Origin of the sequence: Glycomyces lechevalierae (assembly GCF_027622945.1) — a bacterium.
In the GTDB taxonomy this organism is placed as follows: Bacteria; Actinomycetota; Actinomycetes; order Mycobacteriales; family Micromonosporaceae; genus Glycomyces; species Glycomyces rutgersensis.
Genome location: NZ_JAPZVQ010000006.1, coordinates 1 through 49,486 on the forward strand (window position 1 = coordinate 1; position 49,486 = coordinate 49,486).

The 49,486-nt window shown below is 70.8% G+C and carries 41 protein-coding genes; 22 read left to right on the forward strand and 19 right to left on the reverse strand.

From position 1 onward, the window contains the following. Positions 1 to 30 precede the first annotated feature (30 nt). On the reverse strand, positions 31 to 1,167 hold the full coding sequence (locus O2L01_RS11780; RefSeq protein ID WP_270122130.1) for a hypothetical protein: 1,137 nt from the start codon (positions 1,165 to 1,167) through the stop codon (positions 31 to 33). A 227-nt stretch (positions 1,168 to 1,394) separates the two neighbouring features. On the opposite strand from O2L01_RS11780, the gene O2L01_RS11785 reads away from it, so the two are divergent. After that, positions 1,395 to 2,549 (forward strand): tetratricopeptide repeat protein, encoded by a 1,155-nt coding sequence (locus tag O2L01_RS11785; protein WP_270122131.1) that lies wholly within the window; start codon positions 1,395 to 1,397, stop codon positions 2,547 to 2,549. 140 nt (positions 2,550 to 2,689) lie between these two features. Beyond that, positions 2,690 to 4,234 (forward strand): gamma-glutamyltransferase family protein, encoded by a 1,545-nt coding sequence (locus O2L01_RS11790; protein ID WP_270122132.1) that lies wholly within the window; start codon positions 2,690 to 2,692, stop codon positions 4,232 to 4,234. Between the two features lie 121 nt (positions 4,235 to 4,355). On the opposite strand, the gene O2L01_RS11795 is transcribed toward O2L01_RS11790, so the two are convergent. After that, on the reverse strand, positions 4,356 to 4,997 hold the full coding sequence (locus tag O2L01_RS11795; RefSeq protein WP_270122133.1) for a hypothetical protein: 642 nt from the start codon (positions 4,995 to 4,997) through the stop codon (positions 4,356 to 4,358). Further along, the gene (locus tag O2L01_RS11800; RefSeq protein ID WP_270122134.1) at positions 4,990 to 5,322 is read right to left on the reverse strand and encodes a hypothetical protein; all 333 of its coding nucleotides are present in this window, start codon (positions 5,320 to 5,322) and stop codon (positions 4,990 to 4,992) included. The genes O2L01_RS11795 and O2L01_RS11800 overlap by 8 nt, the downstream gene beginning before the upstream one ends. A 132-nt stretch (positions 5,323 to 5,454) precedes the next feature. Here O2L01_RS11800 and O2L01_RS11805 point away from each other — a divergent pair, with 132 nt between their 5' ends. After that, positions 5,455 to 6,582 carry a DNA glycosylase AlkZ-like family protein gene (locus tag O2L01_RS11805; protein WP_270122135.1) on the forward strand — a complete coding sequence of 376 codons (1,128 nt, stop codon included), beginning with the start codon at positions 5,455 to 5,457 and terminating at the stop codon, positions 6,580 to 6,582. A 74-nt stretch (positions 6,583 to 6,656) separates the two neighbouring features. Next, positions 6,657 to 7,538: a DMT family transporter gene (locus O2L01_RS11810; protein WP_270122136.1), complete on the forward strand. Its 882-nt coding sequence runs from the start codon at positions 6,657 to 6,659 to the stop codon at positions 7,536 to 7,538. Positions 7,539 to 7,590: 52 nt separating this feature from the next. Here O2L01_RS11810 and O2L01_RS11815 read toward each other — a convergent pair whose 3' ends face one another. The 5 genes from O2L01_RS11815 to O2L01_RS11835 form a co-directional block, all read right to left on the reverse strand. Beyond that, positions 7,591 to 8,745: a S1 family peptidase gene (locus O2L01_RS11815; RefSeq protein ID WP_270122137.1), complete on the reverse strand. Its 1,155-nt coding sequence runs from the start codon at positions 8,743 to 8,745 to the stop codon at positions 7,591 to 7,593. Between the two features lie 286 nt (positions 8,746 to 9,031). Next, positions 9,032 to 9,856 carry an NmrA family NAD(P)-binding protein gene (locus O2L01_RS11820; protein ID WP_270122138.1) on the reverse strand — a complete coding sequence of 275 codons (825 nt, stop codon included), beginning with the start codon at positions 9,854 to 9,856 and terminating at the stop codon, positions 9,032 to 9,034. A 105-nt stretch (positions 9,857 to 9,961) separates the two neighbouring features. Next, complete coding sequence (locus O2L01_RS11825; protein WP_270122139.1) at positions 9,962 to 12,139, reverse strand: MMPL family transporter; 2,178 nt, start codon at positions 12,137 to 12,139, stop codon at positions 9,962 to 9,964. A 188-nt stretch (positions 12,140 to 12,327) separates the two neighbouring features. Further along, complete coding sequence (locus tag O2L01_RS11830; RefSeq protein ID WP_270122140.1) at positions 12,328 to 13,002, reverse strand: response regulator; 675 nt, start codon at positions 13,000 to 13,002, stop codon at positions 12,328 to 12,330. After that, positions 13,002 to 14,279, reverse strand: a complete 1,278-nt coding sequence (locus O2L01_RS11835) for a sensor histidine kinase (protein ID WP_270122141.1) — start codon at positions 14,277 to 14,279, stop codon at positions 13,002 to 13,004. The genes O2L01_RS11830 and O2L01_RS11835 overlap by 1 nt, the downstream gene beginning before the upstream one ends. 230 nt (positions 14,280 to 14,509) lie before the next feature. Here O2L01_RS11835 and O2L01_RS11840 point away from each other — a divergent pair, with 230 nt between their 5' ends. Next, positions 14,510 to 15,232 (forward strand): DUF998 domain-containing protein, encoded by a 723-nt coding sequence (locus O2L01_RS11840; protein ID WP_270122142.1) that lies wholly within the window; start codon positions 14,510 to 14,512, stop codon positions 15,230 to 15,232. After that, positions 15,229 to 15,396 (forward strand): hypothetical protein, encoded by a 168-nt coding sequence (locus O2L01_RS11845; protein WP_270122143.1) that lies wholly within the window; start codon positions 15,229 to 15,231, stop codon positions 15,394 to 15,396. The genes O2L01_RS11840 and O2L01_RS11845 overlap by 4 nt, the downstream gene beginning before the upstream one ends. Before the next feature lie 51 nt (positions 15,397 to 15,447). On the opposite strand, the gene O2L01_RS11850 is transcribed toward O2L01_RS11845, so the two are convergent. After that, positions 15,448 to 16,152: an SDR family oxidoreductase gene (locus tag O2L01_RS11850; RefSeq protein ID WP_270122144.1), complete on the reverse strand. Its 705-nt coding sequence runs from the start codon at positions 16,150 to 16,152 to the stop codon at positions 15,448 to 15,450. Between the two features lie 75 nt (positions 16,153 to 16,227). On the opposite strand from O2L01_RS11850, the gene O2L01_RS11855 reads away from it, so the two are divergent. Next, positions 16,228 to 16,575 carry a MerR family transcriptional regulator gene (locus O2L01_RS11855; protein ID WP_270122145.1) on the forward strand — a complete coding sequence of 116 codons (348 nt, stop codon included), beginning with the start codon at positions 16,228 to 16,230 and terminating at the stop codon, positions 16,573 to 16,575. A gap of 34 nt (positions 16,576 to 16,609) precedes the next feature. On the opposite strand, the gene O2L01_RS11860 is transcribed toward O2L01_RS11855, so the two are convergent. Next, positions 16,610 to 17,323 (reverse strand): siderophore-interacting protein, encoded by a 714-nt coding sequence (locus O2L01_RS11860; RefSeq protein WP_270122146.1) that lies wholly within the window; start codon positions 17,321 to 17,323, stop codon positions 16,610 to 16,612. Between the two features lie 66 nt (positions 17,324 to 17,389). Between O2L01_RS11860 and O2L01_RS11865 the strand changes: the two genes are divergently transcribed. Further along, positions 17,390 to 19,981 (forward strand): GNAT family N-acetyltransferase, encoded by a 2,592-nt coding sequence (locus O2L01_RS11865; protein ID WP_270122147.1) that lies wholly within the window; start codon positions 17,390 to 17,392, stop codon positions 19,979 to 19,981. Positions 19,982 to 20,043: 62 nt separating this feature from the next. Here the strand turns inward: O2L01_RS11865 and O2L01_RS11870 are convergent, their stop codons facing one another. Continuing rightward, positions 20,044 to 21,081, reverse strand: a complete 1,038-nt coding sequence (locus O2L01_RS11870; RefSeq protein ID WP_270122148.1) for a pectate lyase family protein — start codon at positions 21,079 to 21,081, stop codon at positions 20,044 to 20,046. 200 nt (positions 21,082 to 21,281) lie between these two features. On the opposite strand from O2L01_RS11870, the gene O2L01_RS11875 reads away from it, so the two are divergent. The 8 genes from O2L01_RS11875 to O2L01_RS11910 are packed head-to-tail and all read left to right on the forward strand — an operon-like array spanning position 21,282 to position 30,675. Next, positions 21,282 to 22,619, forward strand: a complete 1,338-nt coding sequence (locus tag O2L01_RS11875) for an ABC transporter substrate-binding protein (protein ID WP_270122149.1) — start codon at positions 21,282 to 21,284, stop codon at positions 22,617 to 22,619. A 26-nt stretch (positions 22,620 to 22,645) separates the two neighbouring features. Beyond that, positions 22,646 to 23,566 carry a carbohydrate ABC transporter permease gene (locus O2L01_RS11880; RefSeq protein WP_344469438.1) on the forward strand — a complete coding sequence of 307 codons (921 nt, stop codon included), beginning with the start codon at positions 22,646 to 22,648 and terminating at the stop codon, positions 23,564 to 23,566. Between the two features lie 10 nt (positions 23,567 to 23,576). After that, positions 23,577 to 24,482, forward strand: coding sequence for a carbohydrate ABC transporter permease (locus tag O2L01_RS11885; RefSeq protein ID WP_270122151.1), 906 nt, complete (start codon positions 23,577 to 23,579; stop codon positions 24,480 to 24,482). 31 nt (positions 24,483 to 24,513) lie between these two features. After that, complete coding sequence (locus O2L01_RS11890; RefSeq protein WP_270122152.1) at positions 24,514 to 26,070, forward strand: glycoside hydrolase family 43 protein; 1,557 nt, start codon at positions 24,514 to 24,516, stop codon at positions 26,068 to 26,070. After that, positions 26,063 to 26,944, forward strand: a complete 882-nt coding sequence (locus O2L01_RS11895; protein WP_270122153.1) for a DUF6807 domain-containing protein — start codon at positions 26,063 to 26,065, stop codon at positions 26,942 to 26,944. The genes O2L01_RS11890 and O2L01_RS11895 overlap by 8 nt, the downstream gene beginning before the upstream one ends. Positions 26,945 to 26,959: 15 nt before the next feature. Beyond that, positions 26,960 to 27,850 carry a DUF6807 domain-containing protein gene (locus O2L01_RS11900; RefSeq protein ID WP_270122154.1) on the forward strand — a complete coding sequence of 297 codons (891 nt, stop codon included), beginning with the start codon at positions 26,960 to 26,962 and terminating at the stop codon, positions 27,848 to 27,850. Then, positions 27,847 to 29,040, forward strand: coding sequence for an ROK family transcriptional regulator (locus tag O2L01_RS11905; RefSeq protein WP_270122155.1), 1,194 nt, complete (start codon positions 27,847 to 27,849; stop codon positions 29,038 to 29,040). Before O2L01_RS11900 ends, O2L01_RS11905 begins: the two co-directional genes overlap by 4 nt. 51 nt (positions 29,041 to 29,091) lie before the next feature. Further along, positions 29,092 to 30,675, forward strand: a complete 1,584-nt coding sequence (locus O2L01_RS11910; RefSeq protein ID WP_270122156.1) for a long-chain-fatty-acid--CoA ligase — start codon at positions 29,092 to 29,094, stop codon at positions 30,673 to 30,675. Positions 30,676 to 31,184: 509 nt separating this feature from the next. Here O2L01_RS11910 and O2L01_RS11915 read toward each other — a convergent pair. Then, positions 31,185 to 31,787, reverse strand: coding sequence for a TIGR03086 family metal-binding protein (locus tag O2L01_RS11915; RefSeq protein WP_270122157.1), 603 nt, complete (start codon positions 31,785 to 31,787; stop codon positions 31,185 to 31,187). 75 nt (positions 31,788 to 31,862) lie between these two features. Between O2L01_RS11915 and O2L01_RS11920 the strand changes: the two genes are divergently transcribed. Further along, positions 31,863 to 32,351, forward strand: a complete 489-nt coding sequence (locus O2L01_RS11920) for a hemerythrin domain-containing protein (RefSeq protein ID WP_270122158.1) — start codon at positions 31,863 to 31,865, stop codon at positions 32,349 to 32,351. A gap of 4 nt (positions 32,352 to 32,355) precedes the next feature. Here the strand turns inward: O2L01_RS11920 and O2L01_RS11925 are convergent, their stop codons facing one another. The 5 genes from O2L01_RS11925 to O2L01_RS11945 all read right to left on the reverse strand — a co-directional run bounded on the left by O2L01_RS11925 (position 32,356) and on the right by O2L01_RS11945 (position 39,291). Further along, positions 32,356 to 33,804: an SNIPE associated domain-containing protein gene (locus O2L01_RS11925; RefSeq protein WP_270122159.1), complete on the reverse strand. Its 1,449-nt coding sequence runs from the start codon at positions 33,802 to 33,804 to the stop codon at positions 32,356 to 32,358. Positions 33,805 to 34,182: 378 nt separating this feature from the next. Then, complete coding sequence (locus tag O2L01_RS11930; protein WP_270122160.1) at positions 34,183 to 35,373, reverse strand: CHAT domain-containing protein; 1,191 nt, start codon at positions 35,371 to 35,373, stop codon at positions 34,183 to 34,185. Beyond that, a complete protein-coding gene (locus O2L01_RS11935; RefSeq protein WP_270122161.1) occupies positions 35,367 to 36,986 on the reverse strand; it encodes a tetratricopeptide repeat protein in 1,620 nt (539 codons plus the stop codon). Before O2L01_RS11935 ends, O2L01_RS11930 begins: the two co-directional genes overlap by 7 nt. After that, positions 36,983 to 38,017 (reverse strand): hypothetical protein, encoded by a 1,035-nt coding sequence (locus O2L01_RS11940; protein WP_270122162.1) that lies wholly within the window; start codon positions 38,015 to 38,017, stop codon positions 36,983 to 36,985. Before O2L01_RS11940 ends, O2L01_RS11935 begins: the two co-directional genes overlap by 4 nt. Continuing rightward, the gene (locus O2L01_RS11945; protein WP_270122163.1) at positions 38,014 to 39,291 is read right to left on the reverse strand and encodes a hypothetical protein; all 1,278 of its coding nucleotides are present in this window, start codon (positions 39,289 to 39,291) and stop codon (positions 38,014 to 38,016) included. Before O2L01_RS11945 ends, O2L01_RS11940 begins: the two co-directional genes overlap by 4 nt. A 98-nt stretch (positions 39,292 to 39,389) precedes the next feature. Between O2L01_RS11945 and O2L01_RS11950 the strand changes: the two genes are divergently transcribed. Together O2L01_RS11950 and O2L01_RS11955 are read left to right on the forward strand one after the other, a co-directional pair. Continuing rightward, positions 39,390 to 40,649, forward strand: coding sequence for a PA2928 family protein (locus tag O2L01_RS11950; protein ID WP_270122164.1), 1,260 nt, complete (start codon positions 39,390 to 39,392; stop codon positions 40,647 to 40,649). A gap of 69 nt (positions 40,650 to 40,718) precedes the next feature. Continuing rightward, positions 40,719 to 41,507, forward strand: coding sequence for a hypothetical protein (locus O2L01_RS11955; RefSeq protein WP_270122165.1), 789 nt, complete (start codon positions 40,719 to 40,721; stop codon positions 41,505 to 41,507). Between the two features lie 23 nt (positions 41,508 to 41,530). Here O2L01_RS11955 and O2L01_RS11960 read toward each other — a convergent pair whose 3' ends face one another. After that, positions 41,531 to 41,944, reverse strand: a complete 414-nt coding sequence (locus O2L01_RS11960) for a DUF4259 domain-containing protein (RefSeq protein WP_270122166.1) — start codon at positions 41,942 to 41,944, stop codon at positions 41,531 to 41,533. Between the two features lie 117 nt (positions 41,945 to 42,061). Here O2L01_RS11960 and O2L01_RS11965 point away from each other — a divergent pair, with 117 nt between their 5' ends. Beyond that, positions 42,062 to 44,803 (forward strand): Hsp70 family protein, encoded by a 2,742-nt coding sequence (locus O2L01_RS11965; protein WP_270122167.1) that lies wholly within the window; start codon positions 42,062 to 42,064, stop codon positions 44,801 to 44,803. 257 nt (positions 44,804 to 45,060) lie between these two features. Here O2L01_RS11965 and O2L01_RS11970 read toward each other — a convergent pair whose 3' ends face one another. Next, a complete protein-coding gene (locus O2L01_RS11970; RefSeq protein ID WP_270122168.1) occupies positions 45,061 to 46,776 on the reverse strand; it encodes a carbohydrate-binding protein in 1,716 nt (571 codons plus the stop codon). Positions 46,777 to 47,003: 227 nt separating this feature from the next. Here O2L01_RS11970 and O2L01_RS11975 point away from each other — a divergent pair, with 227 nt between their 5' ends. Both O2L01_RS11975 and O2L01_RS11980 read left to right on the forward strand, forming a co-directional pair. Then, positions 47,004 to 48,029, forward strand: coding sequence for a LacI family DNA-binding transcriptional regulator (locus tag O2L01_RS11975; RefSeq protein ID WP_270122169.1), 1,026 nt, complete (start codon positions 47,004 to 47,006; stop codon positions 48,027 to 48,029). Between the two features lie 61 nt (positions 48,030 to 48,090). Continuing rightward, positions 48,091 to 49,338 carry a sugar ABC transporter substrate-binding protein gene (locus O2L01_RS11980; protein WP_270122170.1) on the forward strand — a complete coding sequence of 416 codons (1,248 nt, stop codon included), beginning with the start codon at positions 48,091 to 48,093 and terminating at the stop codon, positions 49,336 to 49,338. Positions 49,339 to 49,486 lie beyond the last annotated feature (148 nt).

Sequence of the window (49,486 nt, forward strand, 5' to 3'; positions counted from 1 at the left end):
CATCGGGTTGCGGCCCTTTTTGTGTTGCTCTTAGACGTACGGGCCGTCGAGGTGTTCGCCGGCGTGTTGGCGGTACCAGAGGCCGCGGTAGCAGCGCCACGGTTGCGGGCGGAGCTGGGTCGGGGCGAAGATCTGCTCGAGGAGGCGCCGGGCTTCGAGGAAGAAGTCGAGGCGTTCGTCGGGCGCGGCCACGTGCTGCGAGTCGTCCACAGGCGTCTCGGCCGGGAGGATCGTGAGCGAGGGCCACATGGTGGTCTGCTCGGCGAGCGGCAGGAGCCAGGCGCGCATCTCGTCGAGCGGTTCGCTGCCGACGGTGTACGTGAAGGAGGTCCGGTGGCCGGCTTCGCGGGCCGCGGCCAGGATCTCCGAGAGGCGTTCCGACTGGCGGCTCGTGGGCGGGACCAGGGGGTCCGCGGCCGCGGCGTCCTCAGGGACGGTCGGTTCGGCTTCCGTTGCGGGACTGTCGTCCTGGAAGGTCTCGGTGGTCAGGAAGAGCAGGATCGGACCGACTTTCGCTGCCAGTTCCGCGAAGGCGGACTGGCTGTGGAGGGCCGGGGTGAGGACGCCGAGCGTCGTCGTCTCCGGGAGGCCTTCGGCGGTCATCGCTTCGCGGACCGCGACGAGGTGCTCGACCACGAGGGCTTCGTCGTGGACGCCGCCGGCGGAGAGCGTGACCTCGTCGAAGAGGTGCGGCTCGCCGTCGTCGGCCAGATCGGAGGCCAAGGCCTGCAACAGGTCGCGGTAGCACTTCACCAGTTCGGGCGATTCGGTGCCGGTCTGCAGGAGCAGGGTCGCGGCGGTGCCGTCGGCGCGCAGGTAGCCGCGGACCTCTTCGCCGGGTTCGGCTTCGATGATCTCGGCGACCGGGGTGCCGTCGACGCACAGTTCGCTCAGGCCGTGCTGCGGCGATGAGGGGTCGACGTGGGCGCGGAGGCTGAACGGCGAAGTCGCGCGGTCAGCCGGCAGGACCAGCATGAACTCTTCGTCTTCGGAGTTCAGGCGCAGTCGCATGCCCTCGGAGTTGTTGCCGCGCAACCCGTACAGGTTCAACGCGATGAGCAGGAGTTCGCTCCACTCGAGGTCGTGCCGGACCGCGAGGCGCCGCCAGCGGTGCACCGTCGACGAGATCGGCCCGGCTGAGTCAGCAGGCTGTGTCGGCTCTTCCATGACCAGTTCCGATCTTTCCTCTCGTCCCCACCGCAGTCACTCCACGGTACAAGAGACTTGGCCGTACAGGTGGACGCGGTCCACCTCTATGCTAAGGGCGTCGGGAGACAAAAGCACCTGTCGTGAGCACCGGCACGCGGTTCGAGTCCCGTGGAGGCCCGAGTGGTCCGCCGCCGCCCCGGCTGCCGTGCCGTAGGAAGTGCCCCCGGAGCGATCTGGAGTCGGGAATGAGCGAAGCCGTCGGACCGTCCAGGATCCCGTCTCCGCGTGCGCGCGGCCGAGTCCTGCAGGCGGTGAACAAGACCTGGCCCGGGCTCATCTCCGGCGCCGTGGAGGGCCGCGCGAGGGAACTGATCGATGATGGTCAGTACCTCGAGGCCGCTGAGGTGCTGGAGCAGGGGATCGCGAAGTACGGTGCCGGTTCGGTCTCGCAGTTGCTGCTGGCGTGGTGCCTGCACATGGGCGAGCGCCAGGAGGCCGCGCTCGAGTGGGCGGACCGGGCGGTCGCCGAAGAGCCGGAGAACGAGGACGCGCACTGGCTGCAGGCGAGCGTCCTGTACGAGCTGGGGCGGGTCGACGAGGCGTCGGTGTCGCTGTGGCGGGCGGTGGAGCTGGCGCCGGACAACGGCCGGTACTACATGCAGTTGGCCTGGTACCACCATGTGGATCAGGAGTTCGCGAAGACCCGGGAGCTGGTGGAGCGGGCGCTCGAGCGTTCGCCCGAGGACGCGTGGGTGCAGCACACGGCGGGGCGGATCTTCGACTATCACTTGCGGCACAAGCGGGCCCAGGCCCATCTCCGGCGGGCGATCGAGCTCGATCCGAACCTCGTCGACGCCTGGTACGACCTCGCGGAGAACCTGCAGGTGCGCGGGCGGTTGAGCTCGGGGGTGCGGGTCGCATGGAAAGTGGTGAACGACGCGGTCGACACCAAGGCGGGCGACGCCGCGGTGGTCGAGGCGTGGGGCCTGTACGAGGCGACGTTGCGGCGGTGGTCGTGGCGCTGGTACGAGTGGGCGCTGCGGGCGGTGTTGCTGCTCAACGTGATCGACTGGATCTTCCCGACGCCGTTCGCGGTCGCGGTGGGGCTGTCCGGTGCGCTGGCGGCGGTGTTCGCGGCGGGGTTGGCGGTGTCGGTCTGCACGCTGCTGCCCGCGTGCCGGGCGGACCTGGTGGGGCAGGGCCGGCGCGGGCATTTCGCGGGGGCGGCGGCGCGGATGCTGCTGGCGTCGGGCGGGATCGTCCTGGTGCTGTTCGGGGAGCCGACCGCGTTGCAGCACTTGGGGATCCTCGCGGTGATCATCGTCGCGTACGTGGAGTGGTACTGGCGGGCCGCGCAGATCTCGGGGCGGCGGATGTTCGGCGCCGATCCGGACGTCTGACGGGCGCTCGCGGCTTTTCTACTAGCCGACCGGCAAGGTAGGCTTCGGGGCGTTGCAAGCGCGCGGACCTGCGGTTCGGCGCGCGTCGATCCCCCGGGTGGGCCGCGGTGCGGCCCGCCGGCTGCGCAGAAGGAGGCCCCGTGGTCGATCAGGGTGTGGTGTGTTCGGTCGATCCGCATGTGAGCGGCATCGGACGCGAAGTGCTCGCGAACGGCGGCAACGCCGTCGACGCCGCGATCGCGGCGGGCGCGGCCCTGACCGTGGTCGCGCCGCACCTGTGCGGGCTCGGCGGCGACCTGTTCGCGCTGGTCCACGTTCCGGGCGAGGCGGAGCCCGCGTATCTGAACGCGTCCGGGCGGGCCGGTTCCGGCGCGGACCCGGAGGGGCTGCGGGCCGAGGGGCACCAGGCGATGCCGTTCCGCAACGACGTGCGGTCGACGACCGTGCCCGGTTGCGTGGACGGCTGGTTCGCGCTGCACGAGCGGTACGGGACGCGGCCGATGGACGAGCTGCTGGCGCCGGCGATCGCGCTCGCGTCGGGCGGCTGGCCCGCGACCGCGATGCTCGCGAAGGCGGGCAACACCGTTGCGGGCGTTGCGGGTGCGGAGGACCTGGTGGGCCTGGAGGCGGGGTCGACCGTGCGGCGCGAGCGGACCGCCGGCGCGCTGCGCGCGGCCGCCGAGGGCGGCCGGGACGGCTTCTACCTGGGCGACTTCGGGCAGGGGCTCGTCGAACTGGGCAAGGGCCTCTTCAGCGAGGCGGATCTGGCTGCGTCCCAAGCGGATTGGGAGGCGCCGTTGAGCGTCGAGGCGTTCGGGCACCGGGTGTGGTCGGCGGCGCCGAACTCGCAGGGGTACCTGCTGCTGCTCGCGCTCTCGATCGCGGACCGGCTGGAGCTGCCGGTGGACGCGGGCAACCCGCTGTGGGCGCATTACCTGGTGGAGGCGTCGCGGCAGGCCGGGTACGACCGGCCGGAGCGGCTGTTCGAGGGCGCGGACGTCGCGGATCTGCTGGCGGCGGCCGGGGAGCGGGCGGCGCGGATCAGCGCGGACCGGAAGGCCGAGGTGCCGGTGCGGCAGTCGGCCGGCGGGACGACGTACATGGCGGTGCTCGACGGGAACGGGATGGGCGTCTCGTACATCCAGTCGAACGCGGCGGGGTTCGGGACGTGGCTGTTCGAGCCGCGGACGGGGATCGGCCTGCAGAACCGGGGGACCGGGTTCAGCCTGGAGCCGGGGCATCCGGCCGAGTTCGGGCCGGGGAAGCGGCCGCCGCACACGCTGGTGCCGGCGCTGGTGACGCGGGCTGACGGGTCGTTGCGGCTGGTGGCCGGGTCGATGGGCGGCGATTCGCAGCCGCAGATCGTGGCGCAGTTGATCGCGCGGGTGCTGCACGGCGGCGAGTCGGTCGGGGCTGCGGTTGGGGCGCCGCGGTGGCGGCTGCACCCGGGCGAGACCGGGTTCGGGACCTGGGACGGTGTGCATGAGATCGACGTCGAGCTGGAGGGCGGCAGCCCGGAGGCTTGGGCGGGCGGTCTGCGGGAGCGCGGGTTCGCGGTGGCTGACGCGGAGGCCGGGAGCGGGTTCGGGCACGCGCACCTGATCGAGATCGACGAGGACGGGCACGCGGAGGGCGCGGCGGATCCGCGGGCGGAGACGGGGACGGTGGCGGTCGCGCCGAACTAGCGTGGCCGGGCATTGATCGGTCCCCGAGGTCGGAGGTTTCGCGTCACCGTCGGCATCGACGATGGTGCGAGGACGGAACGGCGGGCGAGCGTCGCGCGGTCACGGCGGTCCGACGGCCGGATCACCGGGTCGGGCCGCTCGGTTTCACCGGAGCCTTCTGCCGGACATATCCGAACACGCCGCCGATGACTGCGAGCACCGAGATCGCGACGAACCAGTAGGCGCCGTCCGATATGGCGATCAGCACGAGCAGGAGCATGGCGACGGCAGCCGCAATGCAGGCGAGCCGCGATCGTCTGTCCTGTCCGGACTCGAGCTTCCTTTTGGCCTGCACGTATCGCGGGTCGGCGGGGCTGGTGTCAGCGGGGAGATCTCCCGAACGCAGGATTCGCCGGTGGTGGCGAGCCCTCGACCCGCCGTGCCGGGGGAGATCGCGGTCGCGCTGCACTTCGGCCGCCCGCTCCTGGGGAGTCAGGGTCTGCAGCCAGCGATTCCGGTCCCGGGTGTAGTGGCGGTAGCCGTAGTACGCGAGGTCGTCCCGTTCCTGCCGCCGTGCTCGCTCGCGCTCGATCTCGGCGCGGCTCGCCACCGGGTTCGGCTGCCGGGACGGCCCGTTGATCCACCCGTCCGCATCGGCGGACATGTGGATCTCGATCCTGTCCGCGTTGTATTGGGGGCCGTGGACCTGCTGTCCTTGCTGCTGGAAGTACGTCTGCGGCCGCTCGAGGTGCGATCGGCGGTCGCGATCGTCCGGCTCAGCCATTGAGGAACACCCCGATCGAGGCGGCGAGGCTGCTCACGATCGCCGCGACCGTCTCGCCCTGCCCTAGGAGTCCGGCCATGCGGCCTTGGGCGGCACCGGCGTCACCGGACTCCAATTCGCCGCGGGCCGCGGTGAGCTCGGTCGCCACGTGTTCGCGGGCGGCGGCGGGGATCGCCGCCTCCTGAAGGGCGGACAGGGCCCGGTCGAACGCGACGGCGTCGGTCCGGGCATCGATGGGGCTGCGGTGCCCGTGGGTGACGTTGATCGAGTCCGCCATGTACTGGTCGCCGTGCACGGTCTGGTTGTGCTGGTTGAATGTCGCCATTTCCCCATGATGCACCGATTCGGCTCGCGGCGCGTGCCGCTGCGCCTTCGGTCTTCCTTGCGGCGGTCGGCCGTGTCGGACCCTGGCGGTACGGTCGGGGTGTGCGCTCGTCATTGAGAGAGGACCGGATCTGTGCCTGAGTCGTTGCGGCTTGCCGATGCCCGTCGGATTGCGATCGCCGCGCAGTTGCGGCCCAAGGCGACCCGGTTCAAGACCGTGCTCGAACGCCTCGGGTGCATCCAGCTCGACACGATCTCGGCCGTGCGCCGGGCCCATGAGTTGACGCTGCTCGCACGGGACCTCGACGTCGATGAGGCGGTGCGGAGTCTCGAGCGGCGCAAGCATCCTGTCGCGTTCGAGTACTGGGCGCATGCGATGTCGCTGCTGCCCGTCTCCGCCTGGCCGTACCTCGCCCGCCGGCGCCGGAACTGGCGCGAGCGGTACCAGGACGACTCGCTCGCGGCCGCCGAGGCCGAGGTGCTGGCGCTGCTCGCCGACCGCGGGGCGATCACCGTGTCGGACTTCCCTTCCGGTGCGATGCACCGCGACCGGAGCACCGGGAACATCGGCGACAGTTGGAACTTCCGCACCGACCACAAGCACGCCGTCGAGCGGCTGCTCTGGTTCGGCGAGGTCGCGTGCACGCACCGGATCGGGTTCAAGCGCGTCTACCAGCTCGCCGAGCGCGCCATCCCCGCCGAGCACCGGTGGGACGCCGACGACGACGCATGCCTGCGCTACATGGTGTCAACGGCCCTGCGGAACCTCGGCGTGGGCACGAGCAAGGACATCGCCGACTACTTCCGCCTCAAGATCGCCGACACCGAGCGCGTGCTCCGCGACCTCGAGGTCGAGCAGATCGCCGTCGAAGGCTGGAAGGGCCGCGCCTGGATCGACCCGCAGGTGCGCCGCACCCGCCTCACGGGCGCTGAGCGGGCGGTCGCGGTGTCGATGTTCGACCAGCTGGTGTGGCTGCGCGAGCGCATGGAGCGCCTGTGGGGCCACGGCTGGAAGATCGAGATCTACGTGCCCGAGCCGCAGCGGACCTTCGGCTACTACTGCCTGCCGATCTTCGTCGGGGACGACCTGCCGGGGCGGGTCGCGCTGCGCCGCGGCAACGGCGATCTCGTGGTGGAGGCGGTGCAGTGGGACGACGCGCGCGCCGACCGCGAGCACCTGCACGCCGCCGTCGACCGGGCCGCGCAATGGGTGAACGCCGAGGTCCGGTGGAAGGCCGAAGTGCATCCGATGCCCCTCTGAGGGACCGGCGCGTCGCCCGCTCCTGACCTGCGGTTTCGGGTCTGCTCCGGCCGGGTCGGGCCTATCGTGGAGGTATGCAGCCCATTCGCGATCGGGCCGCGCTGGCCGCCTTCGCAGGCGCGACCCTTCTCGCCGGGTGCAATGCCGTCGGCATCAGGTTCAGCAACCGCGAGCTCGACCCGCTCTGGGGCGCCGCCGTGCGGTTCGGTGCCGCCGCGCTCCTGCTCTTCGCCGTCCTCGCCGTCATGCGGCTGCGCCTGCCCCGCGGGAAGGCGCTGGCCGGGGCGGTCGTGTTCGGGGTGCTGAACTTCGGGGTGCCGTTCTCGCTCGCGTACTACGCGCTCGTCTACCTCCACGCCGGCCTCGGCCAGACCCTGCTGGCGCTCGTGCCGTTGGCGACGCTGCTGCTCGCGGTCGCCCAGGGCCAGGAGCATTTCCACACCGCCGCGCTGCTGGGGACGCTCATCGCCGTGGCGGGGGTGGCCGTGGTGTCGCAGGCGCCGCTGCGGGCGGACGTGCCGCTGCCGGTCCTGTTGGCGGCGTTGGGGGCGGTGCTGTCGTTCGCGGAGGCGGCGGTGCTGGTGAAGCGGCTGCCGGAGGTGCATCCGGTGACGATGAACGCGGTGGGGATGGGGGCCGCGGCGGTGCTGCTGTTCGCGGGTTCGTTCGCGGCGGGGGACCGGTGGGTGCTGCCGGAGCTCGCGGACACGTGGTGGGCGCTGGCGTACCTGGTGGTGGCGGGTTCGGTGCTGACGTTCGTGCTGTACCTGATGGTGATCCAGCGGTGGGGCGGGCCGCGGGCGGCGTACCTGTTCGTGGTGGTCCCGGTGGTGGCGATCGTGGTGTCGGCGTGGCTGGACGACGAGCCGCTGACGGTGTCGCTGCTGGTGGGGACCCCGCTGATCCTCGTCGGCGTGTACGTGGGCGCGCTGCGCGGGCGGAGGGCCCGGGCGTGAGACGCGAGGAGGGGGCCTCCCTTCCGGAAGGCCCCCAGGGTGCAGCGTCCGTCTAGCTGGTGACGAGGGTCAGGCCCCAGGCGCTGAGGGCCGGGCCGATGGGCTGGAAGTAGGTCGTGCCGCCGGAGGAGCAGTTGCCCGAGCCGCCGGAGGTCATGCCCTGCGCGCTGTTGCCGGAGATGAACGAGCCGCCGGAGTCGCCGGGCTCGGCGCAGACGTTGGTGCGGGTCATGCCGTAGACCGAGCCTTCGGCGTAGTTGACGGTCTGGTTGAACGCCTGGATGCTCCCGCAGTGCCAGCCGGTGGTCGAACCGGAGCGGCAGACGGAGGAGCCGACGGCGGCCTGCGACGCGTTGGCGACGTCGCGGGTGCCGGAGTACATGTTCACGTCGTCGTACAGCGGCTCGGAGGAGCCGACGGCGACCCAGGCGCGGTCGGAGGACGGGAACACCGAGTTGCGGAAGGTGCCGGGGGCCGCTTCGCCGCTGGTGACCTGGTCGCCCGTGGAGCCGCAGTGGCCGGCGGTGACGAAGCCGGGGGTGGAGCCCTGGCGGACCGCGAAGCCCACCGAGCAGCGCCACGAGTTCTCGACGATGTAGGAGTCGCCGCCGCGCACGAAGTACGTCTGGGGCGCTTCGGTTTCGGCGACGGTGACGAGCGACGGGTCGATGCCTGCGGCCTCGATCACGTCGGCGGCGGTCGCGGCGTCGGCCGCTTCGACGACGAGCGTGTTGGACACGACGTCGACGTAGTTGCCGTAGTAGCCGTCGACGGCGATCGGGGAGACCGCGGCGGCGGCGTCCTCGAGGGTGGCGAGGTCGTGCTCGACGAGCACGGGGGTGGCGCCTTCGGCGCGCAGCCGGTTGGTCTCGGCGGCGTCGGTGGTGGCGACGAAGATCTCGTCGGCGTCGTCCGAGACCCACAGGCCCGCATAGGAGGCGTCGAGGTCGGCGGGGACCTCGTCGAGGAGGTCGGCGGCGACGTCTTCGACGGCGAGGCGGTCGTACGCCTCGGACTCGGTGAGCCCGAAGGTGTCCTGGAGCTCGCTGATGAGGCCCTGGGAGACGTTGCCGGTGAGTTCGGCGCGGGCCTCTTCGGCCTTGGCGTCGAGGATCTCGGCCGAGGCGGGTGCGGCCCCGGCGGCTAGGGAGAGAGCGGTGGCGATGGCACCGGCAGCGGTGACTGCAAGCGCGCGTTGGCGATTCATGTGATGCATGCCTTTCGGGTGAGGGCATCGGCGGCCGACGGGGAAGGCGGCCGCCATGGCAGGCCGGCGGCGCCCGCTGGTTGCGGACGGCGCCGAGGTGATGGTGATCCATGCCATGCAAGGAGATTAGAGCCAAATCGGAAAAAGTGAAAGATGCGAGTAATTCAGTGAATATCAACCTAAGTGGTGCGTTGTTTCAGGAATGTCAATTAGCCTGTGAATTCCCAGAATTACGGGCAAAAAGGGGCGCATCCGCAAAGCGGATGCGCCCCTTGGGGTTTCGCTGCTACTTGAAGGCGGCCGCGAACTCGTCCGCCCACTCGGCGAAGCGCCGCGCCGGGCGCCCGGTCACGCGCTCGACGGTGTCGGCGACCGTGCGCCCTTCGACGGGCGTGTTGCCCAGGGCCTCGATGAGGAACGCGATCACGTGCTCGTTCATGCCCTCCCCGGCCCACTTCTCGCGCGCCTCGTCGGTGGTGAGCTCGACGAACTCGATGTCGCGGCCGACCGCGGCGCTGAGGATCGCGACCTTCTCCTTGATCGGGACGGCCTCGGGTCCGGTGATGACCAGCGTCTCGTTGTCGTACCCGCCTTCGAGCAGGACCTTCGCGGCCACCGCGCCGATGTCGGCGGGGTGGACCATCGCGCTGACCCGGTCCCCGAAGGGCTCGCGGATGACCCCGTCCGCCTTGATCGGCGCGGCCCACCACATGAGCGTGTTCGACATGAACTCGACGGGGTGGAGCCAGGTCGACTCGATCGCGCTGGCCGCGAGGGCCTGCTCGAGCGGGCCGGCCGCGATGCCGCCGAGGACGGTGGCGCGGCGGACGCCGGCGGCTTCGGCGAGGGCGACGAGCCCGGCCGGGTCGGGCAGCGGGGCGTTCTGGTCGCCCGCGAAGTTGATGAAGTGGACGGCGTCGACGTCCTTGAAGGCGTCGGCGAGGGTGTCGTGCGAGGCGAGGTCGCCGACGGCGATCTCGACGCCTTCGGGAAGGGCCGCTTCGGCGTTGCGGGTGAGCGCCCGGATCTGGACGTCCGCGTCGAGGGCGGTGAGCTGCTCGATGACGTTGCTGCCGACGGTGCCGGTGGCGCCGGTGACGAGGATGCGCATGGGGTTCTCCTTCTTCGAAACTCCGGAACGGAATGTCATGTTCCAAGTTTAGCAGAGCGGAACGGTCTGTTCCAGTAGGGTGTGGTGTTTTTCTGGATCCCCAGGTCAGGCCCGCTGTTCGATGCTCTTCCAGGTCCGCGGCCACCGTCCGGCGCGGTCGACGAGCGCCATGAGTGCGGGCAGGAGCATGACCCGCACGACCACCGCGTCCAGGAGGACGCCGAGGGCGAGGGCGAGGCCGAGCTGCTTCATCTCGATGCGGTCGATGAAGACGAAGGCGACGAAGACCGACATCATGATCACGGCGGCGCTGGTGACGACGCTGGCGGAGGAGCGGATGCCCTGGCGGATCGCTTCGCGGGGGGCGGCGCCGCCGAGTGCGGCCTCTCGGATGCGGCTCATGACGAACACCTGGTAGTCGAGCGACAGTCCGAAGAGGATCGCGAAGACCATGAGGGGCGTGCGGGAGCCGACGAATCCGGGCGAGTCGAAGTGGAGGAGTCCTTCGGCCCAGGTGTGCTGGAAGACGAGGGCGAGCGCGCCCCATGCGGCGAGGGTCGACAGGAGGTTGAGGACCATGCTCAGGAGCGCGAACACCAGTGACCTGAACGCGATGAGCATCATGACGACGGTGGCGAGGAGTACGAACCCGACGACGAGGAACAGGCGCTGGGACTGGTGGTCGGCGTAGTCCTTCGCGTAGGCGGGTTCGCCGGAGACGGCGTATGCGACGCCGGGGACCTGCCCGACGGTGTCGGGGACGAGGTCGTCGCGGAGCAGCGCGAGGGACTCGGCGGCGCGGGGGTCGCTGGTGGCGTAGGGGATCGGCAGTTCGAGCCGGATCGCGGTGCCGTCGTCCGAGACGGCGACGCGGGGTGCGTCGGTGGCGGCGAACAGGGCGTCGCCGCGGGTGCGCTCCTCGAGTTCGGCGGCGGCCGCGGCGAGCGCGGCGGCGTCGTCGGCCTGCGCCACCACGGAGTGGGAGAGGCCTTCGGCGGGGAACTCGGCGACGAGGTCGTCGTAGGCCGCGATGGTGCCGAGCGATTTGGGGAAGGTCTCCTTGCCTTCGACGCTGGTGGTCATGGTGAGCGCGGGGAGGGCGAGGCCGCCGATGACGGCGAGGCCGATGACGGCGGTGGCGACGGGGTGGCGCAGGGACGGGCGCAGGAGCGCCGGCCAGAACCGGCCCTCGCCCGGCGTCGCGGCAGTCGTCTTGCGCCGCAGGAGTCTCCCGCCGTCGATGCGGCGGCCGATCTTGGCGAGCATCGCGGGGAGCACGGTGAGGGAGCTGATCATCGCGATGGCGACGACGATGATGCAGGCGGTGGCGATGGAGGAGAAGATGACGTCGTCGACGAGGTAGAGGCCGGCGAGGGAGACGATGACGGCGATCCCGGAGGTCACGATGGTGCGTCCGGCGGTCGCGGCGGCGTGCTCGATGGCGGCGGCCGGGTCGAGGCCGCCGGTGCGGCGGCGTTCCTCGCGGACGCGTTTGAGGTAGAAGAGCGAGTAGTCGACGCCGACGGCCATGCCGATCATGGCGAGGACGCTGGTGACCGCGCCGCCCGCGTCCGGGAAGAAGTGGGAGGCCAGGGCGTACGCGCCGAGAGCGGCGATGATCGAGGTGATCGCGAGGGCGAGCGGGACGCCCGCGAGGAGGAGCGAGCCGAACACGATGAAGAGGATGGCGAGCGTGATCGGCAGGGTGAACCGCTCGACCTGGCCGAGCTGGGTGCCGAGCTGGTCGTCGAGCTCCGACGAGATCGATTTGCTCCCGGTCTCGGCGATGTCGAGGCCGGGGTGCGCTTCCTGAACGGCCGCAGTGGTTTCGAGGAGCGGGTCGATGTGGTCCCCGGCTTCGTGCGCGGGCATGGACATGGTGACGGCGAGCAGGACGGCGTCGCCGCTCGCGGCGGTGACCGGCGCGGCGACGTCGGCGACCTCGTCGAGGGCGTTCATCCGCGCGGTGACGTCTGCGGCGGCCGCGGCGGCGGCCTCGGGGTCGAGGTCGCCGGTGGGGGAGGTGATGAGGATCCGCTCGACGGCGGGCGCGGTGAGGCCGTGCTCGAGGGCGATGGTCTCGGCGTCGCCGGCCTCGCCGATCCAGAAGTCGGAGAAGGCGACCTGGTGGGTGCCGGCGGCGGTGCCCGCGCCGAAGCAGACGGCGACGAACACCGCCCAGGCGAGCATGGCCTTCCACGGGTTGGCGGCCGACCAGGCGGCGACGCGGACGGTGGGCGGCCGCTTGGCGGCCGTGGGAGGGGGTGCGGTCTGCGTGTGCATGGGTGCCGATCTCTCTGCGCTGGTCTCCGGGCAGGGCGGACCGTCATGCGGGCCTTCGGAAGGCGGCGCATGCGGCGGGAATGCGGGTTTTCGGGCGGTTCGCCCGTTGGGTCCGAGGCTATGCGGATCGGCGGCGCGGAACACTCCTGCAGACCCCACCTTTTCGGGTGCGGTCTACCGGAACGGGCTTATCGCTCGCGGGGGTCGCCGGCGGTGATGAGGCCGGTCTCGTAGGCGCAGACGACGGCCTGGGCGCGGTCGCGGAGCCCGAGCTTGCTGAAGACCTTGCCCACATGGGTCTTGACGGTCTGCTCGGACACGAAGAGCGCCTTGGCGATCTCGGGGTTGGAGAGGCCCCGGGCGATGAGCCGCAGGACTTCCTCCTCACGCGGGGTGAGGGCGTCGAGTTTCGCGGACCGCTGCAGCGCGGGTTTCGCCTTGAACGACTGCTCGATGAGCCGCCGTGTCACGGACGGGGCGAGGAGGGCGTCGCCGGCCGCGACGACCCGGACGGCCGCGATGAGGTCGCCGGGCGGGGCGTCCTTGAGCAGGAATCCGCTGGCGCCCATGCGAAGCGCCTCGTACACGTAGTCGTCGAGGTCGAACGTGGTGAGCATGAGCACGCGCGGGCGGCGCTCCTCGGGCGCGGACAGGATCCGCTTCGCCGCCTCCAAACCGTCCATAGTGGGCATCCGAACGTCCATGAGGACCACGTCGGGCCGCAGCCGGGACGTCTCGGTCACCGCGACCACGCCGTTCTCCGCGTCCCCCACGACCTCGATGTCCGCCTGCGCGTTCAGCAGCGCCGCGAAACCGGCGCGGACCATCGCCTGATCGTCGGCGATGAGCACTTTGATCTGCACTAGGGCTCCTCTGCGTTCGAACGGTCCTCGACCGGCAGCACCGCGTGCACACGGAACCCGCCGTCGGCGGTCGGCCCGGTCTCGAGCGTCCCGCCGTCGAGCGACACGCGCTCGCGCATCCCCACCAGGCCCAGGCCCGAACCGTGCGCCTCGCCGACCTCCGAGCCGCGGCCCGCCGGCGCGGGGCCGTTCACCACCGTAACCGTCACCCGGCCCTCGGCGGCGGCGACCTCCGCGTCCGCCGCCGCCCCCGGCGCGTGCCGCACCACATTGCTCAACGCCTCCTGCACCACCCGGAACACGGTGAGCGCCACCGTCTCCGGCAGATCCTCAGGCAGGCCGCCCACCCGCAGCGCCACGGGCGTCCCCGCCCGGTTCACCGCCTCCGCCAGACCCTGCAGCGCCTCCGGGCCCGGCTGCGGCGCCCGCGCCCCCGCCTCGTCCTCGCTCCGCAGCACCCCCAGCAGCCGCCGCATCTCCGCGAGCGACTCACGCGCCTGGCCGCTGATCGACCGGAACTCCGCCTTCGCCTCCTCGCTCAAGCCCGCGAGCCGGTACTCCGCCGTCGACGACTGCACCGTGATCACCGACATGTGGTGCGCCACAATGTCGTGCAGCTCCCGCGCGATCCGAGTCCGCTCCTCCAGCAGCCGCCGCTGATGCCGCTCGGCCTCCGCGACCTGCTCCTCCTCCGCCACCCGCATCCGGCCCTGCCGCCAGATCCGCACCGTGAACCCGACCAGGAACGCCAACGCCCCCAGCAGCGCCCCGAGCGTGAGACTGTCCGTCGCGGGCGTCGGCGTCGGGTTGGCCACCGGATCGGAGACGATCGTGACCAGCCGCGCGTTCGACATCCCGATCGCCGCCGCGCCCGCCAGGAAGTACGACAGCCACGCCAGCACCCCCGCCCACGGCCGCCGGTCCCGCGCCAACGCGAACAGGACCACCATGAGCGCGAACAGGTTCGGGGTCGTGAGCGGCCACGGCTGCCACCCGATGAAGTCCGCGCCGAGCATCGTCGCCACCAGCGACCCCAGCACCAGCAGCCACGCCTCGACCGGCCGGAACCGGGCCAGCACGATCGCCGCGCCCGTCGCCAACGCCGGCAGCACACCCCACGCCACGTGGTACTCCGTGCGCATGATCTGGTTCGCGGTCATGAACAAGACGAACGCGAACGGCACCGAACCGGGGCCGATGAACGCGAGCGTCGTCGGGAACCGCCACCGCCACGTCCCCGAACCGACCGGACCGGCCGCGACCAGATAGGAGACCACGGCACGGACGGGACTGTACGGCGCGGGCCCCGTCGAACGGGACTTCCGGGCTCGCGCGGGTCGGCGGGACTGCTCACGGGTCGTCACCGCACCAACCTATGCCGCCCGCGGCCTGCACGCCCTCACTCCCGGGTACGGGTCGAGCGCCCCCGCCTCACCCCACGGTATGAGACCCGAATCCACGCCTCGGCCCGAGGGAACCGCACGTCAACGCCCCTACCGTTCGCCGCATGACCCAGAACCTCTTCCGCACGCGCGCAGCCGAAACGACCGCCATGGCCGCGGTCGCGGCCAGCCAGGCCGGCTTCGCCGTGATGCACCTGACGCAGGCCGACACGGTGGACCCGGTCGCCACCCCCGTCTCGAGCTACGCCCTGACCTGGCCCGGGATCATCCTCTTCCCCGCCTCCGTGCTCGCCCTCGCGCTGGCGTGCGCGATCCTCGCCGGGCGCGGCGTAGGGCTCGCCCGAGAGGGCTTCATCCGCTTCCTGCTCGGTTCGACCGCGGTGATGCTGCTGTGCGCGGCGGTGTTCCGCACCGGGACGCCCGAGTCGGGGCTGACGTGGTGGGCGCAGATCCACCGGTACACGGCCGGGGCGGCGTTCGTGCTGCTCACGGTGGTCGCGGCGTTGTGCGCGCTGCGGATGAAGGACGCGGCGGTGCCGGACTGGGTGCGGCGCGGCACGTGGTGGGTGACCGCCCTGGCGGCGCTCACGTTCCTGACGACGACGGTGAACACGTTCCTGCCGGGGTTCCTCGACGGCGGGGACTGGCGCGGCATCGGGCAGCGGGTGCTGCTGGTCGTGCTCTCGGCGCTGGTGTGGATCCTGGTCGCGAACTCGACCCGCGTGACCGTCCCGACGGCAACGCCCGCAACGGTTCCGGCCCTCGCCGTCGACGCGGTTCCGGTTCCGGCGACCGCCGAGCCCGTACTCGCCGGGTCGCGGCCGTGACCGGCCTCGGGCGGCTGCGGGCCGGCCTGGGCCGGGCGCGGATGGCGGTCGGGAAGTGCGGCGAGCTGCGCCGCCCGGGCCCGGTGCGCGCCTGGCGCGACGGCCGGGTGTTCCACGGCCCGGACGAAACCGCGAAGGGGCCGTCCTTCGGGAGCTGGTTCTGAGACGCGATCGGCCGAGGGCCCGCCCGAACGGGCGGACCCTCGGCGCCGCGTTCAGCTCGCGAGTTCGGGGTAGAGAACGCTCGGGTCGGCGTTCAGGATCGCCTTGAGCGCCACGGCGTTCCGGTCCGCCAGCACCTCCAAGGCACCGGCTTCGATACCGTCGAGTCCGGCGCGCGCGATATCGGCCGGGTCGGCCTTCTCCGCTTCGACGGCGGCGAGCATGTCGGTGTCGATGCCGCCGACGTGCAGCCCGGTCACCTGCGTCCCCTGCGCCGCGAGTTCGAGGCGCGCGCCGTTGGTGAGGCTCCACGACGCGGCTTTCGCTGCGGCGTAGGCGTTCCCGACCCCGAACGCGCGCCACGACAGCACCGAGAGGATGTTGAGGACCGCGCCGCCGCCGTTCGCGCCGAGGACCGGCGCGAAGGCCCGCACCATGTTCAGCGTGCCGAAGAAGTTGGTCTCCATCTCGCTGCGGACCGCGGCCCCGTCGCCTTCGAGGAGGTTCGCGAACGTGGCGATCCCGGCATTGTTGACGAGGATCGTCGTGTCGGCGGCCTTCGCCGCGGCGGCCGCGACCGAAGCGGGATCGGTGATGTCGAGCTGGACGGGCTCGACCCCGGGGAGGTCGACGGCGTCGATGCGCCGCGACCCGGCATAGACCTTGGCCGCGCCGCGTTCTAGGAGTTGCCGCGCGAAATGGCGGCCCAGGCCGCGGTTGGCGCCGGTGACGAGTGCGATGGAACCTTCGATGTGCATGAGGTCGACCCTAAGACCTCACGCCGGCGTCAGAGGCAAACGACCGTGGCGGACACCACAGCGAGGAGAGTGCGGATGCGCATCGGGGAACTGGCCGAGGCGACGGGGGCGACGGTACGCGCCCTCAGATACTACGAGGAGCAAGGGCTGCTGCGGCCCGAACGGACCGCGAGCGGCCAGCGGATCTACACCCCGGACGCCGTCGACCAGGTCCTCTGGATCCGGTCACTGCTCGGGAACGGCTTCTCCAGCAAGGCGATCGCGCAACTGCGCAGGTGCGCGAGCGCCGACGAGGTCACCCCCGAGCAGCGGGCGGTGGTCCGCGCCGAGCACGCCCGCATCGAGGCCGCATACCGCGCCGCCGCGGCGACGAAGGACCGATTCGCGTCGGTCCTCGCGTTCATCGGCGACGGCCCGGACTAGACGATCGCGGCCGCCAGGTCTACGGGCGAACGCTTCAGGACCGCCAGTACGCCATCGCGTGCACACGGTGCTTCGGGAAACCGACCTCCCTGCGGGCGAACGCGGACAACGCGCGCGTGGACCTGGCTTCGACGGCGATCCAGAGGTAGGCGAGGGCGGGCTCCGGGGCGAGACCGGGGAGTTCCTCCCGGACCCGGCTCACCAGGGCCTCCCCGTCAGCGACGCGGGGGACGAGGCGCAGGTCGTGGCGGTCGGTGGTGCGGTACGGGAGTGCGTCGTCGCCCGCGGTCTCGAACCAGATCGTGGCCGGGGTGTCGGGGAAGGCGTCGAGGAGCGAGTTGACGGCCGGGAGCGAGGCGGCGTCGCCGACGAGGAGGAGACGCTCCGGCTCGGGGTCCAAGGGCTCGAAGCCGGTGCCGTAGACCGTGGCCTGGATGGTGTCGCCCGGTTCGGCCCTCCGGGACCAGTCGCTCGCGACGCCGTTGTGGAGGGCGAACTCGATCGCGAACGTGCCGGCCTCCCGGTCGGGGTCGACGAGGGTGTAACCGCGCTGGTGGGGCCTGCCGCCGTCGTCGAACCAGAGACGGACCCACATCGTGGGGTGCCCGGGCAGATCGGCGAGGAGGCCGCCGTCGGTGAAGGTGAGGCGGCGGTAGTGCTCGGTGATCGGCGTCGCGCCCGTGACGGTGAACGTGAAGTCCTTGGCGCGCAGCAGTTTCAGTACCGCGCCCTCCCAGCCGTGGCCCATGCCCGATCCCTTCTCGCGTCCCGGTGAAAATGAGTGAAGCTTTGCTTAGGTTAGACTAACCTAACTATGAGTTTCGTGTGCTACCGGGACGCCTGGGGCGTCCCCCACCTCAAGGCGCCCGACGCGAACGCGCTGGCGTTCGCCCAGGGCCGCAACGCCGCTGTCGACCGCGGCTGGCAGATCGAGGCCGCGCGCCGCCGCGCCGCCGGGAACGCCTCGGCGTCGTTCGGGGCGGACTGGGCCCACTGGGACCGGCTCGTGCGGCGGGCCGGGGTCGTCGGTTCCGCGAAGGCCGCGTTCGAGGCCCTCGACTCAGGGACCGCCGCGTGGGTCCGCGCCTACGTCGACGGCGTCAACAGCGGCATGGCCACCGGCACGGCGCTCGCACCGGAACTCGACGCGGTGCCGGAGCCGTGGGACCCGTGGACGCCGCTGTCGGTCTGGTACGGCGAGCACCTGCTGTTCGGCGGCGGGTTCCCCGGCAAGCTGTGGCGCGAGCTGGTACGGGATGCCTTGGGAGAGCGGGCGGTGCGGGCCTTCGCGCTCGACGGGCCGGAGCCGGTCGGGTCGAACGGGTGGCTCGTCGACGGCTCCATGACCGCCAGCGGGAAGCCGATCCTCGCCGGGGACCCGCACCGCGCGATCCAGCTTCCCGGTGCCTACCAGCAGATCCGGTTGGCGTGCGACGAGTTCGACGTCGTCGGGCTGGCGATCCCGGGCACCCCCGGCATTGCCCACTTCGGACACACCGGTGACGTGGCCTGGGGCATCACCAACGCCATGGCCGACACCTGCGACGTGTTCCGCGAACGACTGCGACGCGGCCCGGACGGGTCGGTCGAGGCGTTCGGGCCCGGCGGGTGGGAGCCCGCCTCGGTCCGGAGCGAGACCTACACCGTCGCCGGAGGCGAAACCCAGACCGTCGAGATCGTCGAGACCGCACGCGGACCCGTCGTCGGCGAGGACGCCAAGGGCCCCTTCAGCATGCGCGGCCCGCTCCAGGAGCTGCCCGACCTGGGGTTCGCCGCGCTGCCGAAGCTGCTCCGGGCCCGCACGGTCGACGACGTGGACGCCGCGATGGAGCACTGGGTGCTGCCCGTCAACGTCGTGATGGCCGCCGACGCCGCCGGGCGGACCCTGCACCGGGTCGCCGGGCGCGTCCCCGAGCGGGACGAGGAGAACCGGCGCCATCCGGTCCCCGCCTGGGAGGCGAAGCACGCCTGGCGCGGATGGAAGACCATGCCCCGCAAGGACATCGACCGCGTCGCGACCATGGCGAACGAGCGGGGCCTGTCCGCGCCGCTCGGCGTCGAGTTCTGTCCGCCGCACCGCGCGAACCGCATCCGGACCCTCTTGGAGGAGCGGACCGGCTGGGCCGCCGCCGACATGGCCGCGATCCACACCGACACGCTCCAGCCCTCGGCCGACGTGCTGCTCAGGCCGTTGGAGGGCGTCGAGCTCGCCCCGGAGTCCGCCAAACTGCTCGACCGGATGCGGGACTGGGACCGCCGCATGGACGCAGACAGCGTCGAGGCCGCCGCCTTCGCGGCCTACCGCGCCGCCGCGGCACGGCGGCTCGCCGCCCTGCCGGTGTTCGCGGACCTGGGCGTGCCGGAAGGCGCGGACCCGACGTTCGTGCCATGGCTGCTGCTGCGCAACCGCATCGGCTACGTCGTCGAGCACGTCCTGGGCTTCGTCGGCCGAGCGGAGGCCGAGCGGGTGCTCCGGGCCGCCCTCGACGACGTCGCGGGCGAGGAGTTCGCGACCTGGGGCGAGGTCCACCGCCTGCGACCCTGGGAGCACCAGCCGATCGGCTTCGCGCCGGCAGCGCCGTTGGGCGGCAACGCGGGCGACGTCGACTGCGTCCTGGCCACCTCCTGCATCCCCGGTGCCACGGAGGACTTCTCCGGCGGCCCCGCCGCCCGCTGGGTCTGGGACCTCGCCGACCGCGAGCAGAGCCGCTGGATCGTCCCCTTCGGAACGTCAGGGACGCCCGGCCCCCACCACCGCGACCAGTTCCCGCTCTGGCGCGACGGAGAACTCATCCCCGTCGTCACCGAATGGCCTCGCCTGCAAGAGGAATACCGCATGATCGACCGACCGGCAGTGTTCGAGCAGACCCTCGACGGCTTCGGCACCGTGTCCATAGTGCCCGTCAGGCCGAAGGAGGACCTCGACCTCATCTACGGCTGGGTCACCCAGGAGCGCGCCCGGTTCTGGGGGATGACCGAGCACTCCCGCGACTACGTGCTCGAGATCTACGAATACCTCGACTCGCTCGACACCCACCACGCCTACCTGCTGCTGCGGGACGCGAAACCCGTGGCGCTCTTCCAGACCTACGAACCCGACGCCGACCCCGTGGGCGAATGCTACGAGGTCGAACCCGGCGACATCGGCGTCCACCTCCTCGTCGCCGCCGCCGACGGCAAGGCCGAGACCGGCTTCACCGTGGCGCTCCTCAAGGTCATCGGCGCGCACCTCTTCGCCGATCCGGGCCACCGCCGGATCGTGGCCGAACCGGACACCAGGAACGCGCAGGCCTCAGCCCGCCTGCGCCGCAGCGGGTTCGCCATCGGACCCGAGATCACGCTGCCCGACAAGACCGCGCGCCTCGCGTTCCTCCGCCGCGAGGACGCCCCCGCCGGACTGCTGTAGGCGGCGGCCCCCGGCGCACAGGTGCACCGGGGGCCGCCGCGGGAATCCAGACGGGCCGCGGCTCAGGTCCCAATCTCGGGCTGCGGGCCGCTGAATTCGTTCAGGAGGGCCGGGACGGCCGCCGCCGGATCGGCCTTGTAGTCGTAGAAGTCGTGCGGGTCGAACGCGTCGCCCTGCTCGCGGATCACGTCGTCCCAGGTGCAGTCGACGGTGATGTTGCCGCGCTGGACGAGCTCGCCCTCCACTGTGTAGTACGGGTTGTGGGTGCCCTCGTAGTAGCTGTTCTCGATCACCGCGCTGGTCCTGCCGCGCACGTAGTTGCCGTAGGCGGCGACGTCCTGCAGGTAGTTGTTGTACATGTGCAGGTTCGCGATGTTGTCGGCGCTCGGGTTGCGCTGCACCGTGTCCTTGAACCAGTTGTGGTGGATGGTGATCTGCGAGGTGACGTTCGGCGTCCAGCCGATGCCGAAGGTCTTGTTGTTGTCGAAGAAGCGGTTCCAGGAGACGGTGAGGAACGTGGTGTCCTTGCGGCTGTCGAGGAGGCCGTCGTTCATGCGGGTGAGGGTGTTGTGGTCGATCCAGATGTGGTCGGCCGTGTCGAGCTGGATCGCGTCGTAGTCGTACTGCTTGTCGTCCGGGTCGTCCTCGGGCATGAGGGTGTCCCGGATCGTCAGGTTGCGGATGATGACATTGTGGACGCCGGTGCCGAGGAAGAACCCGCCGCCCACGATCTCGCCGGAGGTCCCGACGCCGATGATCGTCTTGTCGGAGGCGACCTTGAGCTCGGTTCCCTTGGGGTCGAGGTCGATCGAGCCCGCGACCTGGATGACGTAGGGCTCGGCGGCCGTGACGTACCGGTTCAGCTCCTCCATGGTGTCGACGGTGACCGTCTCGCCGGCGGCGCCGCCCGTGGTGGGGCCGCGTCCCAGTCCCGGCAGGGAGGCGAAGCCGTCGGCGGTGTCGGACCAGCCCTGGCGGGGGCGGCTCGGGGGTTCGGCCGAGCCCGGGTGCGCCACGGCGAGGCCGGCGACGACCATGCCCGCGGCGGCCGCGGCGGCGACGACCGCACGGCGCGTTCGTCCTGCGGGGGAAGGGTTCATGGGACGCTCCTAACGATGGAGGGTGGGCGTCTGCTCGGCACAGCCTAAGCATGATCATCGATTTGCGTCAATGGGTTGCCAAAACTTCCGGATAATTTCTTTCATGACTTGACATAACTCGGTCCGCGGCCCTAGCCTGATCCCACTCATCGAGTCTGATCGATGCCCCCACCCCTCGTCCGCGTGAAGGGACCGCAAGCGTGACCACTGAACGACCCCCCGCCTCCGGCTCGGAGTTCAACCGCCGCAACCTGATCAAGCTCTCCGGCCTCGGCCTGGCCGCCGTCCCCGGGCTCGCCGCCTGCGGGCGCGGCTTCGGCGGAGGCGGCGACGACGAGAGCGGTGACGGCGTCACCCTCAACATGGTGTGGTGGGGCGACGCCAAGCGCGCCGAGAAGACCCAGGCCGCTCTCGACATCTTCACGGAGGCCAACCCCGACATCACGATCAAGGTCGAGTACCAGGACTCCGGCCCCTACCAGGACAAGCTCGCGACCCGCTTCGCCGCGAACGACGCCCCGGACCTCATGGCGATGCGCATGGACTCGCTGCGCGAGTACGCCGACCGCGGCGCGCTCCTCGACCTCAACGAGTACGGCGACGACATCGATTTGAGCGGCCTCAGCGAGAACGCCGCCAATCTGGCCGAAGTGGACGGCAGCGTCTTCGGCGTCCCGGCCGGGCTCAACGCCGTCGGCTTCGTCATCCGCAAGGACTTCGCCGAGCAGTACGGCGTGGCCGTGCCCGACGGGAACACCTGGAGCTGGGACGACCTCGCCGCGTTCGCGCAGGCCATCAGCGACGCCTCCGGCCAGGAGGTCTACGGCACCGGCTACGACGTGCAGACCCTCCAGAACCTCGTGGTCTGGGTGCGCCAGCAGGGCGAGGACCTGTTCACCGAAGACGGGAAGCTCGGCGTCAGCGCCGCCACCATGCAGGCCTGGTTCGAACTCGCCGACGGGATGCGCCAGAGCGGCGCGTACCCGCCCGCCGGGTTCTTCGAGGAGATCGGCGGCTCGCCCGACCAGTCCTATATCGCGCAGGGGAAGCTCGCGTCGCAGATCATCCCGACCAACAACTTCCTCGGCTACAACGAGGCCTGCGGCGGGAACCTCGTGCTGCTGCGCATCCCCGGCGAGGCCCAGGCCGTGCGGCGGGGGCAATCGGTTGACTGCCCGCACCTGTGGTCGGTCGCCGCGGCTTCCAAGCACCCCAAGGAGGCCGTGAAGCTCCTCGACTTCCTCACCAACGACCCCGAGGCCTCGCTCGCGACCGGCACGACCCGCGGCGTGCCCGCGAGTACCGCTGTGGCCGAGGAGATCAAGGACTCGCTCGAACCGGACGACCTGGTCGCCACCGAGTACCTGATGGGCCTCCAGGGCGAGGACCTGCCGCGCTCCTACACGTACCCGCCCGGGGGCAGCGCGATCGCCGACTTCCTCGACGTGATCGCCGTCGAAGTCGAGTTCGGCCGCCAGTCGGCCGCGGACGGCGCCGCCCAGTTCATCTCCGAGGCGACGGCGGCGATCGAGGGGTGACCGCCGTGTCCACTGAGTCTGCCGTCATGCCGGGGGCAGTCGACCCGCCTGCGCCGCAAGCGAACGATCGGCGCAGGCGGGTCCGAAAGGACCGCGCCGGCTACCTGTTCCTGCTGCCGTGGTTCATCGGGATGCTCTTCACGGTCGTCCCGTTCTTCGCCTCGCTCTACCTCGCGTTCACCGACTACAACCTGCTGAACGCTCCGAAGTGGATCGGGCTGGAGAACTTCGCGGACATGTTCCGCGACCCCGTGCTGCTCAAGTCCCTGCAGGTCACGTTCGTGTACACGTTCGTGTCCGTGCCGCTCTCGCTCGCGGCCGCGCTCGGCGTGGCGATGATCCTCAACCGCGGCATCCGGGGCCTGCCCTGGTACCGGGCCGTGTTCTACCTGCCGTCGCTGCTCGGCGCGAGCGTCGCGGTGGTCCTGTTGTGGCGCTATGTCTTCGGGTTCGACGGGATCGTGAACGCGTTCCTCGGCTGGTTCGGGGTCGACGCGATCTCGTGGACCTCCGACCCCGACTACGCGCTGACGACGCTGATCATCCTGCACATCTGGACGTTCGGCTCGCCCATGGTGATCTTCCTGGCCGGGCTGCGGCAGATCCCGACCATGTACTACGAGGCCGCCGCCGTCGACGGCGCCTCGAAATGGCGCCGGTTCCGGTCGATCACCCTGCCGCTCCTGAGCCCCATCATCTTCTTCAACCTGATCCAGTCGCTCATCGCCTCGTTCCAGACGTTCACGCAGGGCTTCGTGATGAACAACGGCGGCGGCGGACCGGCGAACTCCACATTGTTCTACAACCTGTACCTGTACCAGCAGGGCTTCGGGCAGTTCAACATGGGCTACGCCTCCGCGATGGCCTGGACCCTGCTCGTCATCATCGCCGTGTTCACCGCGATCACGTTCCTCTCCGCCAAATACTGGGTCAACTACGACAACTGAGGTCCCACCCATGTCAACGACCTTGCCAACCCCGCGGGCCGCCAAGAAGCCCGACGAGGACGCCGACGTGCTCATCGAGCGCTTCGGCAGCACCCGCAAGAGCCGCTTCTCCCGCCACGTGATCCTGTGCGTCATCGGCCTGGTCATGATGTACCCGCTGCTGTGGCTCGTCTCCAGCTCGCTCAAGCCCAACGACCTGATCTTCTCGGACCTGTCGCTGTGGCCGGCGGACTGGAACCCGGCGAACTACGCCGAGGGCTGGACGGCCCTCGAATACGACTTCGGCGTGTACTTCTCGAACTCGATCGTGATCGTGGTGCTGAGCATCATCGGGAACCTGTTCTCGTGCTCCCTTGCGGCGTACGGGTTCGCGCGGCTCAACTTCACCGGCCGCAAGCTCTTCTTCGCGCTCATGCTCGGCACGATGATGCTCCCCGGGCACGTGCTGCTCATCCCGCAGTACATCCTGTTCGCGAAGCTCGGCTGGCTCAACACGTACTACCCGCTGCTGGTGCCGAACTTCCTGGCCACCAACGCGTTCTACATCTTCCTCATGGTGCAGTTCATGCGCTCGCTGCCGCAGGAGCTCGACGACGCGGCCCGCATCGACGGCTGCGGGCCGTTCCGCACCTTCTGGAGCATCATCCTGCCGCTGTGCCGCCCCGCGTTCGCCACCACCGCGATCTTCACGTTCATCTCGGTGTGGAACGAGTTCTTCGGGCCGCTGCTCTACCTCACCGACCCGGAGCTGTACACGGTGCCGCTCGCACTGCGCCAGTTCATCGACTCCGAAGGCCAGTCGCAGTGGGGGCAGATGTTCGCGATGTCCGTGCTCTCGCTCGCGCCCATCATCGGCTTCTTCATCGCCGGGCAGAAGTACCTCGTCAAAGGCATCGCCACCACAGGCCTCAAATAACGCCGGCCTCGAATAACGAACGGGAACACCCTTGCGCCACTTCAGTTCCGACAACGGCGACGGCACCTACCGCAACCCGGTCCTGGGAGCCGACTGGTCCGACCCCGACGCGATCCGCGTCGGCCGCGACTTCTACCTGACCGCCTCCAGCTTCCACCGCGTCCCGGGCCTGCCGATCCTGCACAGCCGCGACCTCGTGAACTGGACACTCATCGGCCACGCGCTGCAGCGGCTCGTCCCGGAGGAGGACTTCGCGACGCCGCAGCGCGGCGGCGGCGTCTGGGCCCCGGCCCTGCGCCACCACGCCGGCCGGTACTGGATCGTCTACCCCGACCCGGACCGGGGCCTGTTCGTCACCAGCGCCGAGGACCCGGCAGGGGAGTGGACGCGACCGCACCTGCTGAAGTGCGGCAAGGGACTCATCGACCCGTGTCCCTTGTGGGCATCCGACGGTTCGGCGTACCTCGTGCACGGCTGGGCGAAGAGCCGCGCCGGGATCAACAACCGGCTCACCGTGCACCGCATGAACGAGGACGCGACCGAACTCCTGGACTGTGCTCCTGGTAACGACAGCGGCAGGGTCGTCATCGACGGCGACGAGCTGCCCGGCTACCGCACGCTCGAAGGCCCCAAGTTCTACGAACGCGACGGCTGGTACTGGATCTTCGCGCCCGCCGGCGGCGTCACCGACGGCTGGCAGTCGGCATTCCGAGCCCGCGATCCCTTCGGGCCCTACGAGGAACGCATCGTCCTCGAACAGGGCACCACGGACGTCAACGGACCGCACCAGGGCGCGTGGGTGACCACAGAGGACGGCGACGACTGGTTCCTGCACTTCCAGGACAAGGGCCCCTTCGGGCGGGTCGTGCACCTCCAACCCATGCGCTGGGACGGCGACGGCTGGCCCGTGATCGGCGACGACGGCCAACCCGTGGCCGCCCACGCCAAGCCCGTCGCCGACGAACCCCTCGCTGCGCCCGCCACCTCCGACGACTTCGCCGAACGCATCGGCCCCCAGTGGGCCTGGCAGGCCAACCCCGAACCCGGCTGGGCCACAACTGATTCGGGCCTGCGGCTCGCCTGCGCTCCCGGCGGCACCCTCGACCTGCGCCACCTCCCGCACCTCCTCGGCCAGCGCCTGCCCGACGGCGGCTGCCGCGCCGAGACGACCATGCGCCTCGAAGACGCCCCGGACGGCGTGATGGCGGGCCTCGCCGTCGTCGGCGACGACTATGCCTGGATCGGTCTGGCGCGCACACCCGTCAACGCCATCGTCATCTGCCGCATCTCCGAAGACGGCGAATACATGCGCGGCAACGGCCCCGCCATGCCCGTCCCGATGCTCGACGACCGCGTCTCCGCGGAGGTCACAGTCGGCGTCGAGGTCGACGCGGACGGCCGCTGCCAGTTCTTCGCCGCCCTCCCCGGCGAGGAGCCGCGGCCGGTCGGGGAACCGTTCCAGGCCAAGGAAGGCCGATGGGTCGGCGCGGCCCTCGGGCTCTTCGCCGCCACCGCCGGGAAGGAACCCCGGGGCGGCTCGGCCGTGTTCGACGCCGTGCGCATCACCGCCGCGGACGCCCATGGATGACCAGCTGACCCTCGTGCAGACCCTCCCGCTCATCCTCGGCGGGCTCACCGTCGCCGAATACGTGTGGCGCCCGCACGTGCCGAACACGTTGTCGCCCAGGCCGTTCCTGCATCCCGTGCGCACCCTCGCCGGGACGACGGTCACCGAGGTCATGCCGCCCGACCACCTGCACCACCTCGGCGTGAGCGTCGCCGTCCCCGACGCGGGCGGCGCGAACTTCTGGGGCGGGCGCACCTACGTGCAGGGCCAAGGCTCCATCCCCCTGCCGAACCACGGCGTGCAGCGCCACCACCGCTGGGAGGCCAAGACCGACGCCGTGCTCGCTCACGAACTCCACTGGATCGGCCCCGACGGGACGACGCTGCTGCGCGAACGCCGCCGCATCGCCGCCCGGCCCGTCGACGACCGCGCCTGGGCCCTCGACTTCCGGTACGCGCTCCAGAACCTCACCGCCGAACCGCTCGTCATCTCCAGCCCAGGCGTCAAGGGCCGTACCGGAGCCGGATACGGCGGCTTCTTCTGGCGGGCCCGGCGCGGCCAGAACAACGTGAAGATCCTCGGGCCCGACGTCGCCGGCGAAGCACGCCTCCACGGCTCCGCGACCCCCTGGCTCGCCCTCTCCGCCTCCGGCCCCGAACCTTGGACCCTCGTCTTCATCGACATTGCGGCGCAACGCGATCCATGGTTCGTGCGCGGCGGCGACTACGTCGGCGTCGGCCCCGCACTCGCCTGGGAGGAGCCGCTGACGGCCGCCCCGGGCGAGGGCCCGAGGCGTCGTATCATCACGGTAGTCGCGGACGGCGACCTCGGGCCGCGAGCGATCGAAGGCCTGGTGGAAGCGGTCGCGGCGAGCCCCGCACCCCGCGAGGCCTAAGTGATTGGAGCCGCAATGGAGCACTCCGGCACTGTCCGCGAACTGGACGCCGACCAACCCGTCCGGCTCCAGGTCGACGGCCGCGAAGTGGCCAGCTACGTGTGGCGCTCCGAGCTGCCCGCCTCCACCGCGCCCCGGCCGTTCCTCCACCCCGTGCGCACCCTCGCCGGCACCGTCGTCACCGACGCCCGCCCGCATTCGCACACCCACCAGCTCGGCATCAGCATCGCCGCGCCCGACATCGGCGGCCAGAACTTCTGGGGCGGGCGCACCTTCGTCGCCGGGCACGGCCCCGCCTGGCTCGACGACCACGGCACGCAGCGGCACCAGAGGTGGCTGCGGCACACCGACTCCGAGCTCGCGCACACCCTGCACTGGGTCGACCGGGAAGGCGCGGCGCTGCTGAGCGAACGGCGCGCGATCGCCTGCGTCCCTTTGACTCCGGACGCTTGGACGCTCTCGGTCCAGACCCGCCTCGCCAACGCCACGGACCGGCCGCTGCCGATCCGCAGCCCGGCCGCGCTCGGCCGCGTCGGCGCCGGCTACGGCGGGTTCTTCTGGCGCGGCCCAGCGGCCAACGGCCAAGTGCGCGTGCAGAGCCCCGCCGGGACGGGCGTTCGGGCCGTCCACGGCACCACCGCGCCCTGGCTCACCGTCTCCGGCGCCAGCACGAATGCACAGTGGACGATGCTGTTCGTGCCCGCCGATGCGACGACAGCACAAGACAAATGGTTCGTGCGAGCCCGCGACTACCTCGGCGTCGGCTCATCGCTCACATGGGACCGTCCACTGGTCCTCGAACCCGGCGAGCAGATCGAACGGCATATCCTCGCTGTCGTGGCAGACGGCAACCTCACCGAAGACGCGGCCGCCGCGCTCGCCGAAGCAGCGCGGCCCCCGGCATGAACACGCCCCGCTCCAACGACCCCGCCCGGCAGGAACGCCTGCGCGCGTTGAACCTCGAGCTCGTGTTCCGGCACGTGCTCGCCGCCGACGCCCCCGTCTCGCGCACCGAACTCGCCGCCGCCACCGGCCTCACCCGGCCCACCATCACCCGCATCGTCGAAGAGCTCATAGCCGGACGACTCGTCACCGAGACCGGCGCGACCCCCGACGGCCGCGCGGGCCGACCCCGCATGGGGCTCACCGTCTCCCGCTCCGGGCCCGCCGGCCTCGGCCTCGACATCCGCACCGACGGCCTCGCCGCGTGCGTCGTGGACCTCACCGGAGCCGTGCGCCACCTCGCGTTCGCGCCGTTCACCGACACCGAAGCCCCCGCCGTCCTCGAACGCCTGGGCCGCATGGCGACCGAGGCCGCCGAAGCCGCCGCCGCCGAAGGCCTCACCGTCGTCACCGCCACCCTCGCCGTCCCCGGCCCCACCGACGACGGCGTCGTCCGCACCGCCCCCTCCCTCGGCTGGAGGGACGTCGACGCCGGCGCGATGCTCGCCGAACACCTCCGCCACCTCGATGTCACGACCAATGTGGACAACGAAGCGAACCTCGCCGCCCGCGGCGAACTCCACCGCGCCACACCCGACCACTTCCTCTACGTCTCAGGCGGACTCGACATCGGCGCCGGCATCATCCTCGACCGCCGCCCCCTCCGCGGCTCCCACGGCTGGGGCGGCGAACTCGGCCACCTCACCGTCGACCCCGACGGCAAACCCTGCCGCTGCGGCTCCCGCGGCTGCCTCCAGACCTACGCCAGCCTCGCCGCGATCCTCGCCGGCGACACCCTCCCCGCCGGCCTCACCGCCGACGCCGCCCTCCTCACCTGGGCCGACGCCGGCCGCCCCGAAACCCTCGCCGCCCTCGACACCGCCGCGACCGCCCTCGGCATCGCCATCGCCAACGTCCTCAACCTCCTCGACATCGACACCGTCCTCCTCGGCGGCAGCTACGCCCTCGTCTCCTCCTGGCTCATCACCGGCGTCGAAGCCGAGATCAACCAGCGCGTCCTCTCCGCCCGCTGGGCCCCGATCACAGTCCGCCCCGCAACCCTCGGCCCCGACGCCGCCGCCATCGGCGCCGCCATGGCCGTCATCGACCGCATCCGCCGCGACCCCACCGACTGGCTCGCCTCAGGACGATGACACGGGCCGCCCCCACACGGCAGGATGGTCGGAGAACGAAGGAGACGTGCAATGACGCACCAGCCCGACCTCGCCCTCGACGGCCCCGGCCACGGAACGCTCTCGATCGCGGCCATCCTCGCCGAAACCGCCACGCGACGCCCCGAAGCACCCGCCCTGTACTTCATGGGACAGGCCATCACCTATGGGGCCCTTTGGGACCAGACCCGCGCTTACGCGGGCGCCCTCACCGCCCGCGGCATCGGGCCCGGCTCGCGAGTCGCCATCGTCATCCCGAACGTGCCCGACTTCCCCCGCGTCTACTACGCGGCCCTCGCCCTCGGCGCGGTCGTCGTACCCGTCCACCTGCTGCTCAAAGCCGACGAGATCCGCTTCGTCCTCGAAGACGCCGACGTCGACCTCGCCGTAGTCGCCGCCCCCTTCCTCGGCGAAGCCGCCCCGGCGGCCGCCCTCGCCGGCGTCCCGCTCCTCACCGTCCTCGCCCCGGAAGGCTTCACCATCGACGGCGAACCCGTCGCACGCATGGAAGCCGAAGCCGCCCAAGCCACCCCGATCGAGCGCTACACGGCCCTCCACCCGCTCGCGGCCGCCACCATCCTGTACACCTCAGGCACAACAGGCACCCCGAAAGGCGCCGTCGGCTCGCATCTCGCGGCGGTCGAACAGGTCCACACCTGGCTCCTCGACACGGTCGAGTACCGGCCCGACGACGTGCTCTACGGCGGCCTCCCGTTCTTCCACACCTTCGGCCAGACCGTGGTCCTGAACGCCGGCTTCCGGCGCGGCGCCGCGATCATCCTGCTCCCGAAGTTCGACCCCGACGAGGCGCTGGCACTCCTGGTGCAGCACAAGGCGACCGTGTTCGCGGGCGTGCCCACGAACTATGCGGCAATGATCGCCGCGGCCGGCCGCAACCCGGACCGGCCCCCGCTGCGCTACGGGATCTCCGGCGGCGCGGCCCTGCCGACCGCGCTGCTCGAGGCCTTCGAAGCCGAGTTCGGCGCCCAGGTGCACGAAGGCTACGGGCTCACCGAGACCTCGCCGGTCGCCAGCTTCAACCTGGTCTCAGAACCGATCCGGCCCGGAACGGTGGGGAAATCGATCTGGGGGGTCGACGTCGCCGTCGCCGACGCGGACATCGACGACCGGATCGAGCTGCTGCCCGAATCGGAGCTGGGCGAGATCGTGGTGCGCGGCCACAACCTCATGAAGGGCTACCTCGGCCGCCCCGACGCCACGGACGCCGCGGTCGTCGACGGCTGGTTCCGCACCGGAGATCTGGGCACTGTGGACCGCGAGGGCGTGATTAAGATTGTGGACCGCAAGAAGGACATGATCATCCGCAACGGCTACAACGTCTACCCGACCGAGGTCGAGGCCGTGCTCTCGCGGCACCCGGCCGTATCGCTCGCGGTGGTCTTCGGTGTGCCGCATGACGAGCACGGGCAGGAGATCCATGCCGTGATCGTGCCGGCCGAAGGGGCCGCAGCGGATCCGGCCGAGCTCGTCGAGTATGTGAAGGCCAAGATCGCGGCCTACAAGTACCCGCGTGTGGTGCACGTGGTCGAGGCCCTACCACTCGGCCCGAGCGGCAAGATCCTCAAGCGGGAACTTCAGCGGATCTACAGCGACTGATCGATTCGGCTGGGCTCATCGGCTGGTGCCGCTGGGTGGAGAGTGCGGTCCCGACGCGGGAGGCGGGTCTTGCGGTCGGTTCTTGTTTTGTGGCATGGGTATTGCGGGCGGCCGGACGGTTGGTCCGGGCCGCCCGCGTGTTCCTCGCGAGGAGGAGGGGCATCTGGCGGGGACCGCGCGCGGGTGGTTTCCCGCGCGCGGTCTCGGTATGGCGACGTTCGCGAATTCCCTCATATCGTCGCCATCCCGCCGATGGCGTTTTTGTACCAAGGCTGACACATGCCGTAGTTGCCCTGCAACAGAAAGTTTCTGCCTGTGGATAACTTCCCGAGTGCCGATGTGCATGGTGGACACCGCCTTGTGGATCGTGATGTCGATGTCGCTGGTAGTGGTGCTCGTTTGGCGCATGCATCAACCCTGTCACGGGTTGTTTCAGGGTGGCAACTACGAGTTTGCCGCCTGTGGATAACTTGTGGATTTCGCAGGTCAGGGATGTGGGTGGCCGGGGATCAGGCGGGGGTCCAGGTGGGGTTGCGGCCCAAGGTTGCGAGGAGGGTTTCCAGGAGACCTCGGTTCGGTTCGAGGGGGACGGCTGGGGCGAAGGGGGCGTAGGGACCGGTTCGGGTTGGGCCGTCGAGGGGTACTTCTTGTGCGAGGGGCAGGACGGCGGCGAGGATGTCGTCGTCGAACTCGACTTTGACGCCGATCGAGGCGGCGACGTCCCAGGCGTGGACCACGTAGTCGATGAAGTGGAAGCCGAGGCCCTGCCCGCCCGGGACGGCCAGGGAGCGGTCGGCGCCGACGAGGATCGGCCAGTCGTGGTCGACCGCGCCGGGGGAGTCGAAGGCGTCGACGACCTCGACGGCCGAGGCTGCGAAGGCCTCGTGGGGGCGGGTCGAGACAGGCCGGTCGGCCCAGGTCGCGAGGTCGAAGGGCTCGCCGCGGGCGGCGGAGGCGAAGCCGTGGTTCTGGCCGGTCATGTGGGCGAGGAGCTGGGAGAGATCCCAACCGGCACACGGGGTTTCCGCGCTGAGTTGGTCTTCTTGAATCTGTTCGACGATCGCGGTGGCCGTCGCCATCGTCCGGCGGTGGAGGGGGAGGAGGTCGGTCATGACCCGGATCATAGGCCGCCTGAGTCAGCGTCGGTAAAATCGCTGCGGCGCTTTCGCCCCAGTGGGCACAGCGCCGTGATCGAAGGAGCAACGACTATAGATTCCGACACCGGCCGCCTGGTCGCGTTCAGCACCCAACTCCGCAATGTCCACCAGAGCCTCCGCAAGGCCCTGGACCTCGCCCGCCGCTCGATCGACGGCGAGTTCGAGGAAACCGCCGGGCAGGACCTCCTGCTCTTCTGCCGCGGTTTCTGCTCGGCCCTCTCCGGCCACCACCGGAGCGAGGATGGGGGATTGTTCCCGCAGGTCATCGCCGAGCATCCTGAGCTCAAACCCGTGATCGCCAACCTCATGAGCGACCACAACATGCTCGAACACCTCATCGGCCGCCTCGCCGACGCCATGGACTCCGGGGCCGACCCCGATGAGCTCCACCGCCATCTCGACGGCATCGGCGCGGTCATGGAGACCCACTTCAGGTACGAGGAGAGCCAGCTCCTGGCGATCCTCGACAAGCTGGAGCTGGAAGGCGAGCCGAAGCGACTGCTCGGCGACCTCGCCTGATGCCTCAGGCGGGCCTCGGCTCACCGCCGCTGGCCCGCCATTCGTACGCCTCGGGTTCGTCGGTGTACTCGAGCAAGTGCTCTCCGGCGAGCTTCGCCAGCGCCCCCCGGACCTGCTGCGGCGTCACATGGAAGAACTCGCGGCGCAGATTGACCTTGTTGACGCGGTGCTCGGCGAACGTCTCGTGCAGCCGGGATTCGAGGCCTCGGGCGTCTTCGCTGAACACCATGGCGTGCACGTCGAAGCGGAACGGCACGGAGGCGTCGCCGAGTTCGTTCACCCGGTCCAAGGGTTCCAGCCGACGCGTCATACCGATCTTGACCATGTTGGCGCCGAAGGCTCCGCGGTTGGAGATCACGTACACGTATCCGGTGGCGGAATTCGCCTGGCGGGCGAGGACGTTCTCGAACGCGGTGTCGATCGCCTCCAGCTTCGCGGTGAGCTCGGCGGCGGCCGCAGTGTCGCCGTTGTCCTCGAGCTTCGCGATCGCGGAGCGGAGATGCGCACGCTCTTTCTCTAGCTTCTCTTGCTCCTTGAGCAATTCGCGCTGGGCTTTCTCCTCCTCGCGCTCACGCGCCCGTTGTTCGCGGATGCGCTCCTTCTCTTCTTCGGTCTTCGCCCGGTAGTCCGCTGTCAGTTGGAGTTCCTGCACCCTGAGCCGGTGGTAGGCATCGGTGATGTGCATGTCCATGGTCGAACCGAGGCGGGTGATGGTCTCGCGGGTCTTCTGGAGCCGGTCGACGGCCGACCGGAGTTTGTAGGGGCGCATGGTGCGGACGAGGTTGTCGGCGTCGGCGTTGTAGGCGCGGAGCATGAGTTTGGAGAACTCGCGGACCATCTTGCGACCTGCTGCGGCCGAGCCGTTCACCTGCCAGTTGGAGACGCTGGAGATGGCCTTGTCGCCCTTGGCGAGGGCCTTGTAGTCGGTCTTGATCGATTCGAGTTTCGCCTTGTACGCCACCGCGTCCTCGAGCGGGTGCGTGTATTCGTAGACGCCGACTTCCTGGAGCAATGCCTCGTCGCGGGTCACGACGAGCGACTGCCTCGCTCGTTCGAGTTCGGCGTTCACGCGGTGGAGTTCGGCGTTCGCGGCGGTCGCCTGGAGGCCTATCTGGTGGAGTTGGTCCTGAGCCTGGGCTGTGATCGACTCCTTGCGGGAGGCGGCCTCGGAGTCGAGGTGTTCGATGAGCGCTTTGCGTCGTTCGATTTCGACAGTGAGCTCTGAGGCTTCGAGTGCGCCAAGGGCGTGAAGCTCTCCGACTGTTGCGATCAGGGCCCGCTGGAGTCGGAAGGCGAGTTCTTCGGCGGCCGTGACTTGGGCTTCCAACCGGTGCTTTCGGCCGAAGCCGCCGGTCTCCGATCCCGGCAGCGAGCGGATAGGGGTCGTCAGGAGCTGCTGCAGGTCGGGGTTGACCTCGAGTACGGGTGGTGCCGGTGTGCCAGGTGCGGTCACCTGCGGTGTCGAATCGGCCGGTACCCACCATTGCCAGGCTGGGGGAGCGCTTGGCCATTCAGGCGGCGCTTGCCAGTTCACGGGCGGAGCCCATCCTGGTCCTACCGGCCATCCTGGGGGCGCGTTGAATCGGTACGCCATCGGATCCGCTCCTCTGTCCACTCCACTATGAGTGACAACACGATTGCACTTCGGGTGCATGGTTGCAATGCCTTGAGCGGGGGTCTGCATGTTCGGGCCGCGTGAATGGACTGATCGGACTACCCCGGGGGGCCGGAACGTGTTGTGCTGCTGCCGTGTTGGAGGTCTTCCTGAAGCTCTTTGGTGTGACTGGGATCGGTTTCGAAGCGCGAAGGGTCGATCGGCGACGGTCGTCGGTCAGCCGTGGGCGGTGGCGAAGGCCGACCAGAGGATCGGGGAGTGTTCGAGGCGGCCTTCGGCTTCCCATTGGGCTGCTTGGGTCCGTTGCCAGTCGCTGAGGGTGGCGACCGGGTCGGGGGTCTGGTGGGCGTGGTCCACGGCTTCGACGATGCCGGGGATGACGGTGGTCGACGGGGTTGCGGCGGAGGCGAAGCGGCGGATGCCGGCGTCGGTCGGGAGGGTCCAGCGGGTGGCGGTCACGTACTCGGCGCCGGCGTGGATCGCGGCGGCGACGAGACCGACCGGTTCGGCGAAGCGGACTTCGCCGCCGCTTTCGCAGGCGATGAACGCGACCCGGTTCGGCATGCGCCAGCCGCCCGGCGCGTCGGGGCGGTGGCCCAGGACGATGTCCGCGGCGGTGAGCGGGCGGTGGCCCGCGACGGCGGCGGCCCGGCCGGTCGTGGTGGGGCCGCAGCTCAAGTGGAGACGGGCGTCGAGGCCATGGGCCGAGGTGGTCACGTGGCCCACGTAGAGGAGGCGGGAGGCGTCGGCGAGGAGCGGTTGGATCGTGTCCCGGGTCTGGTCGGCGCTGCGGAAGGCGGACCGGGGGAGGCCGAGGCGTTCGGCGAGGGCTTCGCCTTCGGGGCCCAGGACCGAGCCGAGGGCGAGGTTCGCGCCCGGCACCTTGGGGTCGAGGACGGCGAGGAGGTCGGCGTCCGGACGCCATGGGGTGACGCGGCGCTCGGGGGCGTTGCGGACCGTGGCGGGCGGGAGGACCGACATGTCGGCGTTCGTGACGAAGCGCTCGCCCTCGTCGACTCGCATGGCCTCCCAAGGCACTTGGCCCGTCGCGTGGGAGGGCTGGATGCGCACATGAGGGCGGATGCCCTGTTCCAGGTAGGCGTTCATCTCCTTCGCGAGGAGGTTGGGGATCAACGCCCGGGCGAGGTCGGTCGCGAGTTCGAATTCTCGTTCGCGGTTGGTGAGGGGCCCGTTCAGGGAGCGTTCGAGGGCCTGCTCGACGGTTTCGCCGGGCAGCGGGGTCGGGAGGGCGGCGGCGAGTTCGTCCAGGACCGGCCGGACCGAATCCCCCGGGACCATGATGTTCTGGATCGCTCCGGGCTCGTGTTCCCAACGCCACGAATAGAACAGGTCGTCGGTGTCGACCAGTTTGAGCTGGACCGTGGGTCTTGCCGGTCGGTTCACCATGAGTCCACCACTTGGTCGGAGCGGATCGCGAAGCCGTACCGCCGCTCGGTCTCCTCGATCCACGGCTCCAATGCGGACGGACGGTTCGGGTTGACGCGCAGCCTCGGGGGCAGCGCGAACTGCGGCGTCGGGAAGTCCGCCGACGTGCCGGTGACGAACGCCGACGCGGCGAAGGACAACCGGTCGGCGCTCGGGGCGGGCGTCGGGAGGTCGAACGCCTCGAAGGTGAGGGCGCGGGCGGCCTGGGTCGGAGCGTGGAGGGAGACCGTGGCGCTCATGTGCTCCAGCAGTTCGGAGATCAGCGCTCCGTCCCGCAGGGCCACGACCAGGTGCAGCGCGTGCGCCATCGCCGGGATCGCCACGGTCGCGGCCCACTGCTCGCGGGCCTGGCCCGGCGCGTAGGTGTGGCGGATCGCGTCCGTGGCGAGCGCCGAAGGGAGCGAGAGGTAGAGCGCGAGCTGCAAGAGATGCTGCTGCACCGCAGGGTCGGTGGCCGCTTCGGCGGCGTCGGCGATCGTGATCGCACGGCGCATGTCGATGCGCGCCAAGTGGTACCGGGCGCCCATCGACTCGTACAGGGCGCGGCATTCGAGGTACGCGTTCTCGGCCGCCTCCAGGCCGGTGTCGGCCGCGAGCAGATCGCCCTGGAGGCCGAGGGCGTCGGCGAGCGCGACGGCGTGGCCCGCCTCGCGGAGGGTCTCGATCGCCTGGGGGAGCAGGGAACGGGCCAGGTCGGGGTTGCCGTTCCGAGCTGCGACGTCCGCGCGGCTGAACCTGATCTCGGCGGCGCGCAACGGCTGCTCGCCGTCGAGGAACGCCTGCTCGGCGGTGGCGAGGAGCCGTTCGGCGGTGTCGCCGTCGCCTCGGCGGGCGGCGATGCGGCCCTGGTTCGCGACCGCCAGCGCGGCCTGGACCGTGTCGCCTGCGGCCGTGTGGATCTGCTCGGCGAGGCGGAGGTACGACATGGCGGTGTCGTGGTCGTTGTGGGCCTGGGCGATCAGGCCGAGGTTGGCGTAGGGGTGCGCGGCGAGGCGGGGGTGGTGCTCGTTCGCGAGTGCGAGGGTGTGGCGGGCGGCGGCTTCGGCTTCTTCCATGCGTTCGAGGCCGATGAGGAGCACGCTGCGGGTGTTGTGGATGGTGATCTCGAGGAGCCGGTCTTCGGCGCTGCCGTCGGCGCCGGTGTTGAGGGCGAGCGCGGTGTCGAGGTCGGTGAGGGCTTCGTCGAGGCGGCCGAGGAGCTGGTAGGTCTGGGCGCGTTGGATGGTGACGGAGGTGCGGACGGCGACGGTGCCGTAGCGGTCGCCGGCGTCGCGTTCGGCGTTGGCGCAGGCGGTGAGTGCTTCGTCGGCGTAGCGGAGGGCTGCGGTGGTGTCGCCGAGGCCTTCGGCGGTCGTGGAGAGGTTGCCGAGGATGCGGGCGCGGACGTCGTGGCCGGCGGGGTCGAGGTCGTCGACGAGGGTGAGGCGGTAGGCCGCTTGGAATGTCGCGTCGGCTTCGGTGGTGCGGCCTTCGCCGAGGAGGCGGGCGGCGGTGTTGTTGAGGTCGCGGGCGTGGGCCCAGCGGGGGCCGGTGGTTTCCTTGCCGTGCAGGCTGATCAGGTTGTCGCCGGTCATGCGGTGCGCTCGGCGAGGCTGGCGACGGGGTCGGTGAGGCGGGTGCGGGCGTATTCGATGAGTGCGGCCCGGTGGGGTGCGTCGGCGGGTTCGGTCGGGTGTTTCACGAAGTCGGGGGAGTGGACGCGGAGTTCGCGCTGGTTGGCGGGGAGGAGCAGGAATGTCTGGGGTGCTTCGGCTTCGCCGGTGAAGTGGCCGGTGTCGGGGTCGAGTCGGAGGGGGATCTCGACGGTGGCGATGCGGGCGGTGAGGTCGAGGTCGCGGGCTTCGGGTGCGGCGGGGACGGTGACGGTGACGGCGAGTCCGCTTTCGCGTTGTGTGAGTGTCCAGGTGGCGCCGGCGGCGGCGTCGACGAGGCCTTGGGGGACCTGCGCCCAGTCGACGAGGGTGCCGCCGCTGGCGAGTGCGAAGTCGACGGGGTGGTGGCCGCTGGCGGCGAGGGCCCAGTCTTCGCGGCTGAGTTGGGCGGGTCGGCGGCGCAGTTCGACGCCGTAGTCGTCGGCGAGGTCTTCGAGGGCTGCGGCGAGTTCGTGGCGGGCGGGGTCGTCGGCGAGTGCTTCGAGTGCGGTGAGGTCGGTGTCGGCCAGGGCTCGTTCGACGGCCTGGTCGTCGTCGAGGAGGTGCTCGATGCCTGCTGTGCGCCAGGCGGCTTCGGCGCGGAGGAGACCGATGTTCAGGGCGGGGACGGCGGCGGCGTGGGAGGAGGGCCACCAGGCTTCGGCCCAGCGGAGGTGGGCGAGGCGTCTTGCGGCGTCGAGGACCGGGGAGGCCCATTGGGTCGTGACGGGGCCTGTGGTGTCGAGGATCGCGGCGGCCGTTTCGGGGCCGTAGATGTCCCAGAGCCAGTCGGCGGCGAGGTCCGGGTCGTGGATCTCGGCGGTCGGGTGCGGGTCGCGGTTCAGTATGTCCCAGTGGAGGAGTGCGCCGCGTGCTTCGACCAGTGCGGTGCGTTCGGGGTGGGGGCGTTCGGGGGTCGGTTCGGTCGCGGCGTGGATGATGTCGCGGGCGCGGGTGATGTGGAGTTCGGTCATGTCCGGCCTCCGTCTTTTTCGAGGATGCGGCGGAGCCGGTCGCGCTGGTCGAGGAGGACGGACCGGAAGACGCCGTCGAGGAGGTCCCAGACGTCGGCGGCGGCGGTGGTCTCGCCGCGTAGTTCGCGGCCGTGGAGGCGGGCCCAGAGGCGCCGCAGGTAGGGCGCTTGGACGTGGAGGATCTCGTGTTTGAGGTCTTCGGGGACGCTTGCGGATTCGGGGTCGGGCCGGCGGAGGACGGCGTGGACGTAGGCCTCGCGGGAGTAGCGGGCCTGCAAGCGGGCGTTGGCGTCTGAGGCAGGGGTGGTGTCGGTGCGGTGGTCGATGCCGGTGGTGGCGTCGCGGCCGAGGGCCATGGCGACGCGGCTGGGTTCGTCGGCGAGCTGCCAGGGGGCGGCGGAGCGGTGGATCTCGCCGACGACCATGGAGGGGATGTCGGCCATGGTCTCGCGCTGGAAGACGGCGGTGAACGCGGCGAACAGGCGCTCCATGATGGATCTGTCGAAGGGGGGCGGGAGGCGGCGTTTCGAGGCGCGGTCGCCGAGTTCGGGTGGTGCGGGGGCTGCTTTGGCGGTGAGGCCGTAGTCGCGGGCGACTCGGGGCCGGTCGAGTTCGGCGGCTTCGGCGGTGCCGACTTCCTTCTCCGCGAGGGCTTTCCAGAGGCGTTCGTCGGGGCGGTGGGCGCAGGTGTCGAGGAACGCGGTGAGGCCGTCGGGCGAGAGCGGCTGCGGGTCGGGGCGGTCGGCCCAGGCGTGGTGGAGGAGTCCGGCGAGGCGGACGACCTGGTCGGGGTCGGTCATGAAGCGGCGCAAGCGGTCCACGGTGACGTCGCCGCGTTCGGCGTGGACGTCGGCGACGGTCTCGGCGGCGATCGCCGCCGCGTCGGGGAGGGCGGCGGGGTCGCCGTGGGTGTGGGCGAGTTCGAAGCAGCGCTGGAAGTAGCGGTCCTGCGGGTTGCCTTCGGTGACGCCCGCGCGGCGGCGGGCCTGCTTGACGAGCCGGAACCAGGCGGCCGTCGCGGCGAGGGCGGGGCCGGCTTCGAGGATCGTGCGGCGGAGTTCGTCGACGTGTTCGACGTCGATGAGTCCGCCCGCGAAGCGCGGGTTCATGGTGGGGCGCAGGACGAGCGGGTCGAGGAGGAGCTTCACGGTGCGGGCGAGGGGCCGGCCGGAGGCGTTGCTCAAGGGCGCCACGGCATCGCCGAGCCCGGCCCATGCGTCGGCGATGAGCATGCCCCGGGGCACGGCCGGTCCGGTCGAGATGCCTTGCACCATGACGCGAAGTCTAGTCGGGATCGGCCCGCGGAAAGTTGTGATCGGTAGCCGCGGGCGGGGGGCGACGCTGACGGGACCAGCTTTTGAAGGAGGCCGTCATGAGCCACGTCCCCGGATACTCGTCGGCCCGGCCGTTCCCGGACCACCGGCAGTTCGTGCGGTCGCCGTACGGGACGCCGACGAACCCGTTGACGCCCAAGCCGAAGCGGTCGCGCGGGCTCGGGCTGTTCGGGATGATCATCGTGCCTTCGCTGGGGATCGGCGCGATCGCGGTCGGCGGCGAGTACCTGACCGCGCCGGAGCCGGACATCGCGGTCCAGTCCGGAATCGGGTTCGCGGCGTACGGCGGCACCGATCTCGCGCTGGTGCCGTACGACCGCAGCGGGTCCGGCGACCTCATCTCGTCGATGCGGCACGAGATGTTCGAGGTGCGGCTCGCCGCCGTCGACCTCGCGACCGGCGACACCGAGTGGGATGTGCGGCTCTCGGAGGAGCTGTCGTGGAAGGCCGCCGTGGTCGCGGCGGGGGAGCACTACGCGTACCTCGCGACGGACGACGGGCTGACGATCCTCGACCTCGCCGACGGCGATGTGGTCACCGAACCCGGCGACATCCCCGGCCTCGAAGGGGCCCAAGCGGTCTCGGGTGCGGCGTACGCGTTCGACTCCGGGATCGGGGCTGTCGTCGCTCTGGACGTGAACGGCGGCGTGCACACGATCGCCCTCGACGCGCTGGAGGCCGCGCCCGCCGACGCCGACACCACCGCGGCCTGGTCGGGGCTGCTGTTCGCGGAAGGGTCCGTGCCCGACATCGGGGGCATGACGAGCACCGAGGCGCTGCTCGCCGACGACGAGTCCTCGGTCCGGCTCGAACCGACCGCCGCCGGCTCGCTCGGCTCGAACCTCGTCCTCGACGGACCCGAAGGCCAACGCGCCCTAGGGACCCGCGTGTTCTACGAGGCCGGGATCGTCCTCGACCAGACCGCGCTGGTCTCCTCGTTCACCGTCGAGATCGACGTGGACGAGCTCATCGACGATATGCTGGAGGACCCGGCCGCCGCCGGCCAGAACCTGTGGACCGGGCTCGGCACGGCCGCCGCCGGGGCCGGTTCCGGACACGTCCTCGTCGAGCACCGCACCGAACCGGGCACCGAGGCCTACGCCATGCACGTCATCGACGTCGCCACCGGCCAGGTCACCGCCTCCACCGCGACCGGCAGCCGCCTCGGCCGCGCCCTCACCGGCCCCGGCGGCCACACCGTCGTCATCGCCGCCCCCGAAGGGTCCTACTGGCTCAGCGACCTCGTCGTCGTCGCCCCCGGAGGCTCCCTCAAACGCGTCGAGATCGGCCGCGACTGACCGAAACCTGTGACCGGTAGGCGCAGGGACCACCGGAGACTGAATCCACCAACCCGAAAGGAACCCACCATGTTCAAGACCATCGGCGTCATCGGCATCATCATCGGCGGCGCGCTCACCGTCATGTACTTCGTCTACGGCCTCACCAGCGACAACCCCATGCCCTGGGTGAGCGGCTGGATGGCCGGCCCGATCATCCTCCTCACCACCCTCCCGATGTTCTCCATCGGCCGCCTCGCGGACGGGGCGATGCGCGAACTGCGCGGCCACACCGCGCGCGGCTTCGAAGGCGCCCCGATCGCCATGGGCACCATCGTCTCCGCCCAGCGCACCGGCCTGAGCATCAACGACCAGCCGCAACTGGAGATCCTGTTCGACGTCGACACCATGGACGGCCAGTCGTTCCGCGGCGTCGCCAAGGCCATCATCGACCTCACCGAACTCGCCTCCGTCGTCCCCGGCGCGATCCTCCCCGTCCGCTACCGCCCCGGCAGCACCGACGGGAAGATCGCCATCGCCGCCGACGCCCCGCAGCACGAACTCCAGGCCGTCCTCGACCGCGTGCGCGTCGCCAAGGGCCTCGTCTCGCCCCGCCAACTGCAGATCGCCGAGCAGGGCGTCGAAGCGAAAGCGGTCGTCCTCGCGATGGCGCCCACCGGCGACCTCCAAGGCGACCGCGCCGTCATGGACATCAAGTTCCGCGTCACCCGCGCCGACACCACCACCTTCGACCTCGACCAGCGCAAGCCGATCGACGCCGGCGCGCTGGCGCAGCTCCAGCCGGGCATGGTCGTACGGGTCCGGTACCTCCCGCACGACGAGTCGGAGCTGGTGGTCCTGACCACCCTCAACCCGTGAGCGCGAACGCCGCGGCCGCGACCTCAAGCGGCCGCGGCGAGCCGCTCCCGGAAGGGCGCCAACAGGTCCAGCACCTCGTCGAGCGCGCCGCCGTCGGACCACAGGTCGTGCCACTCGTTCTCGCGCGGATCGGCGAGCCGGTCGAAGACCCGCAGGGCCTCCAGCCGCAGCTCGCCGTCCGCCTCGAACGGATGGGACGCCAGGAGTGCCGCAGCGGAAGCGCTGCCCGGGTCGGCGCCGAGCCGGGCAGCGACCAGGACGGCCGCCGCCGCCGCGGCGCCGGCCTCCGGGTCCTCGATGTACCCGGCGGTGGCGGTGACCTCGCGCATCATGGCGAGGAGGCCGTCCCGGACGCCGCCGGTTGCGGCGTCCGCGAGGCCGCCCAAGCCGTCCAGCGCCGCGTCGTTCTCGAACGGCCCGTATCCCCAAGCCCCCATGCGATGCCCCTTTCGGTGTCGTCGGCGGCCACTGTAGATCGGGGGGCCGACATCGCGATATCCTCGCGGAGGATCGCCGGTCCCCGCCCCCTCCGCCCCGCCCCTGAGTAGGCCCGCTTGCAGACCCCCGTATGGCTCGCCGTCGACCTCGGCACCACCCACACCGTCGCCGTCGTCGGCCGCGAAGGCCAGGAACCGCGCTCACTGCTGTTCGACGGCTCGCCGCTCCTCCCGTCCGGCGTGTACCTCGACGCCGCCGGCGAACTCCACACCGGCCGGGACGCGCAGCGGCTCGCCGCCGCCGAACCCGCGAGGTTCGAGCCGCACCCCAAGCGCCGCATCGACGAAGGCACCGTCCTCCTCGGCGACCGCGAGATCCCCGTCGAGGAGCTGCTCGCCACCGGCCTGCGCCGCGTCGCCGAAGCCGCCACCGCCTCCGGCCTCGCCCCCACCGAGACCGTCCTGACCTACCCCGCCGACTGGGGCCCCGTGCGCCGCGCCGTCCTCGAACGCGCCGCCGCGAACGCCGGCTACGAACACGTGCGGCTCCTCCCCGAACCCCTCGCCGCCGCCACCTACTGCGCCGAGATCCTCGGCCAGGACATCCCGCCCGGCGGCGCCGTCGCCATCTTCGACTTCGGCGGCGGCACCTTCGACGTCGCGGTCGTCCGCCGCGACGACGACGGCACCGGACGGTTCCGGACCCTCGCCGTCGGCGGCCTCGACGACCTCGGCGGCCTCGACGTCGACATGGCCCTCGCCGCCCACCTCGGGCGGATCGTCGCGGGACGCGACCCCGAACTGTGGCAACGCCTCTCGGAGCCGCAGACCACCGCCGACCTCCGCGACCGGCTCGCGTTCTGGGGCGAAGTGCGCGCCGCCAAGGAGATGCTGTCCCGCACCTCGACCGCGCCCGTCGCCCTCCCCGGCCACAACCCCATGGGCCTCCACCTCACCCGCGACGAACTCCAGTCCCTCGCCGACCCCCTCGTCTCCCGCGCCGTGGACGAGACCCGCCGCACCGTCGAACGCGCCGGCGTCGCCCCCGGCGGCCTCACCGCGCTCCTCCTCGTCGGCGGCTCCAGCCGCATGCCCCTCGTCGCCACCCGCCTCCACGCCCGCCTCGGCATCGCGCCATCGGTGCCCGAGCAGCCGGAACTGCCCGTCGCGTTCGGCGCCCTGCGGCACGCCCTCGCCGGACCCGAACCCGAGGCGACCACCCCCGCCGCCGCGCCGATGCCGTCCCCGGTCCCCCCGGTGACGTACGTGCCCGTCCCGCCCCCTGGCAGCACCCCGACACCCGCAGCGCCGCAACCGATGCCGCAGCCGACGCCGCCCCCGATGACCCCGCAGGCGCCCGGCTCGACCCTGCCGCCGGTCTACACCGGGCCGATCCGCGTCACCAAGCGGCCGCCGCGCCGCCGCGTCGGGCTCCTCGCCCTCTACCCGTTCATCATCGGCCTCGCCGTGGTCATCGTCCTCGCCCTCAACCAGGTCGACTGGGACGGCCTGGCCGGGAACGGCGCGACCGGCGACCTCATCGACGGCATCGCCGACGGCCTCCAGGACGCCACCGGCGGCGGCGGACCCGAGCTTGCCCTCACCTATTCGCAGCAGCTCAACGCCTCCGGCGCGAACGCCGTCGCCGCCGCCGACGGCATCGCGATCTTCGCCGAAGTCGCCGGCGGCCTCACGAAGGTCAGCGCCGTCTCCCCCGAAGGGGACGCCGTCTGGACCACCGAACTGGAACTCGAGCCCACCGAACTCTTCCTCACCGTCGTCGGCGGAGTCATCCTCGTCGACGCCACCGGATCCGCCACCGACGACGGCCAGAACATGCGCGCCGCCGTCGCCCTCGACAGCGGCGAGTTCCTCTGGAAGCAGCCCTGGATCGACCGCAACGACGTCGCCTACTACGGGACCGACGCGATCATCGAGCAGCGCACCGGCTTCGAGGACAACGCCGTCAAACGCATCGACCTCACCACCGGCGAAGAAGTGTGGAGCAAGGCCGGTCCCGAAGACCTGTTCATCATCGACGAGTACCGCGCCCGCGCCGCCACCGTCTGGGACGAAGGCGCCGAGGGCATGGGTACGTTGCCGCCCAACTCGAACGCGCTCTACGACAACCTCGCCGCGACGGACCGGATCGTCGAACTCGACCCCGACGAAGGCACCGCAGTGGTCCGCGATGCCGCCGACGGCAGCGCCGTCACCGACGGCGACCTGCCCGTGAACAGCGAATACTGGACCGTCTTCGACGACCTCGCCATCGGCAAGGCCTCCGACGAGGCCTCCCCGGGTCGCGACACCCTCATCGCCCATTCGCTTTCTGACCTCGGCGAAGCCTGGCGCATCGAACTCGACGTGGCGTTCACGATCCAGCACGTCAAAGCCTGCGGGCCGCACCTCGTCTGCGTGGCGCTCGACCACGCCAACGCCGACGACCAGTACAAGACCATCGCCGTCGACACGCAGACCGGGAAGCAGGTGTGGGAGGTCGGCGTCGAATGGTCCGTCGACGACCACTGGTACTCCACCGCGAACGGCCTCGTCTTCGGCGACCAGGTCTTCGACACCGTCGACTCCGCTCAGGTGCTCGACTTCGCGGGCAAACAGCTCGTCGAGGGCGAGCTGTTCACCTCGGCGATCGCCGTGCGCGGGGGCCTCGCGGCCATGGAGGTCTCGACCATGGGCGGGTGGGACGTCGCCGTGGTCGACACCGCGACCGGCGAGCAGACCGCGGGGCAGACCGTGGGCGCCGATCTTCCCGAGCACGCCTCGTTCGCGGGGAACCTGCTCGTGGTCCTCGGCGGGGACATGGAGGCGCGGGTGTTCACGGTCCCCGACTTCGCTTGAGGCGCAAGGGAAGCGGGGCCGGGCTTGCGCCCGGCCCCGGAGTCGATGGGTCGTCTGCTGTTGTCGGGCGAGGTGCGGGCGGTGCCCCGGAGTCAACCCGTCTGCGGCTCGGCGACGAGGCGGCAGGCCCGTTTGAGGATCCACGGGCACCACTCGTCGTGCTTCCACGCGCCGAACCATTCGGGTGTCGGTTCCGGCTCGCCGAAGAACCGGGCCGGGCCGCGTCCCTGACGCGGCCCGGCTTCCTTTGTGCGCCTTTAGGTCAGCTTGATGTTGTCGAGTTCGGCGTAGCCGGTCCCGCCGCTGAAGTACGGCGAGCCCTTCGCCAGGCGGATCACGTTGTAACCCGCTTTGAGGTTCACGGTGACGTTCACCGTCCCGAACTGGGCCCAGCCCGCAGTCGGCGGGTACGTCACCGTCGACCAGGCGCTGCCGTTGTAGGCCAGGCCGTGCGTCGAGTTCGCTCCTGTGCCGTTCGCGTACCGGATGGTCATGGTGTACGAGCGCGCGGTCGGCACGTTCACCGTGAAGTCCACGAAGGACTGCGAGCGCATGTCGGCCGAACCGTCGATCTGGCCCACGTAGGAGCCGTTCGACGCATTGCCCGATGCGAACGTGTTCGCGTTGACGACAGTCTGGTTCTCCGCCTCGTAGACCTGCTGCCACGACGTGGTCGGGCCGCCGACCGGGGTCACGATCAGCTGGTAGGCCGCTTCGGCGTCCATATTGTTGACCGGCACCGAGATCGTGCCGTTCGAGACGTTCATCGTCGTGGTCGAGATGGTGGTGGGTGCGGCGACGGCCGTGTTCCGGCCGGAGCCGGGAGTCGACAGCAGCTGGACCTGCACCTGCGAACCGAACGAGCCGAGCCCTTCGACGCGGACCGTGTTGTTCCCGTAGTCGCCGCCGAAGACGGTGTTCACGATCTTCCGGGTCGAGTCATAGGAAGCGACACCGTCCAACCAGGACTGCGGGGTGGTCTGCACGATGTTGCCGGTCATCGCGCCGTACCAGCGGTACAGCCAGTACGAGGCCGTCGGCTGGTTCTGCAGCGTGAACAGCCCGTCGAACGTGCCCGCCTCGAACCAGTACGCGCGGTGCGCCTCGCGCGCCCCGTACCGCTCGAACACCGACATCCAGTGCAGCGCGACGGAGGGGATGTCCATCTGGTTGAGGCTGTTGTACTCGTTGATGACGATCGGCCGGTCCGCGATCCCCAGCGAGTCCTCGATCGCGCGGTAGTCGGCGACGTGCTCGTCGAAGTTGTTCCAGTCCATGTCGGTCAGCTCGTGCCACACGATCACGTCGGGGACGGTGTTCGAGGCCTTGGCGGCCGTCATGAACGACTGCATCCAGTTGTGGTCGTACCGCGAATAGCTCGGGCCCACGATCGGCGTCACCGGGTCGAGCGAGTCCACGAGCTTGTACGTGCGGGCCCAGCCGTCGTTGAACGAACCGGCCGCGCTGGTGTTCCACGTCCAGTCGGGCTCGTTCCACAGCTCCCAGCCGCGGATGTTCGTCATGTCGGTCTCGGCGAGCCGGTCCTGGACCTGCTTGCGGGCCTTGGACTCCCAGTCGGCCCAGCCCTGCCACTGGTACGGGAAGGACGGGTAGATGTCGGGCATGCGGATGTACTGCTGCGCGCCCGCGCGGACGAGGTTGTCGCCCACTTTGAGCGAGTCGCAGCACGGCTCGGTCGCGCCGTTGCCGAGGTGGGTCGTGCCCGGGGCGGGCTGCGTGAAACTGGTCGGGTTGAGCGGCAGCAGCATCGCGGTGGTCGGCTGCGAGTCCGAGCCGACGCCGTAGAGGCCGCCGGCGGCGACCTGCGTGGCCGGGCGGACGGTGTTCGCGACGTTGACGGTGAGGGTGAGGCCCGCGGCCTGGGCCGGGACCGAGCTCCCGGCGACGGCGGCGCCGAGGACGAGCGCGATCACGCCCGCTCGCGCGGCGGCCCGTCTGAGGGTGGACAGCATCATTGCTCCTACACGAAAGGTCGAACCGGTTCGACACGTCGATGGAGGTCCGACGCTAGTTTCGAACCTCGTTCGATGCAAGATCTTCGATATAACAAAGGCATATACACGGGAAACGTCCTCAGGCCTCACTTGCGTCAGCCGCGTCACGGGGTTATGCTCCGAACCGGTTCGACGAATTCTCGAGGTCCAAGCCGAGTCGAACCGGTTCGGAGGAGGCACAGCACATGGTGAACATCGGCGACGTCGCCCGCGCCGCGGGCGTGGCCCGCTCGACCGCGTCCTACGCGCTGACCGGCAAGCGCGCCGTGTCAGACGAGGTGCGCGAACGGGTCCGCCTGGCCGCCATGGAACTCGGCTACACCCCGAACGCCGGCGCGCGGGCCCTCGCCACCTCCCGCTCCAACGTCATCGGGCTCCTCGCGCAGTTCCTGCCCGACGAGTTCGCGCCCGCGATGCTCCAGTACCTCCAAGGCGTCACCGACACCGCCCGCGACCTCGGATACGACATCCTGCTCAGCTCCGACGCGGACGGGCGCAGCGCCCTCAAGCGCATCACCGACTCCCGCATGGTCGACGGCGTCGTGCTCCTCAACGTCGCCGAAGACGACGACCGCCTGCCCGTGCTCCGCGCCGCCGCCCAGCCCGGCGCGCTCGTCGGCCTCCCGCGCGACTGCACCGGCGTCGACGTCTTCGACCTCGACTTCGAAGAGGCCGGGCGCACCATGGTCGAGCACCTCGCCCGCCTCGGCCACCGCGAACTCATCCTCGTCTCCCAGCCCGAGCACGTCGTCGAACGCGGCGGCGCCTACGTCTGGCGCCTCCAGAACGCCGCCCTCGAAGCCGCCGCTGCCAAAGGCATCACCCTCCACACCGTGTTCGGCGCCGCCACCCAGCCCGACATCGGCCGCGACCTGCACGCCCTCCTCGACGCCCACCCCAGCGCCACAGGCCTCCTCCTCAACAACGAGGCCGCCGCCGCCGCGCTCCCCACCGTCCTGCGCTCCCGCGACCTCGATGCCCCCGCCGACCTCTCCGTGATCGGCCGCTACTCCGACGAGTTCGCGCGCACCTTCTCCCTGCCCTACTCCTCGATCGAGAGCGCCCCGGACCGCCTGGGGCGCATGGCCGTCCGCCAGCTCGTGCGGCGCATCGAGAAGCAGGTCCCCGAGGGCGACCCGTACGTCGTGCGGTTCGTCAACCCAGAACTCGTCGACCGCGGCAGCACCGCGGCCCCGGCGACCCGGCAGTAAGAAGACCCATCCCTCATCGCATATCCCTAAATGCACCGCAATGTTCAAGGAGGAACACGAAATGCAAGCCAAGAAGCCCCTCTTCAGGGCCGCGGCCGCGGGCATCGCCTGCGCCGCCCTCGCCTTCGCGAGCGCCTGCTCGTCCGGCGGCACCACCGACCAGGACGCCGACACCTACACGTGGTGGGACCCGTACCCCCAGCACGCCGACGACTCCGACTGGGCCAAGCGCGTCGCCGCCTGCGGCGACGAGGCCGGGGTGACCATCGAGCGCACGCCGTTCGACACCACCGCCCTCACCAACCAGGCGCTGCTCTCCGCGCAGGAGGGCACCAGCCCGGACATCATCCTGCTCGACAACCCGGCCGTCTCCACCCTCGCCGACACGGGCATGTTGAGCACCATGGACGAACTCGGCCTCGACGTCTCCGGAGTCGACGAGAACCTGCTCGCCGCCGGCGTCGTGGACGACAAGACCTACGGGATCCCCGTGGGCGCCAACACCCTCGCGCTCTACTACAACGCCGACGTGCTCACCGCCGCCGGCGTGGACCCGGCCTCGGTGACCGACTGGGCCTCCCTGACCGACGCGCTCGCAAAGGTTACCGGTAACGGCGCCAAGGGGATCACCTTCGCCGGCATCGGCACCGAAGAAGGCTCCTTCCAGTTCCTGCCCTGGTTCTGGGGCGCCGGCGCCGACCTCAAACAGCTCGACTCGCCCGAAGCCGTCGCGGCCCTGGAACTGTGGACCGGCTGGCTCGACGCGGGCTACGCGCCCGACTCCGTGATCACCAACTCCCAGAACACCACCTGGGAGGAGTTCCTCACCGGCGAGTACGCGTTCGCCGTCAACGGCACCTGGCAGGTCAACAGCGCCCTCGACGCCGGGTTCGCCACCGGCGTCATGCCGCTGCCCGCCCAGAACGGCGGCACCGCGCCCGCGCCCACCGGCGGCGAGTTCATCGTCGCCCCCGTCCAGACCGACACCGACCGGTACGACGTCACCCGCCAGATCGTGGAGTGCATGACCACCCCCGAGGGCTTCGTCGAGACCGCCACGACCTTCGCGTACTACATCCCGCCGACCCCGGACGGCCAGGCCGCGCTCCTCGAAGCGCAGCCCGAGCTCCAGCCGTGGGTCGACGCGGTGCGCGGCGCCAAGGGCCGTACCAGCGACAACCTCGGCACCGACTACCCGAAGATCTCCGAAGCGCTCTGGACCGCCGTCCAGAACGCCCTCTCCGGCTCGGCCACACCGGCCGACGCCCTGGCCCAGGCGCAGGCCGACGCGGCCGCCGCCACCCAGTAAGACGGAGTCGCCATGACCACGACCTCGGTCACCACGACCGGCCGTGCGTCCGGCACCGGCGCGGGGGGGCCCCCCCCCCCCCCCCCCCCCCCCGGGGGGCCCCCCCGGGGGGGGGGGGGCCCCCGGGCGGGGGGGGGGGGGCGCGCGG

Excerpts from the sequence above, each read along its gene's own strand:
- O2L01_RS11880 (WP_344469438.1), top strand. The coding sequence starts at position 22,646 with ATGCCGGGGGCAGTCGACCCGCCTGCGCCGCAAGCGAACGATCGGCGC.
- O2L01_RS11795 (WP_270122133.1), bottom strand. The coding sequence starts at position 4,997 with ATGGCTGAGCCGGACGATCGCGACCGCCGATCGCACCTCGAGCGGCCG.
- O2L01_RS11975 (WP_270122169.1), top strand. The coding sequence starts at position 47,004 with ATGGTGAACATCGGCGACGTCGCCCGCGCCGCGGGCGTGGCCCGCTCG.
- O2L01_RS11850 (WP_270122144.1), bottom strand. The coding sequence starts at position 16,152 with ATGCACATCGAAGGTTCCATCGCACTCGTCACCGGCGCCAACCGCGGC.
- O2L01_RS11800 (WP_270122134.1), bottom strand. The coding sequence starts at position 5,322 with ATGGCGACATTCAACCAGCACAACCAGACCGTGCACGGCGACCAGTAC.
- O2L01_RS11980 (WP_270122170.1), top strand. The coding sequence starts at position 48,091 with ATGCAAGCCAAGAAGCCCCTCTTCAGGGCCGCGGCCGCGGGCATCGCC.
- O2L01_RS11855 (WP_270122145.1), top strand. The coding sequence starts at position 16,228 with ATGCGCATCGGGGAACTGGCCGAGGCGACGGGGGCGACGGTACGCGCC.
- O2L01_RS11785 (WP_270122131.1), top strand. The coding sequence starts at position 1,395 with ATGAGCGAAGCCGTCGGACCGTCCAGGATCCCGTCTCCGCGTGCGCGC.
- O2L01_RS11950 (WP_270122164.1), top strand. The coding sequence starts at position 39,390 with ATGAGCCACGTCCCCGGATACTCGTCGGCCCGGCCGTTCCCGGACCAC.
- O2L01_RS11955 (WP_270122165.1), top strand. The coding sequence starts at position 40,719 with ATGTTCAAGACCATCGGCGTCATCGGCATCATCATCGGCGGCGCGCTC.
- O2L01_RS11815 (WP_270122137.1), bottom strand. The coding sequence starts at position 8,745 with ATGAATCGCCAACGCGCGCTTGCAGTCACCGCTGCCGGTGCCATCGCC.
- O2L01_RS11885 (WP_270122151.1), top strand. The coding sequence starts at position 23,577 with ATGTCAACGACCTTGCCAACCCCGCGGGCCGCCAAGAAGCCCGACGAG.
- O2L01_RS11910 (WP_270122156.1), top strand. The coding sequence starts at position 29,092 with ATGACGCACCAGCCCGACCTCGCCCTCGACGGCCCCGGCCACGGAACG.
- O2L01_RS11915 (WP_270122157.1), bottom strand. The coding sequence starts at position 31,787 with ATGACCGACCTCCTCCCCCTCCACCGCCGGACGATGGCGACGGCCACC.
- O2L01_RS11865 (WP_270122147.1), top strand. The coding sequence starts at position 17,390 with ATGAGTTTCGTGTGCTACCGGGACGCCTGGGGCGTCCCCCACCTCAAG.
- O2L01_RS11870 (WP_270122148.1), bottom strand. The coding sequence starts at position 21,081 with ATGAACCCTTCCCCCGCAGGACGAACGCGCCGTGCGGTCGTCGCCGCC.
- O2L01_RS11905 (WP_270122155.1), top strand. The coding sequence starts at position 27,847 with ATGAACACGCCCCGCTCCAACGACCCCGCCCGGCAGGAACGCCTGCGC.
- O2L01_RS11930 (WP_270122160.1), bottom strand. The coding sequence starts at position 35,373 with ATGGTGAACCGACCGGCAAGACCCACGGTCCAGCTCAAACTGGTCGAC.
- O2L01_RS11820 (WP_270122138.1), bottom strand. The coding sequence starts at position 9,856 with ATGCGCATCCTCGTCACCGGCGCCACCGGCACCGTCGGCAGCAACGTC.
- O2L01_RS11810 (WP_270122136.1), top strand. The coding sequence starts at position 6,657 with ATGCAGCCCATTCGCGATCGGGCCGCGCTGGCCGCCTTCGCAGGCGCG.
- O2L01_RS11945 (WP_270122163.1), bottom strand. The coding sequence starts at position 39,291 with ATGGTGCAAGGCATCTCGACCGGACCGGCCGTGCCCCGGGGCATGCTC.
- O2L01_RS11935 (WP_270122161.1), bottom strand. The coding sequence starts at position 36,986 with ATGACCGGCGACAACCTGATCAGCCTGCACGGCAAGGAAACCACCGGC.
- O2L01_RS11780 (WP_270122130.1), bottom strand. The coding sequence starts at position 1,167 with ATGGAAGAGCCGACACAGCCTGCTGACTCAGCCGGGCCGATCTCGTCG.
- O2L01_RS11970 (WP_270122168.1), bottom strand. The coding sequence starts at position 46,776 with ATGCTGTCCACCCTCAGACGGGCCGCCGCGCGAGCGGGCGTGATCGCG.
- O2L01_RS11900 (WP_270122154.1), top strand. The coding sequence starts at position 26,960 with ATGGAGCACTCCGGCACTGTCCGCGAACTGGACGCCGACCAACCCGTC.
- O2L01_RS11825 (WP_270122139.1), bottom strand. The coding sequence starts at position 12,139 with ATGCACACGCAGACCGCACCCCCTCCCACGGCCGCCAAGCGGCCGCCC.
- O2L01_RS11860 (WP_270122146.1), bottom strand. The coding sequence starts at position 17,323 with ATGGGCCACGGCTGGGAGGGCGCGGTACTGAAACTGCTGCGCGCCAAG.
- O2L01_RS11840 (WP_270122142.1), top strand. The coding sequence starts at position 14,510 with ATGACCCAGAACCTCTTCCGCACGCGCGCAGCCGAAACGACCGCCATG.
- O2L01_RS11960 (WP_270122166.1), bottom strand. The coding sequence starts at position 41,944 with ATGGGGGCTTGGGGATACGGGCCGTTCGAGAACGACGCGGCGCTGGAC.
- O2L01_RS11940 (WP_270122162.1), bottom strand. The coding sequence starts at position 38,017 with ATGACCGAACTCCACATCACCCGCGCCCGCGACATCATCCACGCCGCG.
- O2L01_RS11895 (WP_270122153.1), top strand. The coding sequence starts at position 26,063 with ATGGATGACCAGCTGACCCTCGTGCAGACCCTCCCGCTCATCCTCGGC.